General features: G+C 36.2%; 47 protein-coding genes, 1 tRNA gene and 1 pseudogene (1 of these 49 running past the window's edge). 27 read left to right on the forward strand and 22 right to left on the reverse strand.

Annotated elements, in window-relative coordinates; translation table 11 throughout:
* Positions 1 to 2,675, reverse strand: a pseudogene (locus ACFO3O_RS08025) (hypothetical protein); the annotation flags it as partial.
* Positions 2,676 to 3,403: 728 nt separating this feature from the next.
* Here ACFO3O_RS08025 and ACFO3O_RS08030 point away from each other — a divergent pair.
* The gene (locus ACFO3O_RS08030) at positions 3,404 to 3,673 is read left to right on the forward strand and encodes a hypothetical protein (protein ID WP_379978082.1); all 270 of its coding nucleotides are present in this window, start codon (positions 3,404 to 3,406) and stop codon (positions 3,671 to 3,673) included.
* A gap of 123 nt (positions 3,674 to 3,796) precedes the next feature.
* On the opposite strand, the gene ACFO3O_RS08035 is transcribed toward ACFO3O_RS08030, so the two are convergent.
* The 3 genes from ACFO3O_RS08035 to ACFO3O_RS08045 form a co-directional block, all read right to left on the reverse strand.
* A complete protein-coding gene (locus ACFO3O_RS08035; RefSeq protein ID WP_379978083.1) occupies positions 3,797 to 4,939 on the reverse strand; it encodes a glycosyltransferase in 1,143 nt (380 codons plus the stop codon).
* Between the two features lie 292 nt (positions 4,940 to 5,231).
* On the reverse strand, positions 5,232 to 5,687 hold the full coding sequence (locus tag ACFO3O_RS08040; protein WP_379978084.1) for a hypothetical protein: 456 nt from the start codon (positions 5,685 to 5,687) through the stop codon (positions 5,232 to 5,234).
* A gap of 462 nt (positions 5,688 to 6,149) precedes the next feature.
* Positions 6,150 to 6,404, reverse strand: a complete 255-nt coding sequence (locus ACFO3O_RS08045) for a hypothetical protein (RefSeq protein ID WP_299210790.1) — start codon at positions 6,402 to 6,404, stop codon at positions 6,150 to 6,152.
* 326 nt (positions 6,405 to 6,730) lie between these two features.
* Here ACFO3O_RS08045 and ACFO3O_RS08050 point away from each other — a divergent pair, with 326 nt between their 5' ends.
* The 4 genes from ACFO3O_RS08050 to ACFO3O_RS08065 all read left to right on the forward strand — a co-directional run bounded on the left by ACFO3O_RS08050 (position 6,731) and on the right by ACFO3O_RS08065 (position 10,598).
* Entirely contained in the window at positions 6,731 to 7,192 is a 462-nt protein-coding gene (locus ACFO3O_RS08050; RefSeq protein WP_379978085.1) for a hypothetical protein, read from the forward strand.
* A 236-nt stretch (positions 7,193 to 7,428) separates the two neighbouring features.
* The gene (locus tag ACFO3O_RS08055) at positions 7,429 to 7,788 is read left to right on the forward strand and encodes a hypothetical protein (RefSeq protein ID WP_379978086.1); all 360 of its coding nucleotides are present in this window, start codon (positions 7,429 to 7,431) and stop codon (positions 7,786 to 7,788) included.
* 4 nt (positions 7,789 to 7,792) lie between these two features.
* Entirely contained in the window at positions 7,793 to 9,169 is a 1,377-nt protein-coding gene (locus tag ACFO3O_RS08060) for a tyrosine-type recombinase/integrase (RefSeq protein ID WP_379978087.1), read from the forward strand.
* Between the two features lie 163 nt (positions 9,170 to 9,332).
* Positions 9,333 to 10,598 (forward strand): IS256 family transposase, encoded by a 1,266-nt coding sequence (locus ACFO3O_RS08065; protein ID WP_379978088.1) that lies wholly within the window; start codon positions 9,333 to 9,335, stop codon positions 10,596 to 10,598.
* 215 nt (positions 10,599 to 10,813) lie between these two features.
* On the opposite strand, the gene ACFO3O_RS08070 is transcribed toward ACFO3O_RS08065, so the two are convergent.
* The 5 genes from ACFO3O_RS08070 to ACFO3O_RS08090 form a co-directional block, all read right to left on the reverse strand.
* On the reverse strand, positions 10,814 to 11,485 hold the full coding sequence (locus ACFO3O_RS08070) for a hypothetical protein (RefSeq protein WP_379978089.1): 672 nt from the start codon (positions 11,483 to 11,485) through the stop codon (positions 10,814 to 10,816).
* 1 nt (position 11,486) lies between these two features.
* On the reverse strand, positions 11,487 to 14,435 hold the full coding sequence (locus ACFO3O_RS08075; protein WP_379978090.1) for an HsdM family class I SAM-dependent methyltransferase: 2,949 nt from the start codon (positions 14,433 to 14,435) through the stop codon (positions 11,487 to 11,489).
* Positions 14,436 to 15,384: 949 nt separating this feature from the next.
* Positions 15,385 to 15,457: transfer RNA gene (locus ACFO3O_RS08080), tRNA-Met, on the reverse strand.
* A 167-nt stretch (positions 15,458 to 15,624) separates the two neighbouring features.
* Positions 15,625 to 16,386, reverse strand: a complete 762-nt coding sequence (locus ACFO3O_RS08085; protein ID WP_379978091.1) for a SpoIIAA family protein — start codon at positions 16,384 to 16,386, stop codon at positions 15,625 to 15,627.
* Between the two features lie 92 nt (positions 16,387 to 16,478).
* The gene (locus ACFO3O_RS08090; RefSeq protein ID WP_379978092.1) at positions 16,479 to 18,446 is read right to left on the reverse strand and encodes a putative porin; all 1,968 of its coding nucleotides are present in this window, start codon (positions 18,444 to 18,446) and stop codon (positions 16,479 to 16,481) included.
* A 66-nt stretch (positions 18,447 to 18,512) separates the two neighbouring features.
* Between ACFO3O_RS08090 and ACFO3O_RS08095 the strand changes: the two genes are divergently transcribed.
* From ACFO3O_RS08095 to ACFO3O_RS08140, 10 genes are all read left to right on the forward strand, one after another.
* The gene (locus tag ACFO3O_RS08095) at positions 18,513 to 19,166 is read left to right on the forward strand and encodes a ribonuclease HII (RefSeq protein ID WP_379978093.1); all 654 of its coding nucleotides are present in this window, start codon (positions 18,513 to 18,515) and stop codon (positions 19,164 to 19,166) included.
* Positions 19,167 to 19,225: 59 nt separating this feature from the next.
* Positions 19,226 to 21,700: a hypothetical protein gene (locus ACFO3O_RS08100; protein ID WP_379978094.1), complete on the forward strand. Its 2,475-nt coding sequence runs from the start codon at positions 19,226 to 19,228 to the stop codon at positions 21,698 to 21,700.
* A gap of 217 nt (positions 21,701 to 21,917) precedes the next feature.
* Complete coding sequence (locus tag ACFO3O_RS08105; RefSeq protein ID WP_379978095.1) at positions 21,918 to 24,908, forward strand: hybrid sensor histidine kinase/response regulator transcription factor; 2,991 nt, start codon at positions 21,918 to 21,920, stop codon at positions 24,906 to 24,908.
* 153 nt (positions 24,909 to 25,061) lie between these two features.
* Positions 25,062 to 25,214: a hypothetical protein gene (locus tag ACFO3O_RS08110; RefSeq protein ID WP_379978096.1), complete on the forward strand. Its 153-nt coding sequence runs from the start codon at positions 25,062 to 25,064 to the stop codon at positions 25,212 to 25,214.
* Positions 25,215 to 25,269: 55 nt separating this feature from the next.
* On the forward strand, positions 25,270 to 26,319 hold the full coding sequence (locus ACFO3O_RS08115; RefSeq protein WP_379978097.1) for a Kelch repeat-containing protein: 1,050 nt from the start codon (positions 25,270 to 25,272) through the stop codon (positions 26,317 to 26,319).
* Positions 26,320 to 26,337: 18 nt separating this feature from the next.
* On the forward strand, positions 26,338 to 26,742 hold the full coding sequence (locus ACFO3O_RS08120) for a hypothetical protein (protein ID WP_379978098.1): 405 nt from the start codon (positions 26,338 to 26,340) through the stop codon (positions 26,740 to 26,742).
* Positions 26,743 to 26,746: 4 nt separating this feature from the next.
* Positions 26,747 to 28,024, forward strand: a complete 1,278-nt coding sequence (locus ACFO3O_RS08125; protein ID WP_379978099.1) for an OmpA family protein — start codon at positions 26,747 to 26,749, stop codon at positions 28,022 to 28,024.
* Between the two features lie 22 nt (positions 28,025 to 28,046).
* Entirely contained in the window at positions 28,047 to 29,105 is a 1,059-nt protein-coding gene (locus ACFO3O_RS08130; RefSeq protein ID WP_379978100.1) for a hypothetical protein, read from the forward strand.
* Between the two features lie 10 nt (positions 29,106 to 29,115).
* Positions 29,116 to 29,793 carry a TapB family protein gene (locus ACFO3O_RS08135; RefSeq protein ID WP_379978101.1) on the forward strand — a complete coding sequence of 226 codons (678 nt, stop codon included), beginning with the start codon at positions 29,116 to 29,118 and terminating at the stop codon, positions 29,791 to 29,793.
* Positions 29,794 to 29,962: 169 nt separating this feature from the next.
* A complete protein-coding gene (locus ACFO3O_RS08140) occupies positions 29,963 to 30,505 on the forward strand; it encodes a hypothetical protein (protein ID WP_379978102.1) in 543 nt (180 codons plus the stop codon).
* Between the two features lie 27 nt (positions 30,506 to 30,532).
* On the opposite strand, the gene lipB is transcribed toward ACFO3O_RS08140, so the two are convergent.
* The 3 genes from lipB to ACFO3O_RS08155 form a co-directional block, all read right to left on the reverse strand.
* Positions 30,533 to 31,246, reverse strand: coding sequence for a lipoyl(octanoyl) transferase LipB (lipB, locus tag ACFO3O_RS08145; RefSeq protein ID WP_379978103.1), 714 nt, complete (start codon positions 31,244 to 31,246; stop codon positions 30,533 to 30,535).
* 240 nt (positions 31,247 to 31,486) lie between these two features.
* The gene (locus ACFO3O_RS08150) at positions 31,487 to 32,347 is read right to left on the reverse strand and encodes a hypothetical protein (protein ID WP_379978104.1); all 861 of its coding nucleotides are present in this window, start codon (positions 32,345 to 32,347) and stop codon (positions 31,487 to 31,489) included.
* Position 32,348: 1 nt separating this feature from the next.
* Positions 32,349 to 32,510, reverse strand: coding sequence for a YqaE/Pmp3 family membrane protein (locus ACFO3O_RS08155; protein WP_089369478.1), 162 nt, complete (start codon positions 32,508 to 32,510; stop codon positions 32,349 to 32,351).
* 135 nt (positions 32,511 to 32,645) lie between these two features.
* Here ACFO3O_RS08155 and ACFO3O_RS08160 point away from each other — a divergent pair, with 135 nt between their 5' ends.
* The 4 genes from ACFO3O_RS08160 (at position 32,646) to ACFO3O_RS08175 (ending at position 38,322) form a co-directional block, all read left to right on the forward strand.
* Positions 32,646 to 33,701, forward strand: coding sequence for a helix-turn-helix domain-containing protein (locus tag ACFO3O_RS08160; RefSeq protein ID WP_379978105.1), 1,056 nt, complete (start codon positions 32,646 to 32,648; stop codon positions 33,699 to 33,701).
* Positions 33,702 to 33,922: 221 nt separating this feature from the next.
* On the forward strand, positions 33,923 to 34,813 hold the full coding sequence (locus tag ACFO3O_RS08165; RefSeq protein WP_379978106.1) for a thioredoxin family protein: 891 nt from the start codon (positions 33,923 to 33,925) through the stop codon (positions 34,811 to 34,813).
* Between the two features lie 75 nt (positions 34,814 to 34,888).
* Entirely contained in the window at positions 34,889 to 36,580 is a 1,692-nt protein-coding gene (gene lysS, locus ACFO3O_RS08170; protein ID WP_379978107.1) for a lysine--tRNA ligase, read from the forward strand.
* Positions 36,581 to 36,750: 170 nt separating this feature from the next.
* Positions 36,751 to 38,322 (forward strand): hypothetical protein, encoded by a 1,572-nt coding sequence (locus tag ACFO3O_RS08175; RefSeq protein WP_379978108.1) that lies wholly within the window; start codon positions 36,751 to 36,753, stop codon positions 38,320 to 38,322.
* A gap of 75 nt (positions 38,323 to 38,397) precedes the next feature.
* Here ACFO3O_RS08175 and ACFO3O_RS08180 read toward each other — a convergent pair whose 3' ends face one another.
* Positions 38,398 to 38,862 carry an MORN repeat-containing protein gene (locus ACFO3O_RS08180; protein WP_379978109.1) on the reverse strand — a complete coding sequence of 155 codons (465 nt, stop codon included), beginning with the start codon at positions 38,860 to 38,862 and terminating at the stop codon, positions 38,398 to 38,400.
* A gap of 136 nt (positions 38,863 to 38,998) precedes the next feature.
* Between ACFO3O_RS08180 and ACFO3O_RS08185 the strand changes: the two genes are divergently transcribed.
* Both ACFO3O_RS08185 and ACFO3O_RS08190 read left to right on the forward strand, forming a co-directional pair.
* A complete protein-coding gene (locus tag ACFO3O_RS08185) occupies positions 38,999 to 39,385 on the forward strand; it encodes a thiol-disulfide oxidoreductase DCC family protein (RefSeq protein ID WP_379978110.1) in 387 nt (128 codons plus the stop codon).
* A gap of 112 nt (positions 39,386 to 39,497) precedes the next feature.
* Positions 39,498 to 39,641 (forward strand): hypothetical protein, encoded by a 144-nt coding sequence (locus ACFO3O_RS08190; RefSeq protein ID WP_379978111.1) that lies wholly within the window; start codon positions 39,498 to 39,500, stop codon positions 39,639 to 39,641.
* A 21-nt stretch (positions 39,642 to 39,662) separates the two neighbouring features.
* Here the strand turns inward: ACFO3O_RS08190 and yiaA are convergent, their stop codons facing one another.
* The gene (gene yiaA, locus ACFO3O_RS08195) at positions 39,663 to 40,118 is read right to left on the reverse strand and encodes an inner membrane protein YiaA (RefSeq protein WP_379978112.1); all 456 of its coding nucleotides are present in this window, start codon (positions 40,116 to 40,118) and stop codon (positions 39,663 to 39,665) included.
* Positions 40,119 to 40,149: 31 nt separating this feature from the next.
* A complete protein-coding gene (locus tag ACFO3O_RS08200) occupies positions 40,150 to 41,232 on the reverse strand; it encodes a hypothetical protein (RefSeq protein WP_379978113.1) in 1,083 nt (360 codons plus the stop codon).
* A 165-nt stretch (positions 41,233 to 41,397) separates the two neighbouring features.
* On the opposite strand from ACFO3O_RS08200, the gene ACFO3O_RS08205 reads away from it, so the two are divergent.
* From ACFO3O_RS08205 to ACFO3O_RS08215, 3 genes are all read left to right on the forward strand, one after another.
* Complete coding sequence (locus ACFO3O_RS08205) at positions 41,398 to 42,864, forward strand: hypothetical protein (RefSeq protein ID WP_379978114.1); 1,467 nt, start codon at positions 41,398 to 41,400, stop codon at positions 42,862 to 42,864.
* A gap of 183 nt (positions 42,865 to 43,047) precedes the next feature.
* Positions 43,048 to 45,540, forward strand: a complete 2,493-nt coding sequence (locus ACFO3O_RS08210; RefSeq protein ID WP_379978115.1) for a zinc-dependent metalloprotease — start codon at positions 43,048 to 43,050, stop codon at positions 45,538 to 45,540.
* Between the two features lie 139 nt (positions 45,541 to 45,679).
* A complete protein-coding gene (locus ACFO3O_RS08215) occupies positions 45,680 to 46,096 on the forward strand; it encodes a hypothetical protein (RefSeq protein ID WP_379978116.1) in 417 nt (138 codons plus the stop codon).
* A gap of 62 nt (positions 46,097 to 46,158) precedes the next feature.
* On the opposite strand, the gene hemL is transcribed toward ACFO3O_RS08215, so the two are convergent.
* The 4 genes from hemL to ACFO3O_RS08235 are packed head-to-tail and all read right to left on the reverse strand — an operon-like array spanning position 46,159 to position 49,559.
* Positions 46,159 to 47,445, reverse strand: a complete 1,287-nt coding sequence (hemL, locus tag ACFO3O_RS08220) for a glutamate-1-semialdehyde 2,1-aminomutase (protein WP_379978117.1) — start codon at positions 47,443 to 47,445, stop codon at positions 46,159 to 46,161.
* A 3-nt stretch (positions 47,446 to 47,448) separates the two neighbouring features.
* Positions 47,449 to 48,267, reverse strand: a complete 819-nt coding sequence (locus ACFO3O_RS08225; protein WP_379978118.1) for a glucosaminidase domain-containing protein — start codon at positions 48,265 to 48,267, stop codon at positions 47,449 to 47,451.
* A gap of 2 nt (positions 48,268 to 48,269) precedes the next feature.
* A complete protein-coding gene (locus tag ACFO3O_RS08230) occupies positions 48,270 to 49,181 on the reverse strand; it encodes a 1-aminocyclopropane-1-carboxylate deaminase/D-cysteine desulfhydrase (protein WP_379978119.1) in 912 nt (303 codons plus the stop codon).
* A 51-nt stretch (positions 49,182 to 49,232) separates the two neighbouring features.
* Complete coding sequence (locus tag ACFO3O_RS08235; RefSeq protein ID WP_379978120.1) at positions 49,233 to 49,559, reverse strand: hypothetical protein; 327 nt, start codon at positions 49,557 to 49,559, stop codon at positions 49,233 to 49,235.
* Between the two features lie 130 nt (positions 49,560 to 49,689).
* Between ACFO3O_RS08235 and ACFO3O_RS08240 the strand changes: the two genes are divergently transcribed.
* The 3 genes from ACFO3O_RS08240 to ACFO3O_RS08250 all read left to right on the forward strand — a co-directional run bounded on the left by ACFO3O_RS08240 (position 49,690) and on the right by ACFO3O_RS08250 (position 52,610).
* Positions 49,690 to 49,863, forward strand: a complete 174-nt coding sequence (locus ACFO3O_RS08240) for a DUF5522 domain-containing protein (RefSeq protein ID WP_379978121.1) — start codon at positions 49,690 to 49,692, stop codon at positions 49,861 to 49,863.
* A 127-nt stretch (positions 49,864 to 49,990) separates the two neighbouring features.
* Entirely contained in the window at positions 49,991 to 51,973 is a 1,983-nt protein-coding gene (locus ACFO3O_RS08245) for a urocanate hydratase (RefSeq protein WP_379978122.1), read from the forward strand.
* A gap of 19 nt (positions 51,974 to 51,992) precedes the next feature.
* On the forward strand, positions 51,993 to 52,610 hold the full coding sequence (locus ACFO3O_RS08250; RefSeq protein ID WP_379978123.1) for a DUF4136 domain-containing protein: 618 nt from the start codon (positions 51,993 to 51,995) through the stop codon (positions 52,608 to 52,610).
* Positions 52,611 to 53,214: 604 nt separating this feature from the next.
* On the opposite strand, the gene ACFO3O_RS08255 is transcribed toward ACFO3O_RS08250, so the two are convergent.
* From ACFO3O_RS08255 to ACFO3O_RS08265, 3 genes are all read right to left on the reverse strand, one after another.
* Positions 53,215 to 55,278: an alpha-ketoacid dehydrogenase subunit alpha/beta gene (locus ACFO3O_RS08255; RefSeq protein ID WP_379978124.1), complete on the reverse strand. Its 2,064-nt coding sequence runs from the start codon at positions 55,276 to 55,278 to the stop codon at positions 53,215 to 53,217.
* 213 nt (positions 55,279 to 55,491) lie between these two features.
* Positions 55,492 to 56,577 carry a branched-chain amino acid aminotransferase gene (locus tag ACFO3O_RS08260; protein ID WP_379978125.1) on the reverse strand — a complete coding sequence of 362 codons (1,086 nt, stop codon included), beginning with the start codon at positions 56,575 to 56,577 and terminating at the stop codon, positions 55,492 to 55,494.
* Positions 56,578 to 56,646: 69 nt separating this feature from the next.
* Positions 56,647 to 57,671: the 3' portion of a dihydrolipoamide acetyltransferase family protein gene (locus ACFO3O_RS08265; RefSeq protein ID WP_379978126.1), read on the reverse strand. 286 nt of this gene lie beyond the right edge of the window; 1,025 of the gene's 1,311 nt are visible here — the last part of the coding sequence; its start codon lies off the right edge, out of view; its stop codon occupies positions 56,647 to 56,649.

Genomic DNA, 57,671 nt, shown 5'->3' on the forward strand with positions numbered 1-57,671 from the left:
TTGAAATACTTATTTACGATTCGCTTTTTATCAAAACGGTCATCTTCCCATTTTGCAAAGGGTGGATTCGTGACCATCACATCAAAATAATGTTTCCACTTCTGCGGAAAAGGCTTTGAGGCGTTTAGGGCGTGTACCTCTGAAAACCGCTGAAATTTAAGCGAAGCCAATCGCGAGGTATCAATCTCATTAGTAATGGTTTTGTGGGGTTTAGCACCGACAAGTAATAGTCCATTACCTGCACTTGGCTCAAAAACAGCTTCGGCATTTCTCATACCCGTGTACTCGGCTAGCATGGCTCCAATAAGACAAGGGGTAGAATACTGCTTGTACTTTTCTTTACTACTATCCGAATACGCATACGTAGGTTGTACATCCGTCCAAAATCGAATCATGGCTTTTAAACTTTCTTCAAAAGGCGAAATTTGAAGGTATAATTGACGATACCATAAAAGCCAAGAGAGTTCCACCGCTTCCCATAGCATTCCTAAAGTAGGCGCCCCCGTAGTAGCTAATAAAGCCTCTACTTTCTTTTTAGAAAGGCGTTCCCCATTGTGATAATGCGTGTGCATAATCGCCACGATTTGATCTAAATAGGTAGTGTCCTCCTTTTGGGGTTCTCTCTGTTCTGAAGGGTTAGGACTTGATAGGCTTTCTATATACTGAACAACATGATTTCTTGATTGCTTTAAAAGCATGATTGTCCAATCGATATTTTGATAGGCTTCTTTTGATGCTCCTTTGGGTTTGCCCGTCTTAGGATTGATAAGGGATTTTTGAGCTTCTTGTTCATTGGTGATTAACTCATCTATCAAGCTCAGGGTAAACCCTACATCTTTTACAGGACGGTACCCTTCTACAGCGTGCCACCACTGCTTTTTATCAGTAGTGCTAGATATAATCTCTCCAAGAGGGCGCACCGCTCTATGATGGGTATAAATATTGATATACGGATAAGTAAGAGCGGTAGGGAATTCCAATTCTTTAAAAATAACTTCTCCTTGCTTTTCAAAATGGCGAAGTAATTCCCCACGACTCACAGCAATTCCATAATCCGTGGGATGAGCAAATTGCATGAGTTCAAATAGTGAAGTAGCGTTAGCCGTTTCTAAATTGTTATCTGAAATAGATCTTAAATAGGGATAATCTCTTTTGATAAGATCACGCATAGAAAAATTAATCGCCCCATAAGCAAAATGTTCGCCAATGCCCTCTGGAACCATCATATTCTCTAGGGTTTCTTCTTGAATTGTTTTTGTATGAATTGCAGGGGTATCTTCATCTTTTAGTGTGGCAAGTCCGAAAAACTCTATTAAAATCAAAACCTGAAATGTGATCGTATCAGAAATTGACTCTTTGTAGTGCTTTCTAAACTGATCAACCGCAAGTTCTACCTCTTGTTGTAAGTTGTCAGATTCACTCGCATCTAGTAACGCTTCAATTAGTCTCTGTGCTAATTCCTTATCATCTTGCAACCCGTCTAGGGCTAGGTGTAATTTTTGAATAACCCGCTGGACGACTCCATATCCATCTTCCTGTTTTTTCTGAGCGTATTCTCTGTCTAATTGAGAGATAATTTTAATAGGCTTTGTTTCAGTAATGACTTGTTTTTCATTAGAAACCTCTTTTTTTAAAGGTGTTTTTTGAGTTTTAGGATTAATTGTTGTTTGAGAAAGTTCAATACCTTTTTCTTTCGCGAAAGCTCGAATACTAATGCCTACAGCTTTCATTCGTTTTTTATGAAGGGAATCATTATTTAAAATAGCATCGCCATTTTCTATTTCTGTTTCCACTTGTTTTATAAGAGATACAAAACCTGCTTTTAATGCCTTTTTATGAGTTGGAAATTGCGGATCATAGATACTTGGCGATCCTGAATAGCCAGAGAAATTCCCGAAGTTTTTTTGATAACTCAGCCCATAACTATACTTCTTGTTTTCTAATTGCGCTATTGAAATTTTAGCACTGTATTTTATTTTTTTAGCTATGGGGATAGTATACTCCCAAAGGGTTTGTTTTTTTTCTTTAGCCTTATTTATGAATTGTTTTTCGGTTTCTTGATTTGGTTTTTTTTGGGTAGGTTGAGGATTTTCTTCTTTTGTTTGAGTGATTATTACTACGTTTTCTTCAATAGGTTCTTTGAGCGTTTCAACAGCAGTTTCTTTTATAGCTATCGGATCAGTTTTATAAGAATCCGCACTAAGTATAATGCGACCATTGTAAAATAGATCTCTGCTATCTGCCTTATAATTTTTAGGATATATATTAATTTTTCTTAATTCCTCTTTAAAGTGGATTTCACTAAATTGTTCTGCAATTTTTGTGGCTAGCGGTACTAATGGCTCAAATACCACGTATTCTTCCTTTTTTTTAGTAGCATCCTTGAATAGGAGTTGCACTTTGCTAAACTTATCATTTGTAATGTGATCTTTTGAAGGCTCGTAGGAAGGATGAATCACAATCGTATCCCATGGTAAATCATTCTGTATCGCATTTTGAAAGTCCTTTATAAATTGATGATAAGAAGGGCGGTCTTTAGCAAATAGTTTTAAGGGAGCGTATTTGTAATCTCTAAAACCCAACTCCTTTAGATAATCCAATAGATTTTCAGAAATTTCACTTTCAAAGTGAAGTCCTATGCTTTTTTCTTTATTGTATTGAATCTTGAATTTCAAACCGTATTTCTTTTGAGCCAAAGTACTCTCGCTATGCAAGGATTCCTTGGCGCGACTTTGGTAAAGTGACAAAAGAGGTATTTTTTAGCCCGATAAATAATTGAATACGAGTAATTTGAAAAATGGAAGGGGTGACAAAAAAAGGTAAATAGTCTAAAAACAGTATGTTTTCAGTAGAGGAGAGTTATTCTATTTCAAGTGAAAAAAGTTAATAAAAGTACTGCCCTGAAAAACTCCTTTTTATTAATGAAGGTGTTTACTCCAGAAAAAGATAGTCTTTAGGATACATAGTTATAGAAATTAGCTTACGAAAACTTGCTCAGCAAAAATCCTCTTTTTCTATCCATAGAGCTGTTTTGTTCAGAAAAAAAGATAATCTCTAGGATACATAGTTATAGAAATTGGCTTGTGAAAATTTGCTCAGTAAAATCCTCTTTCTCTATCAATAGAGCTGTTTTGTTCAGAAAAAAAGATACTCTTTAGAATATATAGTTATAGAAATTGGGGTGTGAAAATTTGCTCAGTAAAATCCTCTTTCTCTATCAATAGAGCTGTTCTGTTCAGAAAAAAAGATACTCTTTGGGATATATAGTTATAGAAATTAGCTTGCGAAAACTTGCTCAGTAAAATCCTCTTTTTCTATCAATAGAGCTGTTTTGTTCAGAGAAAAAGATAATCTTTAGGATACATAGTTATAGGAATTGGCTTGTGAAAATTCATTACTTTCGATGCCTGAAAATAATATCGTGAATAAAAGAAAAATACTTCCAGAGGTAATAACAGATTTTATCGTTCCACTTTTTGTGTGTGAGAAACTAAACGCAAAAAATGTATTTGTGGTTGAACAAAGTGAATTTGATTCTGCAACAAATAACACGTATGTGGCATGTAAGAAATTAGATTATCAAGAGGAGGCAGAAGTAATTATTTATTCGGCTCAGAATTCTCCAAGAATCGTCAAATATAAAAGAGAATTGCAAAGCCTGCTTTTGACATAAGCTAGATATTTTAGCTAATGAAACGATATTCAATTTTTCATCAAATATCACCTTTTATGTATATCAAATTTGAGCCTAAATTTGTTTAAAAGGACAATAAAGCTAAGAAGTGTTTTTATAAGTCTAGCTAAATATGGAAGTGATTTTTGTTAGATTCTTTCGCGTATAACTATGATCGCTCCAAATCATTTTGATAGTATGTGAGACCAGTCGCTTTCTAAAGCTTTTGTTTTCTAATAAAGTTATTATATGTGATTCCCAATCAGAATCCTCCAAAACTAAAAGCCCCGCTTCTTGTTTTTCTATGATAGCTGCCACAGGGTGATTCTTACAAGCAATAGAGGGAATCCCCAAAGCAGATACTTCCAAATAGTAATGGGTTGGATCATACTTTGAGTATTCAGAAATATTAAAAAGAGCGATGCGAAGTTGTAACTTTAAAAGTCGTTCAAAGTAGTCAAGAAAGTTTCCTCTTTTGAAAAAAAACATATTCGACTCAAGACTGTAGGGTTTTTGATCTCCTTTATAGTCAAAAATAATAAAAGATATTTCATATCCCTTTTGACTTAGTTTTTTTAGAAGTGTTGGCAATAATGCCATGAAGGTCTTTGAAGGATTAAATACACCAATAGTTACAGAATTTAATTCATCCTTATTGATAGGTTTTAGATTTTCAAAACTTATTCTGGAGATAAGAGTGGGCATACTTGTCAGATGACATTTTACATCGTTAAAATAGAACTTTATGGCTGAACGATATTGTTCAACCAACAGTTCATTTTGACAAATACAGATATCAAGTAAATTTACATTAGTAATTAATTGGTCTTTTATAGCCTTGTTAATCTTCTTATAGTTACTATGCCAAGAGGGAGTCTTGTGATAATTCCCGTCTAAATTCATGACAATTTGCAGATGAGGATATAACAAACGTATAATTTGTAGTGTGTATGTAATATCTGTTAGAATCGTTGGAAATACAATATAGTGCGCCCATTTTAATAACCGCACATCTAATATATTCACATACTCAAAGAAATCTGAACTTACATGATCTAATTCAATGCTATTGAGTATCGCTCTATGTGTTGTTGTTTTATTGAGTTCTAAAGCAGGCAGTATGCTACTATAATAACCTTGTGAGTGTAATCTAGGACTTACATATAATATGTGAACTTTACCATCGTGAGGATCATAATTTGGATATCGTTTTACAAAAGGAGTTACAGTTTTTAAATGTTTATAGAACTCAATAATAGTTTGCATACAGGCTATAGATGATTATTAGTGTAATGTCAAGAACATTTGACCTGACTCATAATGTGCAATCAAAGTATTACTAGCTAAATCATAGATTTTAATCTTTTTAGCATGGGGGATATACTGGGTAATCTTATTCTGAAACCTTTGTAATCCTATTGCTCTGTCTTTAGAACGTGAATGGCTACTTCCTCAATCTAACGAGTAGAAAGTTTTGATATTGCTATCGGAAAACCAAACAATCATCTTAGAGTATGAATCGATTGAAATTGCCCATCTTTTGCGTATTGGCATGATATTAAGATTTAAAAAATGTGATAAATTCACTAAGCAATACTTCACTCGTATTTTGCATACCAATCGTGTATATTTTTACATTTTCTTTTTTTAAAATTACCATTCGGACTCCTATTGATTTTAACGGCGAAGGATCTTCAAAAGTCCTAAAGTAATTTTTTAACTTTTCTTCAACAATAGATTTTCCAATAAGGCTAGCAGTAAATCCATCTGTAAAGAATAAAGCAACTTCGTCTAATGGAATTATTTTAATAGGTTTATTCCCTTGAAATAGCTTGATTGATAGTTCTTCGCCCGTTTGAAGAATTTGTAGTGAGATAGCCTCATTATGATGAGAGGTTCTTACTAGGGAATTAGCATACTTTGTGAAATGTTGGGCAATACGATCTTCTTCGGATAAAGAATCCAAAAGAAGATTTTTGAGCTTGTTAGAAATACTCTTTTTAAAAATTGTCATACTTGTTTTTTTAATGAAATAATTAATCCTTCCCTTAAATTAATTCACAGAAATAAAAAAGGTTTTAAGAGTTCTGAATAGTCGCCTTTACTTAATACTCATATAGATATTTATGATTTTCGCCGAAAGGAACTACTAACTCACAAAAACAATCTGTATATCTTTAAAAAGTGCTACAGGATTGTGATGGCTGGCTTAAAACCTGCGCACCAATCCATCATGTCTCCTGTTTTAGCACTTTTTCCTATGTAAGGAGATTCTAAAATGAGCTTAGCCCCATTATTAAGGGCTTTAAAGCATTACATATTTATAAAAATTGATCATATCAATTAATGAAAGTAAAGTCATAAAAACCCATAGTATAAGTGAATTACTTATTCCTATTTAGTTGTGGTTGTTGAATGTAAATAAGGTTAGGAGATATTCTAGCAGGTGTGGTGCGAATGCTAGAATATGATAGTTTTAACGATTTTTATATCGTTTGACAAGGGTATCAAATTTCTTGTCTAGCTCTTCTTGTTCTTCAAGCTTCTTAGCAACTAAAGCTACACAAGACCTATATAGAGCATTTCTAGTATAGGGTTTAATTCTCTTGTTGTTAAAGAACTTCGAGATCGTTGATCGAGCCGATCCAGTAGCCTTTTGTAATACTTCAACGGGATTGCTGTAGAGACCAAACATGGTCTCTACAATTTCTGAGATTCTTTTCTGATTCATGTGCAAAAGGGTTTTTCATAAAGTGGTGCAATTTGTTTTTTCTAAAATGACTCAAATAGTTTGCCATATTCATTGTATATAACAATTAATTAACGTTAAATAGTATATTATTTGATTATAAAGTAACAAAATAAGATTTTCAAAAACTAATTTTGAACGCAATTGACTTAGAATTGACTCTTTACTGATTACCTTTGTAAAGTCGCTATGAAGTACTAGCAAAGTAGTTGTGAATTTGTGATGAAGTCGTAGTGACTTATTACTATACTAATTTTAATACCTTATATTCACATAACCAACAGTATAACTAAACAACCAATTTTTTTATGCAAGCGCCACAACCAACCCTTTATCCAGAAACTATCAAATTTTTAGAGGTTATAGAAGAAATTAAAGAAACCAATAGACTTTTGAAAGTAGAACCTAAGACAAACATTGGAATATCTAATCTGATTTACCCAACGGATAGAACGATTTTCTCTAAATTAAAAACAGGTATGCGTAAACGAGTTCCTATGGATGCGCTCTTGAACCTTGCTAAACATTTTAAAATCGATATGAATTATATATTCTACGATAATTTTGAGATTAACTACTTCCCTGAAGTATTACAAGAATCTACTACTAAAAACCAAGCCAATTATAGTGTGTCAGATGACCATTTACGCATCATTAACAAAAACAACTACAATGCACTTGGACTTACCATTAAGCTCTATGAGCAAATGATGAATTTAATGGAACAGAATCGTAACTTATCTGAAAATAAGAAAGTTAAATCTAAGTAAAAAATTATAGTATCTCTTTACTATGTAACTGCATGAAGTCCTACTAACTTAGTAGTATCTCTTTAGTGTAGCAGAATTAGCGCATGATCGTACACAAAGGTTTCTTAGCTTTGGTAAGTACACTATTTAAGTGATATGATATCATTTAAAATAGTCTATCTATTGAGAGGGAATCTTTATTCCCAAAGTATTCATCCATATACTGAAAACCTGCACAGTATTATAATTCAGTTCGTATGGAAAGTAATAAATTCTATGAGTTAAAAGAGTTAAGAAACATTCTTCCAATTACAGATCAGCGAACCATCGCAAAATGGTTAAGCGATCATCATATCCCAATCCAACATATTGCGGGTAAAAAAGTAGTCCATCGATTTATGGTCGACATGGAAATTGACAAATCACTTGTCAAAGAGCTAAAACTAAAATATCCTGAGAAATGGGAAGAGCTTTATACCTGTTATCAGGATAATGATCGTTTAGGGTATTTGTTACTATTAGATGATGAGTTTGTGCCTACTAAGCGATATGAATCCATCCTAATAAAAGATGTAGAACAAAAGTCAAGCCTTGCAGCACAACTTTTAAAAGGATAGGGCTATGACAAATAAAAAAAAATTACCCATTAGAACAAACAAGCACAAAGGGCTAATGATCTATTGTCCTAATAATGATTGTAAAAAGTATTTTACTTGGACAGAACAAGCTATTAAAGTTGATGGTAAAACAAAATATAAACACGCTAGTTGTGGTATTTCTGGTTATAGCTATACTACTTGTAAATCAAAAGAGAAACACGTTTTTAAAGCCAGAGTTCACATTCCAGGAACCGTAAAAGGAACTATTAGCAGAACACTAAAGGCAGAGACCTATACTGATGCCGTAGTAGAGGCTATTGCTTTTGAAAAAGAAGTGAAAGAAAAAATAATTGATGTGAATGTATCTTTAACTCCTAAAAAACAACCTCGCAATCAAGTGTATTTAGCATCCGCTCAATCTGCGTACATTCTTTTTTTAGAGAATATTGATGTTGCGGATCATCTTAAAAAAGAACGTACTCAAAAGCACATCAAAGAAGTATTCAAATCGCTAACACAGTTTAATGATGCATTAAAGAAAAAAGGGATAAAGAAAACCCTCATACGAATGCTTCAAATAAATGATGATCACGTAGGTTATTTTCACAGCTATCTTTTGAATGAAAAGCAATATGCTAATAAAACCTATAACAATAAAATAGGAGTCCTTAGAAGCTTCTTTGCTTGGGCAATTACTGAATTTGAGCTTAACATGACTAATCCATTTTCTAAAGCAAGAAATAGAACCGTCAATAAACGCAATGATTCTATTACTATTGGGGAATACAAGGCATTATTAAAAGCTATTACACCCGAAAATGGAATTTCTTATGAAGGTAAAGACAAAAAAACAAAGAGGAATAGATATAAGCCTTGGTTAAAATCTGCTATCGAATTAGGACTCCAAACAGGAGGGAGAAGGGAAGAAATCATCATCCTTACATGGGATATGATAAAATATGTAGAAAATGAACCTAGTTATTTGGAAGTTCCTAATCTAAAAGTAGAACGAGGTAAAGGCATAGGATTTAATGATGATGTGCCTCCTAAAATTATTCCAATTACAGTTGATTTATTAGACTTGTTAAATCGTTTAGGATTTGAAGAGAAAAAAAACACCAAAGAATATCTATTAAATATGAATAGGGAAACAAGCCCCAATGTTCTTATAGAACAGATGTCCAAAGGATTTTCTCATTTCTATAAATTACTAGAAACAGGTAAAAGCATTCAATTTAAACACCTGCGAAAAACGTATATTAGTTATATGAAATTAGCGATGGGATCGGAAACAGGAAACTTAACCTCTCACTCCTCGAATGAAGTTATTGACAAAAACTATGTTGACAAAAGAGTTATTGCGAATGCACAAAGGAAATTTAAGCTTTTTAAATCCTGAAATTCTAGAAATATTTCCAGATATACTCACAATTTCAAAGATTAAAAACAACTAAGATTAATTCAGAAAAAGAAAAACAGCTGTAAATTATGTTTCTAAAGAGGGTGTAAATTAAACTCTGTCTGAAATAAATTTTAATTATTAATTTTATTCAGACAGAATCATGAAAACAAAACAACAAACAGAATTCGAGAAAAAGGTACTTGATCAATTCATGTCAGGCAAGAACCTTTTCGGCAAAGAAGGTGCATTCGCTCCAATGCTTAAGAATGTTATTGAAAAGGCTCTAGAGGCCGAGATGGAAAGTCATCTTGACCAACAACAACGAGGCAATGGCAATAAACGCAATGGTAAAGGTAAAAAGACGATTAAAAGTGGTTTTGGCACTTTCGATATAGAAACACCTCAAGACAGACAAAGTAACTTTGCGCCTGAATTGGTCAAAAAGCGTCAAACTATTCTAGCAGATAATTTGTCAGATAAGATCATTGGACTCTATGGTTTAGGGATGAGTTATCGCGATATCTCTTCACATATCGAAGAAATGTACGATACTAATATCTCTCATACTGTTTTGAGCCAGATAACAGATAAAATTATACCCGATGTAAAAGCGTGGCAAAATCGCCCATTGGAACCACTCTATTGTATCGTATGGCTCGATGCGATGCACTATAAGGTAAAAGTAGATGGTAGAATAACCCATAAGGCACTATACAATATTTTAGGGATCAATAAGGAAGGGCGTAAGGAAATATTAGGCATGTACATATCCGAGAGCGAAGGAGCTAATTTTTGGCTACAAGTCTTAACCGACTTGAATAATCGTGGACTAGAGGACATCCTGATTGCCTGTACAGACAACCTTAAAGGCTTTACTGATGCGATATTGAGCGTATTCCCGAAAGCACAAGTACAGCTCTGCATCGTACATCAAATACGAAACTCTCTCAAATATATCGCTTCTAAAGATCAAAAAGAGTTTATGCGAGATCTTAAACTTGTTTATCGTGCTACTAGTAAAGAAGTCGCAGAGGATGCTTTGATTGATTTAGAGCAGAAGTGGGGCGACAAATACCCTGTTGTGATTGAAAGTTGGCAGCGCAACTGGGAGCAACTATCACAGTACTTTCAGTATACAGAACCTATTAGAAAGATTATATACACTACAAATGCAGTAGAAGGGTTCCACCGTCAGGTGCGTAAAGTGACCAAGACCAAAGGAGCATTTACAAACGATATGGCTCTTCTCAAACTAGTCTACTTGGCTACAAAAAACATTGAAAAGAAATGGACTAGCCCTTTGCACAATTGGAGTCTAACTATTCAACAACTTTATATTAAATTTGGGGAGCGGATACCGCTGATTTTAAATACCAATTCCTCTGGGGCTAGCCCCAGAGGAATTGAAACAACAGACAGAGTTTAATTTACAGACCCTTTCTAAAATCAATCAAGTTTTAAAAACATTAAAATCTAGTTTTCAAAGACTATTTACAACTATCTCATTTTGTGATGAATCCCATAAATGGGACACATTATTGTAAAATGATCATGGAGATAGCAGAGTAATCCACTATGTATCTAGACTGAATACGATTACTATAGTTTCACTAATGAGGGAAGAATTTAGGTTAATCCCTCCTAAGATATATCAATCCAAAAATGATGCAATTTAAGATTAGAACTCTGTCTAATTACTATCGATTCTATATAAATCTGCTTATCCCCTAATGTTATTGATTTCAACTTTTCTTGTTCAGACCATTCTGGCATTAGATCTAATATCCAAGTATTTACTCTCTTTAACCAATCATCAAAAGAATCTTTTTCGACATAACCTAAAATTCCACAATCCTTAAGTCCTTTTCCGTGCTTCTGTAGTTTAAAACGTTCTATTCCACCGTTAGGATTACCCGAAGGCGTTTTACCTATAACATATTCTTTTTCTCGACTTGCTGAAGGAGAAGGAAGCCTTTTAGCTTCCATAATAAAAACAGGCTCGTGATTCGCTCCTTCTTCAAGCATAGAATAATGTAAGTCTGGGATACCTTTTGTTTTATGATAAATATCTCTGTATTGTTCACCAACACGAACTGGAATACCTATTTTAGTAATATGCACCTGATTTTGATTTGCAAATAACATAGTTAGTTCATCTTCATTAAAAGTAGACTTATCTTCTTTATCTAAAGCTTTTTTAAAACTTGTTGGTGTAGATTTAATAGATTCGACAACTTTTTTAAGTAATCTATTTCTTGGAAAACTATGATTTGTGGAATTATCAACACTATTATTACTGTTATCTACAATCATATTAATATCCCATTTTAGAAAGGTCAATAATTGACTTATCTGCATCACGATAAGCCGAAAGTGACAACCAATATCTATATTGATTAGGTTTAATAATGACGATAGTATCCTTTATATGGTATAAACGAATAATTCGTTTTGAACTAAGATATTTTGATATATCAAAGGTCATCATTGAATGTAGATTAATATATCCTGTTTCGCCCCACTTAACTTTTTCTTTTAAATCATCATACTTAAAAATTGAAGCAATGTAGGCTCCTCCATAAATCTCAATAACTTCATCTATTCTAAATCGCTTTTCATTGTCAGAGTATAAAAGATTAAGCACATTTATGTATTGTTCTCCAAAATTTAATAAAGTTTTTTTAAAGCTTTTAGAAGAAATTTTTTCTAGAACAATGGAGTTGTTCCTTCTACTTAAAAAATCTTTATAATAACTAACAGTTTCTTTTATTATAACCTTCTCTATGTCAGAAAATGAATTGATAATATCATTTTTAAAAGGTAGGTTCATAATATCCCCTTTTGTAATAACAGTATCTTTATTAATAAAAAGTTTACCGCTTGTAGATAAAAGAAAACATTGTAAAATTTCGTTATTCTCTATTAAGTAACTTGATATTTTTTTCAGCAATTGAGCATCCTTTGAACTAAATCCTACAATTTCATTTGAAAAAGGGATTTTTTTATTGTTTATTGCCAAAGGTAATCGAACATCTTCTTTTAAAAGAAGATTAGGAACTTCATATACATCTTTATCCTTCAGTTTGTTATAGCTTTCTAAATAATAACTATCAATAACATCATAATCAATCTTTAAATTGTCAAATGAAGCATTTGAAAGAGTTTTTCCTCCTCCTGCACCTTCCCCTACTTTTAAAATATCAATGTTAGATGTACAAAATTTATCTAAATTTTGTACATCTAACATTTTCTTGATAATTTGATTCAATCTCCCTCCTCCTAATAAATTTATTTTCCAAACATAAGGGTTATCAATAGCTTCTTGTCTATTGATATAATTAAAATCATAATCGTCGACTTCAAAACTGATTCTGTTTTTTACTTGAGTTGTTGGCCTTACAATTAAATGTAAAATATTTTTTTGATTAGAAATATTTGAATTTTGAATAAATATAGCGGCTGTGGCTACTCTTGCTCCATTATCCCATAAGAGACCCTTCTCATATATGTGGGTAAAATCAAATATTTGTCGAACATTATAGTCTTGAAAAAATGCTTTTTTAAAAGCTTTTGATGTCGGATTGTATAATAAATTTGCAGATTTTTGAATCAAACATAACAATCCATCTTTTTCCAATAAAGAAATTGAATTAAGAAGAAATTTCAATGCTATTTGTTTTGAAGGAATTTTTATTTTAGCTTGAGTAAAATTAAATTCCCAAAATGTTTTTATTGAATTCTTTATACTTCCACTCCTACTAAATGGCGGATTTCCAATTATCAGAGAAAATTTAATATTATTAATTTTTTGAAAATTCTCTTTCTGTTTATCATATTCATTCAACAATTCTTCGCCATTTTCTGAGGGAGGAATCAGTTCATCAATAAAAAAATCAGAATGTAAAACATTATTTTCTGTTAAATCAATAAATTTCAAATCAGAAATTATCTGCCTAGGGTTTAAAGCATCACAAAGAGCAAGACATAAACTGAATGCTGTTAATTTTGTAGCTTGTTGTTCTTTATCAACCCCATAAATTAAAGAGATTAAATTTTTTAAAGCTTTTGGATTTGGATTATCCAAATTATTTTGCAATCTCCACCATTGTATTAATCTTTTAAAAGCCAATACAAGAAAAATCCCTGAGCCACAAGCTGGATCTAAAATTTTATATGTCGATAAGTCTATTTCATTATATTTTTTTAAAGGCATTGATTCATCAACCAAAAGTTGGGCAAGATGAGATGGTGTATAAAAAATACCTTCTTTTCTTTTTTTCTTTTTTTGATTTAAATCCTCATCATCATCACCTGCTAAAAATTCTTCATAAATTCTACTTATTAACTCAACTGGTATAAAGCTGAACTCATAAAACCTAATTAATTCGAAGATATGATTGTTTATTTCTTCAGGCTTTTTGTATGCTTTTAATGCTTCTGAAAGAGAAGATAAATCAATTAATTTTATAACTTCTTTTTCCTCTTCAGACCATTCAAATAAATTTCCATTTAAATCTCTTTGTAAATCTTCTAATAAGTTTACCAATTTATTTTTCTCTAAGACTTCAACAAAGTCTTTGGCATTATCATATTTTTTAACATATTTCTTGTTAAATGGGCTGTTACTGTTTTCGTCTTTTCTTTCTTCCAAATATTTAATCATTATCGATTGGATAATGACTTTCTTGACAATTCTATTCCGAAAAGCATCTTTAGAATTAGAACTTTGTCTAATAATTTCCTTAATCCATTCTATTAAAATATCATAAGCAGATGAATTAAACTTAAATTTATTTTTATTTTCTAATTCTTCCCAAAACGCACCAGTCTTAATTTTTATAGCAAACTGTTCATTATATAACTGATGTGCTATTGCAACAATTCCTAGGCTTGCAAGATAGACTGGCGTATTATCTTTTTTTATATGCTGCGTACAATCAAGGATTTTAATTTCTGCATCATAAAAAGCACAAACTATTGGCACAGTACCATTACTCCATACTTTCTTTTGAATATCTGTTAAATTATTTTGGTTGAAGAGTTCATTTGTAAAATCAAACAAATAAATTTGAGGCTTAAATCTATCAAGTTCTTTTCTAAAAAAGACCGCATCAGCTTTGAAACGAATTGCTTTTTCTAAATGGATTCTTAATTCTAAATCATCTATTGAATTTATATCTTGACATAAAAAAAGACAATCATTTTTCTCCTTGTCAAAACCAAGAACCTGAAAGCCTTTATCTAATTTTTGAGATATTTCCATCAACATTTAGGAGTATATGGTAAACTACAAAATTAATTGAATTAAAATTTATATACTAAGGAATAATTAAAAATACTTGGAATATTTCCATATATCATTACAATGACCTTCTCATCAGATTAAGAATACATTATCCTCTTGCCCTGCTATCTCTATGATACTTTTAAAATAAAGCACCCCTTACAAGGGAAATTACTCAAAGTATGGTCTTTGTATAATTCTAAATTATCATAGTTTTTTTTTCAAACGCTAAACAATGAAAAGAGTTTCCTACGATACATCGATTAAACATATTACTCGCCACAGACTTTTACAACACATACTCACTGAAGAACAAATAGCTCTGATTCCAAGCTGTAATATTTCACGATGGAAACAAGAGTCTGACAATAAATACCTATACAGCGAGGTTAATGAAATTATTACCTAAGAAGTAGATCTTATCAAAAGATTAAATCAATCTTCTAACATAGAGAAAAACACCTGTAAAGTATGCTTCTAAAATTAATCAAGTTGTAAAAATATTAGAAGCAAAGCTGATAAAACAGCTTTGCTTCTAATTTAAAATCTAGTTTTCAAAGACTATTTACAACTATCTCATTTTGTGATAAATCCCACAAATGGGATACATTATTGTAAAATGATCATGGAGATAGTACCGTGATTGAGGAAACAATCCAATTGATTTTGAATGAAAATATTGTGAATTACGAATACGACACGGAAATGAAAAGAATTAAACTAAAATCAGACAAATAAAGTCAACGCTTACTACCCATCTAAACAGCATAAACCGAAAACCCAAGTCTAATTTCTTAAAAAGAGTATAAAAACCCTACGTTAAAACCCTACGTTAAACCCTACGTTATACCGAAATTCTCTCTTCAAAATTATTTAAAAACGAGCATAAACAAAAACAACCTCTTGATTATCAGGAGGTTGTTACTAGTAGCGGGAACAGGACTCGAACCTGTGACCTTCGGGTTATGAGCCCGACGAGCTGCCTACTGCTCTATCCCGCGATATATGATCCAAATAACACGTTTCTTGATTAGGCCATCAGTACTGTGTTATTGGACGGCAAATATACAAACATTTTTTGAGTTACAAGTGATTTTTACAGAAATTTATTTTTATTGTAAAAAGTATGTTTTACCCTATAAATAAAAAAAGAAATTACTGCTAAAAATCAGTTACTTACATTAGCAATCCAAGAGATGGCAGACAACCGATCTTTTGTAGGAAAGTATTTTAAAGTAGCTCCTATTAAGATATTGTCAATTGCAGCTAGCGCATGAATCCATTTACGATCAGTTACTAAGGCTATTTTATGAAAACGTTTGGAATATTCTAATGGGAAAAGAGCTCCTATGGTCGCGGCACTTAATGAGAAATGTTCAATATTACTATCTTCTAGATATAAGTTGATCTTATCATGAACTTTGAACTTCTCTAAAATCTGAGAGCGAAGCTCTAAAATGGCATCCTTATCCATAGTACCCTCTATGAGGTATCCTACAGTATTATCTGCAAAACTAAAATCTGCTAACATGTGATTTAGGGGTAATTTAACAGTTGTAATATACAAATTAGAATTAACTTGAGAAACCCATTGCATGGCTTCTATCCTTCGATCAGAAGTATAATTACGAATATCACCACTAACAAACTGATTATTAATAGCCGATAACAAATGAATCCATGATCGATCTGTTACCATGGCCACTTTATGAAATCGTTTGTGATGCTGTAACGGGAAAATAATTCCCACCATCACAGAGTATAACGTAAAGTAGGCGACACCTCTATCCTCTAGATACACATTAATACGATCATGAATCTCTAACTTACGCTCTATTTGATCACGCAAAGCATTGATCGTTTTTTCATCCATGGGTCCGTCAAACACATAGGCAATCGTATTATCTGCTAAATCGTAATCTAAAACCATAAGACTATAAACTCAAAATTCATATATAAATTGTAACGGTGTTTCCATAAAGAACGTTTCCTAATAAAAGCCTTAAAAACCTCTAGATATCGCTACAAAAAGAAATTCCAAACAATCCCAAATCGCACATTAAAATCACGATACGGATACCCTGGTGCACTAAAAAAATCATTTCCTGTAAAAGCACTATTTAAGTGTTCTGCTTTAAAAAATATACGTGTTTGACGCACTTTCATATTCACAAAAAAGTCAATCAAAGGAAAACCTCCTATCTCTTGATTATTTTGCACATAAAACTCCGCAAGGACAGGGTCGTATGCATTCAAATTATAGGCTGTAAAATATTGAACGGTAACTCCTGTTTGTAAAAACAATGCATTCTTAAACACTCGGTCTGTAAAGTACAAACTCCCTCTCGTAAGAATATCTGGCGTATTAAGAGCCCCTTCTTGTCCACTTACATTTTGAAACGTAACCGTAGCATCTAGCCCAAATTTACCATACGTAATTTCCTTGTTGGCCGTAATCTTGAGATGATTAATAGTTTCACTCGCTTGAAACGAATTAACAAGGGAATCAACAGGGGATACGCCAAAATACGTGTAGTTAGAAATCGTACTCGCTGAAGCATCAAGATTCACCCATTTCTTTGCTTCTAATCGTGCCGAAAGTGTGTTTGTTTTCACATTTTCGTATATAGGTGCATTATGCCAATTGTAATTCAGATAATTACTTTGATACAACAAATGATTGTATCCTGCCGGACTAGAATTACTTAGAATACTTGCAGAAAACACGTTGTCTGGAGTGATATCATAAGATGCTTTTCCGTAGATGTTGAATCCATCAAAATCTCCCGTAATATTCACCTGTGCAGCTCCTTCTACTGCAATCTTTCCTATCGTATTTTTATACTTCCCTCCTGCCGCTATAATTGTTCCTTGTAGTCGATTCGGAATCCGTTCTTGTATCCCATCTCCATCGACATCTTGTATAAGAATCGAGTTATATCCATAATTATAATACGTCGCATTGGTTTGGAAGGTAAGCTCGCCTAAGTCTTTATCTGTAAATACCGCATACAACTCATTATACGTCTCTTCATTATCCGTTCTGTCTCTAAAGTTAGCCTGTTGAAAAGCATCTCCAAAAAGATCAGAAGCCGTTGTTTGCCTATACTCATAAAACTTATCCTCACTATTAAATACATGGCCAATCTTAAGAGAATAATCAGAAATACTATCTTTTTTAGCTAGCAACTTATAGTGATGATTGACATACACGCGAGTACCATCAAGGATATTTTCGGCATCCTCAAAATTCACCTGCAATCTCGATCTATCATTAAACTGATCATCATTACTCGTAAACTGTTCAATCGCGATATCTTGCAACCCGCCATTTTCTTGATTCAGTAAATCCTGAGCGACCCAGTGCGCATTGATCTGATATCTATCATCCTTCGTTCTATAAGTACCTGCTAGTCTAAAATTCCCTGTGCTCGTTAAGGCATGTTGATATTTACCTAAACTACGCAATCCTTTATAAGCTATTGAAAAATTAAGCCTCGGTGAGGTATTCATCGTAAAAAAAGCATCTAGCTGTTGCCCTTGTTCAAAAGCACTTCTAAAATACAATTCCGTTACAGGCGTAGGCAAATAGTAATACTTAATATCTTCTATCTCCATATAGTTAAAATGCCTTGACTGCGCCACACTATTAGGGAGTGTAGATTGCTTATCAAAATCATACACTAACGTATTATGTGTTTGTCCTGTATTGGCAAAAGGCAATAATCCATACCGATCCCTACGCAAATAATTAAACTTATAATCTTTAGCAATGGTAAGAGAAGTATCTACGGTAATTGTATCATTTTGAATAGATATAATTTTATAATCTTTTATGGGAGGTCTTACAAAATCTGCCACCTTATTATTACTTATATTTCCTTGAGTCCCTCCTGTTCTAGTGCCTACATTTTGCCTTCCGAGCGCAGGAAATTGCGCATACATAGACGAACTCAGAAGTATAAATAACAAAACAACAAATGTCTTCATATATAATTTTGAAGAGCCAAAGTTAATTTTTTTACGCGTAATCCCGTATTTTACAACTCTAAAACGATGTTAAAGCTTAAATTTCATACTAATCTCATAGAGTGTGGTACAGACGAAGCAGGCCGCGGGTGCCTTGCTGGCCCTGTAACTGCTGCTGCTGTCATACTTCCTGACGACTTTAAAAATGATGTGCTTACAGACTCAAAACAACTTTCTGAGCGTAAGCGAGAAGTCCTAAAACCTATCATTGAACAAGAAGCCATCAGCTTCGGGGTGGTTCATGTCATGATGGACGAGATCGATAAAATCAACATTTTAAACGCTTCTATTCTAGGAATGCACCGCAGTATTGATGTGATGACAGCTACGCTTTCGCGAAAGCGTACCCTACAACATATCCTTGTAGACGGAAACAGATTTAAACCTTATCCAGATATTACGCACACCTGTGTGATCAAAGGCGACGGAAAATATTTACCTATTGCAGCAGCTTCTATCCTCGCAAAAACAGAAAGAGATCGCTTTATGGAACGTATCCATAAAGAGTATCCTATGTACAACTGGAAAAAAAATAAGGGATACCCTACCAAAGAACATCGAGAAGCGATCCGAAAGTACGGCATCACAAAATACCACCGTAAAAGCTTTAGACTCCTCCCCGAACAATATGAATTGGATTTTAATAATACCCTTGTTAAAAACCTCGTAGATAACTCCTGAACCTAAATAGTGATTTCCTCTAGACAAGTCCTTACATTTGAAGAAAGGGATCCTTTAGTATGAAACGTTTTTTTTTAATTCTCATCGTCTTATGTTTTGTTGCGTGTGAACAAGAACAAAGCACTGTAACATCACCACTTACAAAATACATCCCTCGTAAAGCGAGTATTGTTGTCAAAACCAAAAACATCAAAGGGTTACAATCTGCTATAAAAAATAATGACCTTATCCAGGCATTCACCAAAACTCGATATCAGGATTTTTTAACAAGTACGACACCTCTTTTAAAAGACTTGAAATCAAAAAACGAAACCCTGATCTGCTATACACAAATAGGCAACAACACCTATGATGTAAGCATCCTCACAAAAGCAACTCCCGAAGTTTTTACCCTAGACAGCACCAAAACTACGCAAACAAAGCTCGGAAACGCCTCCCCTTCTATCATAAAAATAACATCGCAAGAGGCTACGTTTTACACCCTAGAACTCGATGGCGTTTTTATGGCCAGCACCTCTGAGTTACTTTTGGAAAATACACTCAGAGAACGAAAGGATAACGGTATCACAAATGACACCGATTTTATCACAGCCTACAATGCTACTAGTAATGCTACGGCTAGTATTTTAGTAAAAGGAAGTGAGATGGATGATGTTTGGACAACCCTATATCCCAATGCAAAAGATCATCCTTTGCAAAGAGCATTTTCATGGTCATTAGGCGATGTAGACATGTCTCAAAACGACATTAAAATCAGTGGTGTCACCCTTGTTAAAGATTCTACAGAACAGCGTCTACTCTTATTTAAAGACACCAAACCTGTCAATAACACTATTGACCAAATAACACCTATCACTGCGCAAAGCATGACGGCTATCTCTTATGACAACTGGAGTACGTACAAAAATAATTTGGCTGAATTACATAAAATAGATCCTTCAAAATTCATCATTAAAGGAGAAGACATTGTACGCTCTTTTGACGAAGTAGGGACCATCCAATTAGATGGAGGAACTGTGATTGTAGGGCATACCACAGATGCTATGGTTACAGAAGAAGCACTCGCCTCTTATAAAGAAGAAGAAACGAGTTACCGACAGATTCCTGTATATCGTTTTAAAGACCAGACAGTATTTACAAAAACCTATGAACTTATCCTAGATGCGCCATCAGTACAATTATACTGTGCTCTAGATAATTTTTATGTATTTGCAGACACGCAAGAACATTTGGAAACTATTATTGCAAACTATCAAAATAATGCAACGCTTACAGCCTCTACCGTCTATAAAAACACAAAATCACAACTAAGCGATGCTTCTAGCCTTCTCAGAATTACCAACACTGAAAAGATCAAATACCAAGAGCTGGTTTCTGAAAAAGAAGCCGCTGCATTCAAAAAAATAAACGTCACTGATTATCCATTTGCTGCATTACAACTTATTCAAGATTCCAATTTTATGCATCTTACCATCGTCATCAATAAAAATGAAAATATTCAGAAAGATGGTGCGATTACACAAATAGCAAGTACAAAACTTGAGACGTCTATTTCTCGAGCGCCCCAGTTGGTGAAAAATCATCGCACCAAAGGATCCGATATACTTTTACAAGACGAGGGAAACATATTACATTTAATTAGCAACAGCGGAAAATTATTATGGCAAAAAGAATTGGATGGTCCTATTTTAGGGAAAGTACAACAAGTAGACCTGTATCGGAATGGCAGGCTCCAACTTGCTTTTGTAACACCAAAAACTTGGTATATTTTAGATCGAAATGGCAATGAAGTAGCCCCTTTTTCGGTAAGTTTTAAGGAGAACATCACCCAACCATTAGCCGTTTTTGATTATGAAAACAATCGTAAGTATCGTTTTATCATTACACAAGGGAAGCAAGTGCAAATGTTTGACAAAGATGCCAAAATTGTAAATGGCTTCGGTTTTTCAAAAACAGAAAATGATATCATCTATCCTCCTAAGCATCTACAAATAAACAACAAAGATTATATTATCATTGCAGAAAACAGTGGTAAGCTTCACATCTTGAGCCGTACTGGAAAATCTAGAGTTGATGTTAAGGAACGCATAGATTTTGGAGACACTCCCATCTTTAAAGAAAAAAACACCTTTACTACCTATGATATTAATGGTGGTAAAATAAACATTACCACAGGTGGTACATTAACACGAACACAGAGTGATATCGTCACAAATACGATTGTACATACAAACGGAAATACAACTGCTTCGCTTCTAGAAAATAAGCTCATCATCAATAACAAAGAGATCGCACTAGACTATGGAGCTTATACAACACCAGAAATTTTTAAAGTAGGCAAAAAAGTGTTAATTACACTGACCAATACAGAGACAAGTCAAGTCTTGTGTTTTAATGAAAAAGGAGAGCCCATAGACAACTTCCCTGTCTACGGAATTGGACCAGCATATTTTGATTATTTAGAACGCAATAAGAATCTTGGATTTGTAACACAAGGGGATGCCAATAGCATTCTGATTTATCAGATTAATTAGCACTGTATCAATCTCTGAAAAAAGAATATGAGCTACTAAAAAACCCAAGCAAATCATGCAGGTAAATAGCAGCATAGTTCTAAAAAAGGGATAAAACTTCATAAACTTACTTCAAATGCTACCATGTAACACATATATGTTACATATGTGATACTAGTAGGATATTAGTATTTATATAATTGCGTACATTTATAACACTCACTAATCCTATCTCGCTATGCGAATAATATTCTTATTGTTTGTCATTATAATTTGTTCTAAGTCTGTTCATGGTCAAACTCAAAAAAAAATTGACTCATTACATAGCATTATAGCAAATACGAATGATATTGATACAAAATTAGAAGCATATGCAGAGATTATAAATATAGAATCTTCAACAAACCTAGATCACATGCTTCTAAGTATTGAAAAGGTGAAAGATTTACATAAAAAAGAATCTTGTGATAAATGTCTTGGTATTGCGATGTATTGGGAAGGTCGTTATCATTATTATAATGGCAATTTTGCAAAAGCAATTCCATTTTTTGAATCAGCAGTTAAAACTTCTTTTGAGGCCGGTGATAACTACACTAGCAACAAAGCCCTTACGCTACTTTCAGCAATATATTTTAGCGTAAATGACTATCCAAATGCTGAGAAATATGCAAATCAACTCATCACTAAAGGAGAAGCACAAAGTGAACTATCTGATGCACTTATAGACGGTTATTTTATGAAGGGACTCATTAATGATGACCAAAGCTATTATAGTTTAGCAATCACTAATTACAACAAAGCTGATTCTTTAAACTCAGTAAAAAAAGGCCCAAATTTTCATGCATATCAGGCAAAACTATACAACAACCTTTCCATTGTTTTTATACAAGTAGAAGACTTTGAGAAAGCCGAAGAGTATCTAAAAAAAACAGAACTTAATTACAAAAAAGATGAAAATAAAGAAGGATTATACTCTGTAAAGCAAAATTTCGGGTATTTAAAAGTTGAACAAGGAGATTATCAGAAAGCAATTGATATTTTATCTGAGACAAACACCTATTACAAAGAGCTTAAAATGAAGCATAGAGAAGGGGAATCTAACTACCTATTGGGGCGAGCCTATTATGGACTAAATCAATATAGAAAAGCCATACAACATTTAGATAGATCTTTAGTAGCTTTTAAGAATGCAGGAGATACCCTAAATTCAGGGCTAAGCCATAAATACATAGGCGATAATTATCTAAAAATAAACAATGTAGATAGCTCAGCCTACCATTTCAAACAAGCTTTAGATATTTTTAATTCCTTGAATGCTCATAGAAATCAATTAAACACTTTGAAATCTTACGCGAGTTTATTTGAAAAAACAAAAGATTATCAAAAAGCACTACAGTTATTCAAAGAAGTAGATAGCATCAATGCTATTTTTCAAATAAAGCAAAATGAAAAAAGTGTTTTTGAATTAGACACCAAATACCAAACCGAGAAAAAAGAACAAGAAATTGCACTACTACAAGCGCAAAACCAGGCTGTAGAAGCTCAAAAGAAAAACCAACGCAATCTTTTATTAGGAGGCATTGGATTGACTTCTATCGCAGGAATCTTCCTCTTTTTAGGATTTAGAAACCGTAAAAAAACAAACGATAAATTACGTGAGTTAGACTCCATGAAGTCAAGCTTTTTTGAAAATATCTCTCATGAATTTAGAACCCCATTAGCACTCATCGCTGGACCCGTAGAGCAGCAACTTCAGAAAACAGATATAGAGCCTTCAGAAAAGAAAAACTTAACCATTGCGCAACGTAATACCAAACGTTTACTCACGCTTGTAGATCAATTACTGGACCTATCAAAACTAGAAACAGGTCATTTCAAACTCAAAGTACAACAAGGAGACTTAGGTGTTTTCTTAAAATCACTCGCCAGTTCTTTTAACTATCTTGCACAAGAGAACAACCAAACCTATACAGTCAACATTGATGTTCCTGAGAATACCTATTATTTTGATGCCGATGCGGTAGAAAAAATAGTCACAAATCTCATCAGCAACGCGATAAAGTTCAGTCCTAACGGAGAAGCGATAGAAATCACAGGAACGATACAAGATCAAAAATTACAGCTTAGCATTAAAAATTCAGGGGCTCCACTGTCCCAAGAAGCACTTCAAACCATCTTTAACCGTTTTGAACGTATCGATGAGCAAACCGCTGGGACAGGCATCGGTCTGGCACTTTCAAAAGAATTAGTTGTATTACACAAAGGAACGATCCAGGCACATAGTAAAGATCCTTGGACAACATTTACAATGACTGTACCTGTTACTGAAGCAGCATTTTCTGAAACTGAAAAAGCAAAGGGAGTAATCTCTGAGACCGCTTTCGCGAACCTGCCTCGCCGGCAGGCAGGAGCGGAAACCACCTCCATACAAGATGAAATCACAATAGAAGAAATTGATATATTCTCAAAAGACACCCAACCTATCCTACTCATTATAGACGACAACGCCGATCTGAGAACCTATGTGAGTTCGCTATTTGAGGACACATACACCATATATATGGCACAAGATGGTGCCGAAGGCTTTGACATCGCCTCTTCGGTAGTTCCCGATCTGATTATTACAGATCTCATGATGCCAAAAGATGATGGGATTACGCTTACGCGAAATTGCAAGACCACCGAAGCCACTTCACATATTCCTATTGTAATGCTCACCGCAAAAGCAGGAGACGAAAACCAACTCCTAGGCCTAGAAAACGGAGCTGACGCTTATATCTCAAAACCGTTTAACACCGAAATCCTTAAAACAACAGTCCATAATTTACTTGATACGCGCAAAAAACTACAAGAGCGTTTTAGTCAAGAAGTCATTCTGATTCCTAAGGATATGGCGGTAAATAGCGTAGACGAGCGTTTTCTTGACAATCTCAAAGAAGTCGTAGACACACAAATCATAGAATCTGATTTCACCACCGAATCTTTTGCAAAAGCATTAGGCATGAGCAGGATGCAATTACACAGAAAACTAAAAGCACTTACAGGACTTTCCTCAACAGAGTTTATACGAAGTCAGCGTCTGAAATTGGCTGCACAACTTCTTAAAAAATCAGAGATTAATGTATCACAAGTAGGATATGCTGTTGGATTTAATAACCATTCTTATTTCACAAAATGCTTTAAAGAACAATACGGAGTCTCCCCTTCTGACTACGCAAAAAAATCATAAATAACTTTTCTTCATAGGGGCTAACACCCCATTTTTACTAGCCTGTTACATATGTGACAGGCTTTGTTACATCTGTGCTAATCCTAAGCACCATTCTAAAATAGCTTTGTCTTCAAGTTAGTAGTTCATCATGGTTCACCTTTTAAAAACACAATGAATAAGAAGTCTAAACAACTTAAAGGCACACTTCCTCCAATGCCAGGTCATAAAATTTACCTCAATGTAAATGCACTTCAGGAAGGAGACTATGAATTAAAAATTATGGATAAAAATAAAGTCATCAAAAAAACAACTTTTAAAAAATAATCCTATGAAAATATACAATCCCACTTCTTTTGATCAACCACTTTAAACTACAATTATGAAAACAAATAAAACAGTAAAACAAATCATCTTACTATTCATCTTTGGAGCACTTGCCATAAGTTGTGCTAGCGATGATGAACCTGTTGTTGTAAACGAAATGCCTGAAGAAGAAATGATGGACCCTACCGATCCAGATATAGCAAATCTAGATCTCACGTTTACACTTCACACACAACAAGATCAAATCGGAGATTTTGCTTTCCAAGAGATGGCAGTCTTTAATGGAAGCGTGCACTCTTATTATGGCGCAGGACTAGGAGCTACTAAAGAAATGCCTTACAACTTAGGCGTCTGGCATAGTGATAATGGCATTGCCTGGGTATCTGACACCTCATTTGGCAGCGAGCGTAGAGGGCATTCTGTTACCGAATTTAATGGAGATTTATTTCTTATAGGCGGTGCAGATAATGATGACAATGACTTAGAAGAAGTATGGGTAAGCAACGACGGCGTTTTCTGGACTCTTGGATCAGACCTTCTTCCGTTTGGAGGAGTATCTTTTCATAGTACGGTAGCTTACAATGGACAGCTTTATCTTATTACGGATGATTACGAAGATGACGCGGGCACGCAAATGATGGCCGTATACAGATCTGATGATGGATTCAACTGGAATCTCATCGCAACCAATGTATTTCCTGTTCGTACTGCAGCAGAAACCGTCGTTTTTAATAATAAAATCTATCTCATAGGAGGTACCAATGACACTAATTTTCTAAATGATACCTGGACTACAGAAGATGGTATTACTTGGGCCGAAGTCACCCCTACGGGAGCATTTGTAGATCCTATTGTCTTTCACTCCCTAAACACATACGACAATGCATTATGGCTCATAGGAGGCTGGAGCATCACCAACCAATACAACAATCACATCTGGTATTCTCAAGACGGCATCAACTGGATTACGTATGATGGTGAGATTCCTTTTGACGGGTTATATGCACATGACGCGTTGGTGTATGGGGATGAGCTCTGGATTTTTGGAGGTGTACAAGAAGATGGACTCTCTGGTGCTATTGGCTCTATAAAAATAAATGACTAACACACTAATTACTATATCATGAAAACAACATTTTATCTCACTATCGTAGCAATGCTATTTGTGTCCGCTTTCGCGAAAGCGCAAACAAAAACAACCACAACCACAACAAAAGAAACCCCTACAACCCAAAACAACCTTCCAGCTAATGGAAATGTATTAGACCAGCAAGCACAAGTACTAGGAAATATTTTTGGTGATTTAGGTGGAATTAAGGAAATGCAAGGCATAGATGGCTATATGGATCTTCTTAATAAAAGTGATGTAGATCCAGAGCTCAAGAAAAAATTAACCGAGCAATACAAACTTATAGCGTTGAGTGATGATCCAAAAAAGAAAAAAGAGATGGAACTCAAATTCACGCAAATGTTACAAAAAGCCTTGAAAGAAGGTCAAGAAAAAGACGCATTAAAAACCAAAGGATAATATCATGAAAACACAACACATCATATTCGTTTTTTGCCTTCTTTTATGTAGTTCTGGAGCAAAGGCACAACTCTTTAAAAAATTAGGAGAAGCCGCCGAAAAATCTGCCGAACGCGCGGTAGAAAGAAGAGTAGAAAGAGAAACTACCAAAAAAACAGACCAAGCACTTGACAGTGTTTTTAAGAAAAAGAAAAAAAAGAAGAAGAAACGTAAAAACAAAGCGAAAGACACAGGTCAGGATGAAAACACTTCTTCCAACGAAGCGTCTACAGAGTCAAGCCCTACCATAAAGCGAAGTTCTGATTTTACACCAGGTAATATCACCATTTTTGAAGATCAATTTACCAAAGACAACCCTGGTGATTTTCCCGTACAATGGGATACCAATGGCAGTGGTGACATCGCGATGATTAACAACCAGAAATGGATGCGATTAAGTGGGCGCTCCAAATACATCCCATTGACCAAAGAATCCCTTCCAGAAAACTACACCATAGAGTTTGATCTCTTTACGGATGGACTAGATGGTAAAACAAGTTCTCAAGCTTTTCTTACCCTCCTTATTGAAGACAACACAGGCTTTAAACGAGCCAAAGACTGGTGTATGGCAGAGATTTCTGTGTGTCAATTTATAGGGAATAACGGGGTGGTAGAAAAAGTCGCCGATGGGAAACGCCAACTTCGTAATCAGATAGGAAAGGACTATCGAGAAGCGATTAATGGAAAATCACACGTTGCTATCGCAGTAAACAAAACACGCATGCGTGTATGGCTAAATGAAAATAAACTAGTAGATGTCCCAAGGCTTGTTCCCGAAAATGCCAATGTATTTAAACTTGCGGTAAGAGGTCTTAGAGATCCAGAAGGCATGGATGAAATTTACATTTCTAATATCCGCATCGCAAAAACAGGCGAAGACAATCGCAGTAAATTACTCACAGAAGGACGCCTTACCACTAACAGTATTCTATTTGAATCGGCGAGTGCGACGCTTAAAGATAGTTCGTTTCCGACCATTCGGGAGATTGCTACCGTACTAGAAGAAAACCCTGAGGTAAACATCAAGATTATAGGACATACCGATGATGATGGACCGGAAGATCGTAATCTTACGCTTTCGCGAAAGCGTGCCGACGCCGTAAAGAAAATGATGACAACCGCTTACGGAATCGATGCATCCAGAATCACCACCGATGGCATGGGAGAAAGTCAACCTGTTGCATCTAACGCTACCAAAGAAGGAAAAACCCTTAACCGACGCGTAGAGTTTGTAAAGCTTTAAATACAACTTAAAATTAACAGACATGAAAACACTTTTAAAAATGGCAGGAATGCTCGTTTTATTACTTACGCTTGGATGTGGTAATAATGACGACACTACACCTCCCGAAATGGAAATAACAGCATCCATCATAGGTGACTGGCAACGTACCTCCGGAAGCCTTATAGGAGTCCAATGGGAATATCTATTAATAAAACCTGACAATACCATGAATCTATTTTTTCAAGATGATAACGGTTTTAGGGATGAAAATACAGGTAATTATACCGCAACAGACAATCAAGTTACTGTAGAAATTGGTTTTTTCGGGAGTGTATTACTCAATTACACTCTGACTGATAGCACGTTAGAACTTCTGGACAGTAGTGGTAATGTGAGTACCTATAACCGTGTGACCAATGCGCCTTCTAGTGACACTTGGATTCAAAAATTAACCATTATATCACAAGGGGATGCTCCCTGGGATGAAACAGCAGATATTGCGTTTAATGGCACACAAATCCTCTTAGGTAACGGATATGCCGCAGATAATATTGGACTGATCAACCCCGAGACATTTGCGCTAGACGGTGTGATTATCACAACACAATCTGCGTTTGCCGTAGAGGTAGAAAAATTTGATGTTCCAGACAAGTATATTTTTCAATCTAATAATGGATCGACACAATTTAAAGCCTACACAGAAAACACAAACACAGAAGCCTTTACCTCTCTTGAGCTAGGTCCTTGGATTTATGGGCTTGCCTCTAAAGAAGGCCTTACGGTATGGGCTTCTAGCGGTAATGAAGAAACACTTTATCTACTAGATTACAACAATGAAAGCGCACAAATAATTACCAGAACAATCCCTCTTGACAGGAGGGTTGATGGCATGGATTATCAAAACGATTTACTCTATGTATGCTCTCAAGGTAATATATACATCTGTGATGTTTCTTCTTCTTTTGAAGTTCTTGAAACGCTCACCGTTGAGGGATATAGAGCCTATGGCATTGCCTTTGACGGCACCAACTTCTGGATCAATGCATCCTCTAATAATGGCGACCCTAACCAACTTATCAAAACCAGTTTAACACTCTAAAAACAAGTATATGAAAGCACTCATAATCTTGATCGTTTTATTTATAACGACACCGCTACTCGCACAAAATAATTGCAGTAAGTATTATGCTTCCAAACCCGGGAGGAAATTAATTCATAAAGTATATGACAAAAGAGAACGCCATAGCATGACCACAGAGTACAATGTAGAAAGTGCCAACGCTTCAGGAATACAAATGAATTTTAATCTTTGGGACAAACGCGGAGAACACATCACAGGGGGTAAGTTAGCATTAGGTTGCAACAACAGAACGACTTACCTCGCTCCAGAATCTATCATGACCGATTTATTGAGTCAATATGAAGATATGGAATACACGGTGACCACCACAGACAGGCTTGCGATTCCTAATCATTTAGAGATTGGGCAAAACTTACCCGATGCAAGTGCTTCTATCAATTTAAATGCACAGATTTTGGCTATCAACTTTGATATTGTGTTATCCAATAGAAAAGTCATACGAAAGGAGCAAATAGAAACTCCAGCGGGAATTTTTGATTGTTTTGTAATTACGTATGATAATGAGATGAGAGGTAGCCTCGCTTCAAGAAATTACAAATGCACTGATTGGATTGCCGAAGGGATAGGCATGGTCAAACAGGAAACCTATAAAGAAAATGGCCGCCTGATGAGTCGGTCGCTATTAAATGAAGTCACCGATTTTTAATCTTACAATTAATTAGCCCAAACCCAATACTACAAACTATCTAGGTTTTATTACGATAAATCTTCTCTCACTATCTCACTCATTGTCGTATTGGGTTTTTTAAAAATTACGCTTTCGCGAAAAAACATACTGGATAGGCACTTTCCGAAAGCTCAAAACAACTAACATCATGAAAACACTTTTTAAATACCTATGCGCCTCTTTTCTAGTATGCTGCCTGATAGCTTGCGAGACAGACGTACCAGAGACAGATACTGTTGCCCCAACCTTCTCTTTAAAAATCACAGGAGATGGTTTTGATAGAACCTTTACGCAAGATGATACTTTTGACAACTTACAACTCAACCTACGTGCTGGGATTTCTTATGATTTTATACTAGGAGGTGTTGATCAAGGCGGAGTCCGCCAAGTGCAATTCCAATATTCACCCATTTCAACACCTATAAGTACGACTATACCTTCTCCTTGGACAGAAAACAACAATGGATTTTCATCTACGATCCGATTTAATGGAGATCGTAACAATGCCTTTACGGCACAATTACTTTCAGGCACCTTTACCGCGACTTTAGGAAGTGAAGAAATAATAGCCGAAACCTTCTATATCCGTGTAGAAGATTTTGGAGGTGAAAGTGGCCCGCCGTTCAATATCACAGAGGCTGTTTTAAATATTGTGATCGCAAATCATCCCACAGCAGTTGTTACAATGTAACATATGATTGTAACAAAAAACCGAAGCCTAGGCTTCGGTTTTTTGTTGTATTTCTGCTTCAAACAAAGTAGTAAAATGTTTGAGTAATTTTTCTTTTACTTCAGCTTCATCAACGTTGGATTTTCCTAGTTCAACATTGAGAGACGTCACTGCTTTATCTTTAATGCCGCAAGGAATCATTAAGTCGAAGTATCCTAAATCTGCATTCACATTAAACGCAAAACCGTGCATGGTCACCCAACGACTAGCACGCACACCCATCGCACATATTTTTCGTGCAAACGGAGTTCCTACATCAAACCAAACCCCTGTTTCACCAGGAGAACGTTCGGCGTTGAGGCCATAATCTGCAAGGGTTAAAATGACCATTTCTTCTAGCAATCGTAAATACTTATGGATATCTGTAAAGAAATTTTCTAAATCTAGGATAGGATAGCCTACAATTTGGCCAGGTCCATGATAGGTAATATCACCTCCTCTGTTTATCTTATAGAACGTAGCGTTTTTTTCTGCAAGTTCTTTTTCGCTGACAAGCAAATTATCAAAATCACCACTCTTCCCTAATGTAAATACATGCGGATGCTCTACCATAAGGAAATAATTAGGAGTCGCAAGTCCGGCATCTTCACGTCTATTCTTGATTTTTATATCCAGAATTTCTTTGAAAAGTTCCTCTTGATAATCCCAAGTTTCTTTATAATCTCGGTTGCCTAAGTCCTGAAGTTGGATTGTTTTATTCACAATACAAAGATACGGAGAAACAAAAATCCTTCTAATACCAATTTAATTTTAAAATATTACATAAAAGGCGACGTAGTTTTTTATTCTAAAGACACCGTGATTATATTGCATAGCCATAGCTACGGAATGTATGAGCAAGGAATTTAGAATGAAAAAGAGCAAGCCTATATGCAACATTTTATGGTTAAAATGGTATAAATATATTGCCTAGAAGGATTTTGTGTTAAAATATAAACGCTTTTATTTATCCTCTAGAACGACTTCAAAGTTTTCAAGAACCTTGGTTTTTTCTTCCATTAACTCACTCCACGGCACCACAAAAGTCACTGTCTTTCCATCTTCAGAAATCACAGCTCCCTCAGGAGATACTGAGATCACTTTTCGGGGAAACACATATTCCAATTTCATGGTAGCATTTTCAAGTTCGGTGGTAAATTGACTCATCATTCCTTTGAGCATCGCCTCTTCTTGACTTTCTTCTTCATCTGATGTTAGATTATTTTTTAGGGCTTCAAGGTCTAGTTTTGTCTCTTCCTTAAGGAGTCCTTCATCTTCCAGATGTTCACTTAAACTTTTGGGATCTGTCCTTCTAAAGGTATTATTTTCAAACGTATAGATTACTTTATCTAAAGACATCATGTCTCCTCCAGGGGCTGATTGTTCTTTTTGCACTTCGCTTTTTGCTTGGTCAAACACTTCATCTACTTCATAAGCTACACGCTCTAATTCTGAAAAGGTTGTAAAATCTTTAGAAATATTCATTTTAAACTCTCCATTAGCTTCATCCATTTTCATCGCCATGGTAAAATCCTTAAGTTTCTCTATTTTAGCGCGATCTTCTGCGGGTAAACCAGCAATACTGTCTTTATGGTCTCTAATAAGATCTGCAAAAACGATTACAGTGTCTGTTTTTGTCTTTTTTTTATCAGGATTAGAAGCGCCACCTCCCATCTCATTGGCCATCGTCATCATGGCAGAAAGATCAAAAGAAGTCTCATAATGACCTCCCATATTTTCATTAAAAACAATGCGTTCTTGGACATTACAACTCACTAGTATAAAAACTAATAAGCCGCATAATACTCCTACTCTTTTTGTCATTTTAGTTATTTTTTGGATTATTTAGTATGACTAGGGCCGCAATAACACCAGGCACCCAACCACACAGCCAAAGTAAGAAAACTATTAATACCGATCCACATCCTCTTCCAATGACGGAAAGAGGTGGAAAAAATATGGCTAAAAGTACACGCCAGAAACTCATAAGATTTGATTTTGACACCCCGTATTCAGCAGGGTATGATTGATTGATGTATGCTATACGTCTGTAAAAGAAAGATATTGTTACATCTTTCAACGCAGGAAATCTATCTTTTTTATATTAGCGTTTTAAATCACTATGAGACACAAGCTTTTTATACTAATGTTACTTACCTGCAGCTTCTCATGGGTATGCTTTGGACAATATGAATTTTCTGGACAAATAGACACTAAGAATTGGGAAGGTGACATCTACCTCTCTATCGTCAGAGACTACAGAAAGCTATCAGGAATCTATCCAGAGCAAATTATTAATAAGACCACACCAGATGCTTTTGGGCATTTTACCTTTTCGGGAAATAACTTATCGCCCGAAAACAATATGTATCGCATACATATAGATAGTTGTCCTGAAGAATCAAAAGATGCGGCACATTTTACAGGACATTGTCTAAACAGTAAAGAAGTCCTGTTTGTGGCCAACAACAAAGACAAAATCACACTCCCCTTTACCTTTGATCAAGAAATCTTTTGCAGTGTTGCATCTACCAATGAAAAAGCAAATACCTTTATTAAGATAGATTCCCTCAAAGAATTAATGCGGTATGAATTTGGTTCCTACAGAAGTCAAGCTAATTGGGACCTCAATGCCCAAAAATGGTTTAAAAAATTTCAAGACTACGGTCAACAACTAGACGAACCCCTCGCTGAATTGTATGCCTATGCATTCCTTTCTGATCGCTCTCGAGACCTTTACAACTATTACCTACAAGATCTAGAACAAACAAATTATTATCAAGAACTTGCCGCTAGGTTAAACGAAAAATACCCAAACCAACCCTACACAGAACAATTTAAAAAAGAACTTGCTGCCGATTATTTCTTAATCCGTAAACCTGAAGCAACCCCAACATCTAACTGGATATATATTCTAGGTTTTTTATTAATTGTATCACTTCTTACAAATGCATATTTTCTATTTTTTAAAAGAAAAGCACCTGCTCAGACACCCACGTCTTTAACAAATCAAGAACAAAAAGTATTAGACTTAATTCTACAAAATCGTACCAATAAAGAAATTGCTTCTGAGATATTTGTCAGTGTGAGTACTGTAAAAACACACATTAACAGCATTTATAAAAAACTAAATGTATCCAATAGAGAGGAAGTTAAATCTCTTTATAAAAAATCTTAGACAAACTACTTTGATAACTGCACAAGGGGTATTAACAAGATACGCTCACTTTTATATTTCAAGGCATTATAGATCTTTTGCTAAATAAAAAAATTTAATCATCTGATTATCATTACACTATTAAATTTCCACCTAGGGTCTAGTCCCTCTTCCCATCCCCTGTTTCTTTACTGTTTATGGTTTTAATCTCAATTTAGAACCCTATTTAAAAATAAGAAACAATGAAGAAAAACATCCTCTTTACAATGGCAATAATTGCTTTTCAAACTATTGGATTTTCGCAATCCTTTAACCACGAAGAAACACAAAATAAATCCTCTTTCCTCCTAGGAAAGATTAATAAAGAAGCGCTCAGTGAAGCGCCCTATGCCACTTGGTTTACCAAAGGATTTGACGAGTACACTCCAGACGTCACAACCATCAATTCTTTAAAAGGATCACTATCCGCATACACCCTCACTGCCTTTATGGGAACGTGGTGCGGGGATAGCAAACGAGAGATTCCTCGATTATATAAAATCTTAGAAGCCGCTCAATTCCCTCTCGATCGACTTACACTTGTTGCCGTGGCTAGAAATGCCGAAAACTACAAACAAAGCCCCGGAGGAGAACATGAAGGCATAAATATCCATCGTGTCCCTACAATCATATTTTACAAAGACGGAAAGGAAGTCAACCGCATTGTAGAATCACCTGTGGTGAGTTTAGAACAAGATATGCTGGCAATCCTTAAAAACAACTACACACCCAATTATCACATAGTGACCCTCACCAATGAACTCCTAGAAGATCTTGGTACTGAAAAATTCATCAAAAAATCACATAAAAACGTAAAAGAACTTCAAAAATATGCGCAAAAAACGAGTCAACTCAACACCTACGCTAGTGTACTTTTTTACGCTGGGGAAACAGAAAAAGCCATTGCAGCTCTAAAATTTAACACACAACTCTATCCAACAGAAAGCAGTACTTTTTTAAATCTTGGCAACAAATTGGCTAAACTAGAAAGATCTGAAGAGGCCTTAGAAGCCTACAAAAAAGCACTTTTATTAAACCCTGACAACAAAAAAATTCAAGAAGCGATAGACCTATTGAAGGCGAATATCAAATAGATCAAATCCCTATGCAGAATAAGATTGAATTTTAATCACGTAACGAGTATCTTTGCACGCTTAAAACAATAGTGTATGGCACTCTCAGAACAAGAACAAGTACGTCGTGATAAATTATCACGCTTGCGCAAAATGGGTATCGACCCCTATCCCGCTCCTTTATATCCAGTAAATAATACATCTACCAAGATAAAACAGGAGTACAAGGAAGGGATGAAGGTCATCATCGCTGGGCGCTTGATGTCTAGACGTATCCAAGGATCTGCCTCTTTTGCTGAGCTTCAAGATGCTGAAGGCCGTGTGCAAGTGTATTTTAACCGTGATGAGATTTGTACAGGAGATGATAAATCAAAATACAATGATGTCTATAAGAAATTATTAGACATCGGTGATTTTGTAGGGATTGAAGGTGAGTTATTCACTACCAAAGTAGGAGAAATCACTGTGATGGTAAAAGACTTTACGCTCTTAAGTAAGTCACTACGCCCATTACCACAGCCTAGAGTAGACGAAGACGGAAAGGTGCATGATGAGTTTAACGATCCTGAATTACGTTACCGCCAACGATATGTAGATCTTGTAGTGAATCCAAAAGTAAAAGACACCTTTGTCAAACGTACACAAATCACTACGGCAATTCGTGATTTTTATAATGAGATGGGATTCTTAGAAGTAGAAACTCCCATCTTACAACCCATCCCTGGAGGTGCTTCTGCACGTCCGTTTATGACCCATCACAATGCGCTAGATATTCCTTTATACCTGCGTATTGCTAATGAGTTATACCTAAAAAGATTAATTGTAGGAGGCTTTGATGGCGTATATGAATTTGCAAAAGATTTCCGTAACGAAGGGATGGATCGTACGCACAACCCAGAATTTACGGTCATGGAAATGTATGCTGCTTACAAGGATTATGAGTGGATGATGGATACCACAGAGCAATTGCTTGAAAAAGTAGCGATAAAGCTTCATGGTACGCCAGAAGTGCCTTTCGGCGAAAATATTATTAACTATAAAGCCCCCTACAAGCGTATTGGAATTTTAGATGCGATTAAGGAACATACGGGCTACGATTTATATCAAAAATCAGAAGAAGAAATTCGTGATGCAGCTAGAGCGCTAGGCCTTGAGGTAGATGAAACTATGGGGATTGGAAAACTAGTCGATGAGATTTTTGGAGAGAAGTGTGAGCATTTATACATCCAACCTACCTTCATTATGGATCATCCAGTAGAAATGAGTCCGCTGACGAAGAAGCACCGAAGCAAAGAAGGATTGACAGAACGTTTTGAATTGATGGTAAATGGGAAGGAATTAGCAAATGCCTATACCGAGTTGAATGACCCTATCGATCAGCGTGAGCGTTTTGAAGACCAATTAAAGCTCTCTGAAAAAGGAGATGACGAAGCGATGTTTATCGATCAGGATTTCTTACGTGCTTTGGAGTATGGAATGCCTCCTACCTCTGGAATTGGTATTGGTATTGACCGTCTTGCGATGTTTATGACCAATAATCAGTCGATTCAAGAAGTACTTTTCTTCCCGCAGATGAAACCAGAAAAGAAACCTTTAGAGCTTACTGATAATGAAAAAGCGATCTACGAGGTTCTTAAAAAAGAGAAAACCATAGCATTGGGCGCACTAAAAACAGCTACTGGATTAAGCAACAAAGGCTGGGACAAAGGCCTCAAAGGTCTGACAAAACTCGGCGTTGCTAAAGTCACTAAGGATGATAGCGGATTGACGGTGACATTAGAGAGTTAAAATTCACATCGTTAATAACTTATATACAAAGACCTGCTTTTATAAAGTGGGTCTTTTTTCTTTTCTTACACGCTTTCGCGAAAGCGTAAATACCCGTAAAAACCCCTGTTTTTAAAAAACTGATTCTAATTATTTTTGTAGCTCATTAATAACCAAAACTAGTAACCCCCATGAAGAAAATCTATACCTTCGTCACTGCTGGGCTTGTTTTACTTTTATGTACCGCATGTCCTGGCCCCACTAAAACAATAAGTTATAAGGTAAGCGTCACACCTATCGCTGCATCAAATGCACCTGCCTTACAATCGTTTGCACATGCCACTTCTGGAGAAGATTGGCTTTTATTTGCAGGCCGTACCAATAAAGATGCTTTAATTGGTGGACTTCATAATTTAGATGCCAATTATGCAGACTCCTCGTTTATACCTAAATCATTTAACACAAAAATTTACACCTATAATCCAACGAATGATACCGCCTGGGATATTGACTACACGGTATTTATGAAAGGGCTTAAAACTCATTTAGCGAAGGATACTACGTCTACGATGTATCAATCGTTTAAAAAGTTAGAAAAAGATAGTATCAACTTCACTTCGATTTTTGTGAATTCAAATCCGCTAGTCACCCAAGATGATGGATATATGTATCTAATAGGCGGATATGGTCCAAAGAACTTTGAGTATTTTGAAGAAACCCCAAATTGGCACCAAGATACCACGGTTACAGATCATAAAAAGCAAGAATATATCACGTATGATCAGGTTGTGAGATTACACATCGAATCGTTAATAAAATTGACAAAAAAGGAAACCCTTACCGATGCAGAGTGGTCAAACATTTTTAGATATGACACGGCAGCTTCTCTCGTTAGTACAGGTGCTGAAGTATTAAAATTAGGAAGCACTTTTTATGTGGCAGGTGGTCACAATTTTACAAGTAGTAGTCAAAAATACCTAGATGCTGTATATCCATTTTCAGTAAAGCCTTCTAAAACAACCTTATCTTTGGGTGTAACTGTTTCTGCAGCTATTTCTGATGTCTCTGATCCTACCGACCCCTCAGCTGATAATGTATCCATTTTTCGCCGCAGAGACGGTCCTGTAGTCCCTTCAATGTATTACAATGAAACAGAAAAAACAATGGAACAAAGCCTTACGTTTTATGGAGGGGTTTTTAAACCTGGAGAAGATCTACAAGCATGGAATGACGCGATTTATGTACACCCAGATTGGGCAACAGAAAATAAATTATACACCTACGACACGGCTTACAATCAAGACAATTTTAATGTGTATGCCTGTGGTAATTTCGTTGGGTTTGATAGTGACACCAATGTATTACATACCTTTTTATTAGGAGGTATCGGTGATGGGAAGCCTTCAAGTACCTTATCTGGTTTTACAAATACTGGATTACATATTACGATGGATGTTAAAAAGCAACCTATGCAGAGCGCTATTAAAGATACACTTCATAATGTATTTGGAAATACATCTAATTTTTATGGTGCAGAGTCCATTCTCATAAAAAACAGCACTAGTATTTCTCAAAAAATAGGAGAAATTAACTCTGAGATTGTCGATCTGAAGACAACCTTAGGCACAAATAGTGAAGTTGTTATCGGCCACATCTATGGAGGTATAGAAGCATTTGAATCCAATCCTGGCACGTACGGGCAAGGAAAATCTGCAGCCTCTAGTAAAATATGGAAAGTAACCCTTACAAAACAAGAAGAATAAATAAACCTATTATTTAAAAACATCAAAGCCTTCTATCGCGAGATAGGAGGCTTTTTTTTTCAATTCAAACAATTATTATTTAGAGTCTACAAATTCATTTTCTACCCAAACACCTTGTAGCACTATCTCTCCAGAAGTGTCAAATAGCTTTCCTTTTCCGTTTTTCTTATTATGCTTCCATTTACCACTCCATTTTGAATGGTCTACGAGAATCATAGACCCTTTCCCATGTCGTTGATTATTTTTAAAAGATCCTTCATACCGTGTTCCATCCGGCCAAGTATAAGTCCCTCTCCCTGAAATGACAGAACCTGATAAATTGCCTGAATATTTTGTTCCGTCAAACCAACTAATATTTCCTTTTACAAGATTACCAGAAGCAACTTCGACATCAAAGCTGGCACCCTGTAAAGTAAATTTATGCCATCCATCTGGTAATTGTGCGATATCTGGACTAAAAGGGATGGCATTTATGGCTTGAGCTTGCAGATTAAAAATAGTAGTCATCATTAGACTAACGATAAAGAATATCTTTTTCATAGGTTTTATTTTTTAGCATTTACCTAGGTGTGTCGGCAAATACAATCGAGTACTTACAAAATGAAAAGAAATCTTTTTGGGTAATGAATCTATAATGACCTCGACACATTACCAGTAATTAACATATGAAATAGATATGAAAACAAATCATCAGAAAGACATCATCATATTTGATGGAGAATGTAATTTATGTAATGGTGTCATAGGTTGGCTTTTGAAATTTGCACCTACTGCTACTTTTCACTTTTTGCCTTTTCAATCTCCAAAAGGACAAGAATTATTAAGACAGTATCATCGACCTACAGATCAGTTAGACACTGTTATTCTCATTAATCAAACAGGAATACACACACATTCTGATGGCTTTTTAAAAATAGTAGCTGAAATACCCAAATGGAAACGCGTCGCTGCATTACTTGGATTTATACCGAGAATGTTAAGAGATTACGTATACAAAACAGCTTCCCGTAATCGTCTAAGATGGTTTGGAGTCTCTAAAAGCTGCACTATACATTTTGGATAAAAACAAAACGGATGGCAAAACCATCCGTTTTTTTAAATATAGCCGTCTTATGCAAAATAAACATCTATTGTAGACCTACTTTTTAACTTTATACTACAAAAACTACCTACAAATGTCCACACACAAAACCATCGTATATTTAATGCCTAATCACTTTATTAACAGCAATGTACTACAGCTTTTTTATAAACACGTAAAACCCGATAGTATATTACGTCCTATCGGGTTTCTCACACCACACAACAAAGCACAATAACCTGTTATTACGCTTTGTTATCTAACTTTCTTTTTGTTCCAAAAACTTAATATCTCTTGTGTTCTTTTGCACCGCAATAGCAGCAAAGAGACTTAGGAAAAAAGAAATGCCATAAAAGCCTTTTTCACTCAATGCTAAGTTTGCATTCCATAAGCCTATAACAAGTAATAATATAGAGACGATGGTCACAAACCAACTCACTCCATAATATATATCTGTTACAGGAATTCCTTCTAATCTATCTCTCACTGTTTTTTGAACCGAAATCACTGAAAATAAGCCAAATAACAATATTGTAAAGTAGTATCCTTTTTCATTAAGATCCATCGTAGCATTCCATAATCCGACACAAAAAGAGACCATTCCTATGAGTAAAGATGCCCAAGATGCTGATATAAAAGCAGCAGTTGGTTTTGCATCAAATACTCCTTTTACTTTTTCCTTTTTTTCTGTTTCAATTTTTACTTGATTTTCCATAGTTGTGTGTTTTAATGTTTGTGTAATTTTCTTATGTATTTATGAGTGTATCACCACAGGAATAACAATGTGGCAGGTGTGCATAATTCTTAGTATCACAGGTAGTACAATTTTTAAAAAGTTGAAGTCCGCAGTGACGACAATAGGTCGTCACCCTTAGGGTTCCCGATCGGTTTTTACGTTTTCCACTTTGAAAAATCTCATTGATCAAATAATCTTTGCCGCAACTAGGACACATATGATTTTCTAATGCCTTCTCTGCAACTTCATTTTTGATTTGTTTAGAGCGTTCTACAGAGGATAGCTGTAGCTCTTCTTTCTTTCTTTTAACAAAAGCTTTTAAGTGTTTTATCGCATATATTCCGAGGAGTACAGATAATAGAATCCCAATAGCATAGCGCACATACCCTCCATAACTTGGTAAATAGGGAACCAATCCGATAAAGAAGGCATAAAACGCAAAGAATACAACGCCCCTAAACAATGGCCAATAACTGTGCTTTCGTTTTTTAAGCAATAGCCAGATTCCTAACAATAATACTGGAATTACAAATAACAACCGACTTATAAAAATGTGTAAGTCATAGGCTCGCTCGGCTTTTACATATAGTTTTCTAGCTTCGGATATTTCTTTATCTATAGCTTCTTCATACGTTCGTTCTTCTGCAAGAAAGCCCTCTATACGTGCCTGCAACAAAAGTATTTCTGCTTTTTCTGTTTTAAGCGAAGTACGCAAAGAGTCCAATAAGCGATTGCGATGCTGTATCTCAACATTTACCTGAGAAGATTGTGTGGCTGTACGTGTCGATATCCAGGTTTTAAAAGATGCTTGTTGCTCTTCTAGCGCATTTTGAACAAGATCAACCGATAATTGTACATTCTCTTTTTCGTCCTGTATGCTTAAAATCGAATCTCGAATACTTTGCCTTAACACCCGATATTTTTTGACATCTGTGTGTATTTCAAAATCGGTAACATAAGGACGTTGTTCTACACCGTCAATATCCCAAATAATTCGATTCGCCATGCCTATTAAAAAGATGGCTAAAAGAAAACTAATGACATAATGAATGAATGTGGTTGTGCGTGTGAGTTTTTTATTATTAAAATCCATAATCCATTGGTTAAATGACAGGGCAAATATGCAATAGGATTAAGAGCAAAAAAATCAAAGTTTTACTAAAAACTTATGATATATTTTTATTAATACTAGTTAAATATCATATATTACGGTAATTATATAATCTAATACTTACGATACTATATGGTGCTTTTTGATATGATACAATCACTTTCTGCAGAAGATTATGAAAAGTTCAAGTCGTACCTACGTCAAAAAAATAAACGCGCTGATACAAAAAACACCATCTTATTAAAGCTATTAAGACAACCGCAACTCCCTACCAATATTGATGTCAAGCTATACGGAAAAGCCGCTAGAAATGCCTATCATGCACTCTGCAAACGACTTCACGACAGCTTACTTGATTTTATTGCAAGTCGTAATCTAGAATCTGAAACTACCGAAGAATTTGAAGTACTAAAACGCATTCTTACGGCACGTATTCTCTACGAACAAGAAGTACACAAAGCAGCTCAAAAAACACTTCAAAAAGCAGTCACCATCGCAAAAGCACATGACTTATACAGCATGCTCGGCGAGATCTATCACACCCAAATACAATACGCACACCTCCATCCCGAAACAAATCTTACCGATTTAATCCTTGCATTTCAAACCAACCAAAAACATCATCAACATCAAGAAAACCTGAACTTAGCCTACGCCTACATCAAAGACCACATTTCAAAAACCAATAATACCGTTACAGAAGACCTAAATCAACTTCTTACGGATGCATTTCAAAAATTCAACATCAGTATTGATACATCACTTACCTTCAAATCGCTATACCAATTGCTAGAAATCATCAATACTGTAGCGCGATTAGAGAATAATTATTTTGATGCACTCCCCTTTTTTGAACGTATCTATACAAAGATTGCTCTCAAGAAAAACATAACGAACAAACACCTCTACTACCACATCCATTTGCTCTATTTTATGTCAAATGCGTATTTCAGGAACAGGCAATTTGAGTTGGCAATCACCTATCTCGACCTCATGAAAGAGCAAATGCTCGCTGAAAGGGGTGCTTATAAATTCCGCTTTCGCGAAAGCGAACTCCTACTTCGTTCCCTTATTCTTAATTATACTGGAAATGCAACCGAAGCCATTATCCTCTTAGAAGCTCATTTTAAAAACCAAACAAGAAAAAATAAGATTCAAGACCCCGATCTTATTCTTGTGCTTTGTATTTGTCGCATACAACAGGGACTTTACAAACAAGCGCTAAGCGTACTGAATATGTTAAAACATAGCACAGCTTGGTATGTAACCAAAATGGGTGAAGACTGGATGATCAAACATGACCTGCTTCAGCTTATCACTCACATAGAGTTAGAAAATATGGATCTTGTAGAATCACTTCTAAAGCGTTTTAAACGAAGTTACAAACATGTCATTTCTCAGGAGCATAGGCTTCAGGATTTTCTCAAGATATTAGAAATCATACATAAATACCCAGAAGAAGTAAAAGGTGACCGCTTTCGCGAAAGCATAAAAAGTCTATTTACCACAAAAAATAAAGCGAAAGAAGATATTTTTATGCTAAGCTATTTTGCTTGGATTCTCTCAAAAGCAACAAGCAAACCGCTTTATCAAACAACATTAGACCTGTTATAAATAACGACAGAAGTAATTATTAATTTTTCATAATAAGCCCATAAATTGGTGTATGAAATTAAGTAAATGTGACGTTTTTATCGTTTTCATTACAAAACATCAATAAATCACACGTATTTAACAATACATTCACAAAATTCCCTTCTAACAATACTTACCTTTTGTGCTTCAAAAAAACTCATTATGCGTATAAAAATACACTACTTGATTTTAGCTTTTTTAGCACTATCAATAATAGGTTGTGGAGCTTCTCAGACCAAAAAATCAAAGGCTACAGCCTCCGCAAAATCAAAACCCAAACCTAAAAAAGGGGAAATACAACCTTATAATAAGGTCATCACCAAAGAGGCAAAAACAGACGAAGGTCTCTTTACCGTTCACAAAATAGACAACTCCTACTTTTACGAAATTCCTGATTCTCTTTTTGGAAGAGAGATGCTTATGGTGACTCGTATTGCCAAAACAGCTACCGGATTAGGATTTGGTGGAGGTAAACAAAACACCTCTGTATTACGTTGGGAAGTAAAAGACAAAAAAGTACTTCTCCGCGTAGTCTCTCACCAGATTTATGCTGCAGATTCATTGCCGATCTCTGAAGCTGTTAAGAATAGTAACTTTGAACCTATTTTATATGCTTTTGATATCAAAGCTTACCATAAAGACACTGTAAACAACTCTAGAAATACAGTTATAGACGCATCAGAACTTTTCACAAAAGATGTCAAACCACTCGGCCTTCCAGATTCTAGAAGAAAAGGATACAAAGTAACACGCCTTGATGAAAAGCGTTCGTATATAGACACTATACGTAGTTATCCTAGAAATATCGAAACTAGACACGTAAAAACGTATGCAGCATCTGCACCTCCAAGTAATAGTGCAACTGGCTCACTCTCTTTAATGATGAGTAACTCTATGATTTTACTTCCTGAAACGCCTATGAAGCGACGTTATTTTGATCAACGTGTAGGCTGGTTTGCTCGTGGTCAAACTGATTACGGACAGGAAGCACAAAAGAGTAAAACGGTTAGATATTTAGACAGATGGAGATTAGAAGTAAAAGATGAGGATATTGAAAAATACAATCGTGGTGAACTCGTGGAACCAAAAAAACAGATAGTATATTATGTAGATAGAGCGACTCCAAAAAAATGGATTCCTTATATCAAACAGGGTATTGAAGATTGGCAAGTTGCTTTTGAAGCTGCTGGATTTAAAAATGCCATCATCGCAAAAGATCCTCCTACTCCAGAAGAAGATCCTGACTGGAGCCCAGAAGATGTCCGCTATAGTGTTGTACGCTATCTAGCCTCTCCAATCCCAAATGCAAATGGACCTCACGTAAGTGACCCTAGAAGTGGAGAAATCTTAGAAAGTGACATTAACTGGTATCATAATGTAATGTCATTATTACGCAATTGGTATTTTATACAAACAGCAGCTATTAATCCTGACGCACAAACCTTAGAATTTAAAGACGAGGTAATGGGACGTTTGATTCGTTTTGTTTCTTCTCACGAAGTTGGACATACATTAGGTTTACCACACAACATGGGAAGTAGTGTTGCCTACCCTGTAGACAAATTACGCGATCCTGAATTCACTAAAAAATACGGCACAGCTCCTTCTATCATGGACTATGCACGTTTTAACTATGTAGCACAACCTGGAGATGGAGATGTCGCTCTTATGCCTAACATTGGTATTTATGACAAATATGCTATCAAATGGGGATACAAACCCATTTTAAATACAGCTGCAGAAGATGAAAAGAAAACCTTAGATAGCTGGATTTTAGAACATGCTGGAGATCCTATGTACCGTTTTGGAAGACAACAATTTGGAGTTGTTGACCCTAGCTCACAAACAGAAGATTTAGGAGACGATGCTGTCAAAGCAAGCACGTATGGAATAGCGAATTTAAAGCGTATTGTACCTAATCTTACAAAGTGGACCGCAGAAGATGGAAAAAACTATGAAGACTTAGAGACTATGTATGGTCAAGTATTATCACAATACAATAGATACATGGGACATGTCACTGCAAATATTGGAGGTGTTTATGAAATATACAAAACATACGATCAAGAAGGAGCTGTGTACACTCATGTAGACGCAGACAAACAAAAAGGTGCGTTGACATTCCTTCAAAAAGAGCTATTTGAAACACCGCAGTGGTTAATAGACGAGAGCATCTTCGATAAAGTAGAATCTGCAGGAAGTGTTGAGCGTATTCGTCGTTTCCAAACACGTACTTTAAATAACTTACTTGATTTTGGAAGAGTAGCGCGTATGTTAGAAAATGAAGCGCTTAATGGAGAGGAGGCATACACAACTATGGAGATGATGGCTGACTTGCGTAATGGACTCTTTAGTGAATTAAGAAGTAGTAGAAAAATTGACATCTACCGTCGTAATTTACAAAGAGCCTATGTAGAACGTTTGGAAACCTTAATGACGAAAGAACAACCAAGGCTTTCTGGCGCTTTTGCTCGTTTTTCTTCTCGTACAAATATAGACGTTAGTCAAAGTGATATCCGTGCGATTGTACGTCAAGAGCTCAAAGACCTAAAACGAACTTTACAAAGCAACACCGGACGTATGAGCGACAAAATAAGCAGAATACATTTGATTGACTTGGTAGAACGTATTGATCTTATACTAGACCCTAAATAACACAATACTTTTTATATTATATAGCAAAGCCCTCCAATTGGAGGGCTTTCTTCATAATACTATGTTAATTACAACCGCACTATTAAACTTTAGAATAAACACAAAGTCATAGATGCATAACAAAAAAACATTAAGATAGATGAAATACATAGTAACAACAATGCTTCTGTGCCTAACAATAACAGTTGCCGCACAGAGAGGAAATGGTCACCAGAGAAGAGCACAATTAAGTCCTGAGCAACAAGCTACATTAACAACAAAAAAAATGACGCTTGCCTTAGACTTAAATACAAAACAAGAAAACGAAGTTTATAAGGTACAATTAGAGCAAGCGCAAAAGAGGAAATCCTTCATGGATGAGCGCAAAAAAGAAGATCGTCCAGAATTAACCAAAGAACAACGTTTTGAACTTGAAATAAAGAAACTTGATCATAAAATTGCTGTTCAAAGAGAAATGAAATCTATTCTTACGGCCGATCAATTTGAACTATGGCGCAAAATGAATCATAGAAACAAACAAAAGAGAAAAGGAAAACACCACACCCGAAGAAAGTAGGCTGATGTAGGTTGAAAAAAAGGAGCGTTTTAATCAAAACGCTCCTTTTGCTTTATAAAAATCTATAATGTACTTGCTACTTTAGCCACAGCGGCTATAGTCGTATCTAAATCTTCATAAGTCAATGCATCTGTAATGAACCATGATTCATAAGCACTAGGCGCAATATAAATCCCCTCTGCTAATAGTCCATGAAAAAACTTTTTAAATGTATCATTATCGCCAGCAGCAGCGGTTTTAAAATCAACGACTTCGTCTTTTGCAAAATGCACTGAAATCATAGACCCAATACGATTAATGGTATGTGTTATAGTATGATTACTTAAGGCGTCTGCCATTCCTTTATGAAGGTAGGCTGTTTTTTCTTCTAGTCGTGTAAAAAGAGCTTTATCAGTATCAATTGCTGTAAGCATAGCAAGACCTGCTGCCATGGCAAGTGGATTCCCACTCAATGTTCCCGCTTGATATACAGGTCCGAGTGGCGCTAGATAGTTCATAATCTCATCACGAGCAGCAAACGCTCCTACAGGCAAACCTCCTCCTATTACCTTTCCAAAAGTAACGATATCTGCCTGCACCCCTTTAAGTTCCTGTACACCTCCTTTAGCGAGCCTGAAACCCGTCATCACTTCATCAAAAATAAGCAGTGCATTATATTGATCACACAGACTTCGCAAGCCTTCTAGAAACCCATTTTTAGGGGGAATACATCCCATATTCCCCGCTACAGGTTCCACTATAATAGCCGCAATTTCTTCTGGATTTGCTTTAAAAAGCGCTTCTATCTGATCTAAATTATTATAATCTGCAAGTAGCGTGTCTTTTGCTGTTCCTTTAGTCACACCTGGGCTATTCGGAGAACCAAAAGTAACAGCGCCACTTCCTGCTTGTATTAAAAACGAATCAGAATGACCATGATAACAACCTGCAAATTTTATGATTTTTTCTCTGTTGGTAAATCCTCTAGCCAAACGTATTGCGCTCATACAAGCTTCTGTTCCACTGTTGACAAAACGTATTTTATCAATACTAGGTACCATAGAAACAGCTAATTTTGCGATCTCTGTCTCAATTTCTGTGGGCATCCCAAAAGAGGTTCCTTTTTGTGCCTTGGTAACCACCGCATCTACGACGGGTGGATAGGCATGCCCCAAGATCATAGGTCCCCAAGAATTAATATAATCTATCAATGTTCTTCCATCCTCATCATAGAGATAAGCTCCTTTTGCTTCTTTCACAAAAATGGGATCACCCCCTACAGATTTAAAAGCTCTCACTGGACTATTGACTCCTCCTGGAATAACACGCTGTGCTTCTACAAACAAAGCACTACTTCTCTTATATATCATGAATTAATATCTGCTATCAAATGGTTCTACGTACAATACTTGACCCACAAAAATCTCATTGCTTTCAAGTCCGTTTATTTTTTTAAGATCTTCCACACTGATCTTGTATTTTTTGGAAATACGGTATAAGGTTTCTCCCTTTTCTACCGTATGCTGATTCTTTTTATCTTTTACTATTTTATAGTCTTTTTCTTGTTTACCAAGCACCTCTCCGTCATAACGATACAATTCATAACGCTCTATTAAAGAGATAAGCTTTACTGGATACTTTTTATCTGTAGCATACCCTGCAGCTCGGAGCCCTTTTGCCCATCCTTTATAATCATCTTTAGGAAGTTTAAAAAGAGACGCATATCTCCCTCGATTTGTAAGAAACAAAGAATGATCTCTGTAGGAGAATTTTGCTAGGCTATATTTTCTAAAACACTCTCCTTTTTCATCGTCGTCATGATATACTTTAGCACCTTTCCAATCATGACATTTAATCCCAAAATGATTATTTGCTTTCTGAACCAACTCGCCATTTCCTGCTCCAGACTCTAAAATTCCTTGTGCTAGAGTTATACTTGCAGGAATCCCGTACTGACGCATCTCTTCTTGCGCAATTCCAGCATAAGCTTCTATATAGCCTTCCACGCCTGTTTTAGGCACTGGATTGACTACTATTTCTTCTTCTTTAGGTGTTTCAGTGGTTGGACGCGGAGTCACTCGCTCATTTCGTTCTTTTTTTGGAGTTGTTTTACGTGTTGTTGTTCTTTTTGAAGAGCCACAACTCGCAAGTACACATCCTAATAAAAATATAAACACAATACGTCTTATCATCTCTAAATAGCTATCGTTTGAAGTCCTTTTCTCTCTAGTTTCTTATTAATCCCTGAAACTCCCTGAAGACCCCCTGTATGAATTGCTAAAATACGAGAATTTTGCGGGAAATATCCTTTTGAAATAAGGTCAAAAAGACCAAACATCATTTTTCCTGTGTATATAGGATCTAATAAAATATCATAGGTTTTTTTAAAATCATTGATAAAACTCACAAGCTCTTGAGTAATTTTTGCATAGCCCCCAAAATGATATGTTTGTTGTAATTCCCAATTAGGTTTAGTCGTTAATTTCTGTAAGTCATCATTTAAGAAATCCCCTTTTAACGCAGGAAATCCCAATATTTTTTGAGAAAAACTAGCGCTATTTATAATCCCAGAAATGGTACCGCCTGTCCCTACGGCACAACAGATATAGTCATACGAAAGATCTTCTGCTGTGAGTATTTCTTCACACCCCTTAATAGCAAGATCATTCGTACCGCCTTCTGGCAGTATATAAGCATCTGGATACTCCTTTTTGAGCAACCCCAAAATTGATGCTTCTTCCTTTTGTTTATACATTTCTCTGGAAATAAACTTTAATTGCATTCCACAAGAAACTGCTTTTGCTAGCGTTGTGTTTTCTTTTAACGTTTTTTCGAGATCAACCCCAAGCTCCTCTCCTCGTATGACACCCACAGTTTGAAATCCGTAGCGCATGCCTGCCACTGCAGTAGCGGCGATATGGTTTGAATAAGCACCCCCAAAAGTCAATAGAGTTTTATAAGTATTTGCTTTCGCGAAAGCGATATTATATTTAAGCTTCCTGTACTTATTACCCGAAATATAAGGATGAATAAGATCCTCTCTTTTTAGGCTCAATGAGACGTTGTATGGGGTGTGCAGCTCTTGATTTTGAGTGGTTTCTATCACAGTACAAAATTAGTGAAATCAACGATAAAAAAAGATCGTCAACTAAGATTCTTAAAGGTACTTTACAAAAGACCAAAAAGATCTTTTCTTTAAATAATCAAGGTTATTTTCATTTTGGTAGGCCTCCCGCTCAAAGGATATATTACGATATGCTACATATCCATTTTTATAATATAGAACTTTAATAAGATACTCGACTAGATACCATATAAAAAAAGGAAGCACTAATAGTTCCAATTGCTGGCGTAAATGAATGCGCTCATGATTGATAAAAATAGTATCATTTTTTAAGTCAGCACGTTTCATAATAATAAAGGGCCATAAGGTGATGCCCACAAAACGTTTTCTCAACAAGTATTTATTTACAACCAAAAGCATGAAGTAAAAGTACTTAAATTATAGATAATCAAAACAATAGTACACATTAGTTATCTAACATTCTATTAACAGCTACAGACTAGTAATCATCCTGTAGTCTTAGTATATTTGTATAGAATATAAGAGCCCTATGTCATTCGCAAAAAAACATATCCCTATCGAAGAAGGAGATTATTATCTCACTCCCGAAGGATACCGATGTTTTACAGAGCAATATCATCTTAAACGTGGATATTGTTGTGAGAGCGGTTGCAGGCATTGCCCGTATGGGTTTGACAAAAAAACAAATACTCAGTCTTCCTAATGGATACTACTGTATTATCATATCGCAAATGTATATTTACGTCCTTCCATAGGGCCAATATGCGGTATCCCTGATTTTTAATGTCACTTCGTTTTAAAAAAAATGTGTACCATTAAAAAATCAATACATGACTTTTCAAGATCAACTTTTACAAGGAATCCCAGAGACCCTTCCGCATTTGAAGCCCTATGATGCTTCAGCAAATCACGCTCCAAAGCGTAAAGACATCCTTTCTGCAACAGAGAAAGAACTAGCACTTCGTAACGCCTTACGGTATTTTGAACCTAAACATCACGCTACACTCCTCCCTGAATTTAAAAAAGAGCTAGACGTTTATGGACGTATCTATATGTATCGATTTAGACCTGACTATGAGATGTATGCGAGACCTATAGAAGCATATCCAGCGCAATCCAAACAAGCGGCAGCCATCATGTTGATGATTCAGAACAACTTAGATCCTGCGGTAGCACAACACCCGCATGAGTTAATCACCTATGGGGGTAATGGAGGCGTTTTCTCCAATTGGGCGCAGTACTTACTCACCATGCAATACTTATCAGAAATGAATGACAACCAAACGCTAGTGATGTATTCTGGACATCCTATGGGTTTATTTCCTTCTCATAAAGATGCACCACGTGTTGTGGTTACGAACGGGATGATGATCCCTAACTACTCGCAACCAGATGACTGGGAAAAATTTAATGCGTTAGGTGTTACCCAATACGGGCAGATGACAGCAGGAAGCTATATGTATATTGGTCCTCAAGGAATCGTGCATGGGACAACCATTACCGTTCTTAATGCTTTTAGAAAGATAAAAAAAGCTCCCAAAGGAGGTTTATTTGTCACCTCAGGTCTTGGAGGTATGAGCGGTGCTCAACCCAAAGCGGGCAATATCTCTGGATGTATTACGGTCTGCGCCGAGGTGAATCCAAAAGCGGTACACACAAGACATTCACAAGGCTGGGTAGACGAAGTTATTACTGACACTAACGCGCTTGTTGAAAGAGTTCAAAAAGCACAAGCTTCAAAAGAAGTGGTATCTATAGCGTATCAAGGCAATATTGTGGAAGTATGGGAAGCATTTGACAAACACAACATTCATATTGATATAGGCAGCGATCAAACCTCACTTCACAATCCATGGGCGGGAGGCTATTACCCTATGGGAATGACTTTTGAAGAGGCAAATATTTGTATGGCAGAAGAACCAGTACGCTTTCGCGAAAGCATAAAAAGCAGCCTTATCCGTCATGCAGCCGCTATTAATAAACATACAGAGAAAGGCACGTATTTCTTTGATTATGGGAATGCCTTTTTATTAGAAAGTTCCAGAGCTGGCGCCGATATTCTTGCCGAAAATGGGATTGACTTTAAATATCCTAGCTATGTCCAAGACATTATGGGACCTATGTGCTTTGACTATGGTTTTGGGCCATTTAGATGGGTATGTGCTTCAGGAAAAGAAGAAGACCTCGCAAAAACCGACGAAATAGCTTGCAACGTGCTCGAAGAACTCGCGCAAGGGGCTCCTCCTGAAATCCAACAACAAATGCAGGACAATATCCAATGGATTAAAGGTGCTCAAGAAAATAAACTCGTAGTAGGCTCACAAGCTAGAATATTATATGCAGATGCTGAAGGGCGTATGAAAATTGCACAGGCTTTTAATGATGCCATCGCTCAAGGCGAAATTGGATATATTATCTTAGGACGTGACCATCATGATGTATCCGGAACTGACTCTCCGTATCGAGAGACTAGTAATATTTATGACGGAAGCCGTTTTACGGCAGATATGGCCATCCATAATGTGATAGGAGATAGTTTTAGAGGAGCCACTTGGGTGAGTATTCACAACGGCGGTGGCGTTGGATGGGGAGAGGTCATAAATGGTGGTTTTGGTATGGTTCTTGATGGTAGTAAAGACGCAGAAAGACGCTTGCAATCCATGCTTTTCTGGGATGTTAACAACGGAATTGCACGTCGAAGTTGGGCTCGTAACGAAGGTGCTGTTTTTGCCATAAAAAGAGCCATGGAATCACAACCTGACTTGAAAGTAACTTTGCCAAATAACGTTGAAGATAGTTTATTTAGACAATAACACTTTAAAAAAAGAATCTATGAGAGCATTACGATTACTTCCGCTATTAGCCATCGTACTAATAGCCTCTTCATGTAGCACAGTTCGTGTGACATCAGACTACGATCAATCGATCAATTTTAATGAATACAAAACGTACGCCTTTTATAAACCAGGCATAGACAAAGCAGAAATCTCTGACCTTGACAAAAGACGTATCCTTAAAGCCATTGAGAATGAAATGGCAGCAAAAGGATTTACAAAATCAGATAACCCTACTGTACTTATCAGCATTTTTGCAAAAGCAAATAAGCGCGTTGACGTGTACCGAAACAACTTTGGCTTCGGAGGAGGCTGGGGCTGGGGTGGCTTTGGCGGCTGGGGCTGGGGCGGTGGCTTCGGACCTTGGGGCGGCTGGGGCTGGGGCGGCGGCTTCGGGAATACCGTTTCAGAACGGACAGAAGGCATCCTATATATTGACTTACTCGACGTTGATAAAAAACAACTCGTCTGGCAAGGTAAAGGAACCGCTACTTTAAGAGAAAACGATGTCAACAAACGCGAAGCACGTATACAAGAAATTGTAAAAGAAATTATGGAAGTATATCCCCCTGCCATCGCAAGCTCAAATAACGAATTTACCCGCGAAAAAATATAATCTTTCACTGAAAAGAAAAGACCCGTAAATGACACAACCTAAGAATTGCGTCCCAAAAAACACCGAATCAACATTTGGTGTTTTTTTGTTTTCAAAAGCCTGAAGAATGCCTGTTTAAAAAAGAGGAATGTGTATGCTTTCGCGAAAGCGTAAAGAGTAGATTTCCAGTAATCCTATGAAGAATTACTGGAAATAAGCCTACTTGATCAATCATGGAACGATCCATTTGATTGATATATTCCAAGTTTAGAAGTAATTGGGGGATTACGATCTTCTAACTTCTTGAAATGATAGCACATTAATAAATTATTAATTGGGGGAAGTATATGCTATTATATATCTAAGATACTTTAAGTATCAGAGAAAACCAAATTTATTTCGACATAAATATCTGATTATCAATACGTTATTTACGTATGCTCATTACGGGTTTTGCTTACTGGTCAGCTATAATCTTTTGAAAATTCTCTAAAAATCTACTGACACCTAGTCTTTTAGAGACAGGAAAAGTAAAAAACAAAAGCCATAAAAATCTATCATAATATATAGTAAAGCCCATTAAAAAACTAAACTTAATGGGTTCATTATTTTTCAAAAACTAAACTTAATAACTTAAAAGCTGTTCAATTTTAGCCTTTACCTTTTCCGTATTCGGAATCATGGTTTGCTCTAAAGTACTATTTAATGGAATTGCAGGCATATTTTCAGATCCAATAAGCATCACTGGCGCATCTAATTCTCTAAAACATTCCTCTTGAATTCTTCCTTGAAGACCACGGCTAAATCCATTATCCGATGGCTCCTCTGTAACCACAAGACATTTACCACATTTCTTTACTGACTTAAAAACGGTGTCATAGTCTAATGGATGTAATGTTCGAAGATCCACTACTTCGATACGGTCTTTCATTCCTAGTTCGGTACTTGCGTTCATAGCCCAATGCACGCCCATTCCGTAGGTAATAATTGTAAGGGTCTCCACCTTTTCTTGTTTCCAAATTTCCTGAAGCACCCATGCTTTTCCAAACGGAAGGATATACTCTTCATCGGGCATAATAGACGTCGCACCTTTGGTACCAGGCACTTTGGACCAATAGAGCCCCTTGTGCTCAAAAATTACGACAGGATTCGGATCATAATACGCTGCCTTTAAAAGTCCTTTTAAATCAGCACCATTGGAAGGATACGCGATTTTGAGTCCGCGGATATTCGTCACCACACTTTCTACCGAAGACGAGTGATACGGACCTCCAGATCCATACGCGCCTATAGGCACGCGTAAAATCATAGATACAGGCCATTTTCCATTACTTAAATAGCAAGAGCGAGACACTTCTGTAAACAACTGATTCAATCCTGGCCAGATATAATCTGCAAATTGCACTTCGACAATAGGTTTTAATCCCACAGCACTCATCCCTACGGTAGAACCAACGATAAATGCTTCCTGAATAGGTGTATTAAATACTCGGTTATCGCCAAACTTTTGAGCCAGTGTAGCAGCTTCTCTAAAAACACCTCCTAATCGGCCTCCTACATCTTGCCCGTACATTAAACACTCAGGATGTTTGCGCATTAATTCCTCTACGGCAAATAAGGCACAGTCTACCATGACCACTTTTTCGCCGTCTTTTGGAGATCGCTCTCCTACTTCTTCAGTAACGGGTGTAGGCGCAAAATCATGGGTAAATAAATCGGCTGGTTTCGGGTCTTCGGCTTGTTGTGCTTTGGAGAAAGCCTCTTGGGTTTCCGCTTTCGCGAAAGCGATCACCTCATCAATCTCCTCTTGAGAAATACCATTATCAAGAAGCAACTGTAGCATCTTTGGATATGGGTCACGACTACGAGCTTCATCTAAATCATCTCGATACCACTCCATACGCACCCCTGAAGTGTGGTGATTTAACAACGGTACTTTGGCATGCACCAAGAACGGACGACGCTCTGTACGTATCTTATGAATGACCTCTTTTAGGGTGTTATAACTCTCTTCAAAATCGGTTCCATCTATGGTGACAGCTTCCAAGCCATTAAAACCACGTGCATACTCAAAGGCATCTTGCGCTCTGGTTTCGGCAGCATTTGCACTAATATCCCACCCATTATCTTGAACCAAGTATAAGATAGGAAGTTGCTTGAGTGCTGCCATTTGAAAGGCTTCAGCTATTTCTCCTTCCGTTACAGAAGCGTCTCCAAGAGAGCAAACAACAAGCCCCCTATCCCCCAAAGGAGGAACATCAAACCCTGAATCTTTTCCATACCCTTCTTTATAATGAAACCCAAGGGCTACGCCCGTCGCAGGTATCGTTTGCATACCAGTAGCGCTACTCTGATGTGGTATTTTTGGCTTATCATTGTCTTTTAAACTGGGATGCGAATAATACGTTCGACCCGCTGAAAAAGGATCCTCTTTTTTGGCAAGCACCTGCAACATCAGATCATACGGAGTCATCCCTATGGCAAGAAGCATCGAGTCATCTCGATAATAGGGAAAGGCATAATCTTGAGGAAGTAATTGCATCCCTATGGCAGTTTGAATCACTTCATGGCCACGACTTGTCGCGTGTACATATTTTGAAACTACTTTAAAATTATCTTCATACAACTCAGTCATTGCCTTTGCTGTACATAAATTTTTAAACCCTTTTTTAAGTATCTCTTTATCCATAAATATTCTTTTATACCCGCGTAGGCGGGTATCTCACCAATTCTATTCTAAGTCCATTCTGACGAATACCTCTTGTGCTTTAGTTTGCATTTTTGTCAATGCAGCGGGTATCTGTTCTGTTTCACTTTATACCCGGGAACGCGGGTATCCCATCTATTTTAGTTTACCCTTTGTTGGTAGGCGGGTGTCCTATCAACTTTACTCAATACCCATTCAAGCAGGCATCTTATCCATCACATTCACCATCCATCCAAACACATCTGCCTCTTTGCCAGTTTTGATAGCATCTAAAGTATCATTAATGTCTTTTCCCACAGGGTGCGTCTCAGACACTTTAATCGCATCATCGCCCCAACCTATTTCTTGAATATAAGCAATTCCTACGGCTGTACCTGTACCAAAAGCTTCCTCTAGTGTTCCGTTTTGAGAAGCTTCAAAAATCTCATGAATTGTAATAGGTCGTTCCGTAACCGTAAATCCTTTGTGTTTTAAAAGATCGATCACACTTTTTCGAGTAATTCCATGCAATACAGCGCCGTCAAGATTAGGTGTAATAAACTGGCCGTTGATCTTAAAGAAGATATTCATCGTTCCTACCTCTTGAATGTATGTATGTTCGTGTGCATCTAGCCAGAGCACCTGGTCATATCCCTTGGCTTTGGCAATTTCGGTAGGTCTGATGGCCGCTGCATAATTTCCAGCTGCTTTGGCTTCTCCCGTTCCTCCGGCTGCGGCACGGATATAATTTTTCTCTGCCCATAACTTTACGGGCTTACTAAAGAAAGGTCCTGCTGGTGACGCTATAATGATGAACTTAAAACTAGTGGCAGCTCTCATTCCAATAAAAGGCTCATCGGCATACATAAAAGGACGTAAGTACAAAGCACTTCCATCTGCCGGGGGAATCCATCCTTTTTCGACCTCAACAAGAGCTTTGAGACCTTCTACAAAAAGGTCTTCTGGAAATTCTGGCATTCCCATACGACGTGCACTAGCATTGAGACGCGTTGCATTTTCTTCTGGACGAAAAAGCAGTGGCTCTCGCCTTTGCGAACCTGCCTCATCGGCAGACAGGAGCGTACTCTTCATACCTTCAAAAATAGCCTGCCCATAATGTAATGCCATGGCGGCAGGATGCGTCGGGATTAATTGTAGTGGTTCTACTCTAGGGTGTTGCCACTGCCCATCTGCATAGTCACAAATAAACATATGATCTGTAAAAGTGCGTCCTAACGGAATATTATCAAAATCAATGTTTTCTAGTTTTGACGTGGTTGTTTTAGTGATTGTTATATTCATTGCTAAGTATACTTTATTGCTCTCTGCGCTTTAGGCATCTCTCCCAAAGGAAGAGAAACGAGTTTTAATTTAAATTTTTCTATTTACATCAAATTGTTCCAGATAATCAGCTATTCGTCTCAAAAAGCTACCTCCTAAGTATCCATCTACAATACGGTGATCAAAGCTTAAGGATAAGTACATCATCTGCCTAATTTCAATCGTATCCCCCTCTGGGCGCTCCATGACTTCAGCTCTTTTCTTAATAATTCCTGTCGCTAGGATAGCCGCCTCTGGCTGATTGATAATGGGTGTTCCCATCACACTACCAAAAGTCCCTACATTACTGATTGTAAAGGTGCTTCCTTTAATGTCATCGCCGCTCAATTTATTTTCTCTTGCGAGCGCTGATAGTCTGTTGACTTCGGATGCGATTTCTACAAGTGTTTTTTGATCGGCATCTTTAACTACAGGAACAATTAAGTTCCCTGAAGGTAATGCAGTTGCCATTCCTACATTGATATGTTCTTTTACAATGATATTTTTACCATCTACAGACACATTAATCATCGGAAAATCCTTGACGGCTTTTGCGACTGCTTCCACAAAAAGTGGTGTAAATGTTAGTTTCTGTTGATGCTTTTCTAAAAAGTTTTTTTTGTTTGCATTACGCCATGCAACAAGCTCAGTAAGATCTGCCTCTACATAGGCCGTCACATGCGGACTTGTATGCTTGCTATATACCATGTGATCTGCAATCATCTGGCGCATTCGATCCATCTCAACAATTTTCCCAGTACCTTTATCTAAGTTTAATTGTGGAATTCTATACGCCGTAGGATCTGGTTGAACTGAAGGTTGTGCAAATTTATAAGGTCTACCCTCTTCTATATATTGCATGAGATCACTCTTACGAAGGCGACCGTCCTTACCAGTACCTGGTATGCGAGCCAATTCTTCATAGGAGATATGCTGTTGTTGTGCAATGCTCTTAATTAACGGACTTATAAATAGGTTTCCATTTGGCACCGTAAAAGCAGTATTCTGTACAACCATGGGCTTTGCCATTGGTGCTATCTTTTTTGACGCTTTTTGAGAAGTGGATGCTGATTTTT

The sequence above is a fragment of the Dokdonia ponticola genome (assembly GCF_042653865.1).
In the GTDB taxonomy this organism is placed as follows: Bacteria; Bacteroidota; Bacteroidia; order Flavobacteriales; family Flavobacteriaceae; genus Dokdonia; species Dokdonia ponticola.

What these genes read in the sequence shown, in the direction of transcription:
- ACFO3O_RS08055 (WP_379978086.1), top strand. Translation starts at nt 7,429, where the DNA reads ATGGAAAGTAATAAATTCTATGAGTTAAAAGAGTTAAGAAACATTCTT.
- ACFO3O_RS08255 (WP_379978124.1), bottom strand. Translation starts at nt 55,278, where the DNA reads ATGGATAAAGAGATACTTAAAAAAGGGTTTAAAAATTTATGTACAGCA.
- ACFO3O_RS08040 (WP_379978084.1), bottom strand. Translation starts at nt 5,687, where the DNA reads ATGACAATTTTTAAAAAGAGTATTTCTAACAAGCTCAAAAATCTTCTT.
- ACFO3O_RS08085 (WP_379978091.1), bottom strand. Translation starts at nt 16,386, where the DNA reads ATGGTTTTAGATTACGATTTAGCAGATAATACGATTGCCTATGTGTTT.
- ACFO3O_RS08095 (WP_379978093.1), top strand. Translation starts at nt 18,513, where the DNA reads ATGTTAAAGCTTAAATTTCATACTAATCTCATAGAGTGTGGTACAGAC.
- ACFO3O_RS08175 (WP_379978108.1), top strand. Translation starts at nt 36,751, where the DNA reads ATGAAGAAAATCTATACCTTCGTCACTGCTGGGCTTGTTTTACTTTTA.
- ACFO3O_RS08150 (WP_379978104.1), bottom strand. Translation starts at nt 32,347, where the DNA reads ATGACAAAAAGAGTAGGAGTATTATGCGGCTTATTAGTTTTTATACTA.
- ACFO3O_RS08205 (WP_379978114.1), top strand. Translation starts at nt 41,398, where the DNA reads ATGATACAATCACTTTCTGCAGAAGATTATGAAAAGTTCAAGTCGTAC.
- ACFO3O_RS08065 (WP_379978088.1), top strand. Translation starts at nt 9,333, where the DNA reads ATGAAAACAAAACAACAAACAGAATTCGAGAAAAAGGTACTTGATCAA.
- ACFO3O_RS08045 (WP_299210790.1), bottom strand. Translation starts at nt 6,404, where the DNA reads ATGAATCAGAAAAGAATCTCAGAAATTGTAGAGACCATGTTTGGTCTC.
- ACFO3O_RS08235 (WP_379978120.1), bottom strand. Translation starts at nt 49,559, where the DNA reads ATGCTTTTGGTTGTAAATAAATACTTGTTGAGAAAACGTTTTGTGGGC.
- ACFO3O_RS08155 (WP_089369478.1), bottom strand. Translation starts at nt 32,510, where the DNA reads ATGAGTTTCTGGCGTGTACTTTTAGCCATATTTTTTCCACCTCTTTCC.
- ACFO3O_RS08105 (WP_379978095.1), top strand. Translation starts at nt 21,918, where the DNA reads ATGCGAATAATATTCTTATTGTTTGTCATTATAATTTGTTCTAAGTCT.
- ACFO3O_RS08050 (WP_379978085.1), top strand. Translation starts at nt 6,731, where the DNA reads ATGCAAGCGCCACAACCAACCCTTTATCCAGAAACTATCAAATTTTTA.
- ACFO3O_RS08200 (WP_379978113.1), bottom strand. Translation starts at nt 41,232, where the DNA reads ATGGATTTTAATAATAAAAAACTCACACGCACAACCACATTCATTCAT.
- ACFO3O_RS08100 (WP_379978094.1), top strand. Translation starts at nt 19,226, where the DNA reads ATGAAACGTTTTTTTTTAATTCTCATCGTCTTATGTTTTGTTGCGTGT.
- ACFO3O_RS08160 (WP_379978105.1), top strand. Translation starts at nt 32,646, where the DNA reads ATGAGACACAAGCTTTTTATACTAATGTTACTTACCTGCAGCTTCTCA.
- ACFO3O_RS08165 (WP_379978106.1), top strand. Translation starts at nt 33,923, where the DNA reads ATGAAGAAAAACATCCTCTTTACAATGGCAATAATTGCTTTTCAAACT.
- ACFO3O_RS08240 (WP_379978121.1), top strand. Translation starts at nt 49,690, where the DNA reads ATGTCATTCGCAAAAAAACATATCCCTATCGAAGAAGGAGATTATTAT.
- ACFO3O_RS08210 (WP_379978115.1), top strand. Translation starts at nt 43,048, where the DNA reads ATGCGTATAAAAATACACTACTTGATTTTAGCTTTTTTAGCACTATCA.
- ACFO3O_RS08135 (WP_379978101.1), top strand. Translation starts at nt 29,116, where the DNA reads ATGAAAGCACTCATAATCTTGATCGTTTTATTTATAACGACACCGCTA.
- ACFO3O_RS08185 (WP_379978110.1), top strand. Translation starts at nt 38,999, where the DNA reads ATGAAAACAAATCATCAGAAAGACATCATCATATTTGATGGAGAATGT.
- ACFO3O_RS08035 (WP_379978083.1), bottom strand. Translation starts at nt 4,939, where the DNA reads ATGCAAACTATTATTGAGTTCTATAAACATTTAAAAACTGTAACTCCT.
- ACFO3O_RS08030 (WP_379978082.1), top strand. Translation starts at nt 3,404, where the DNA reads ATGCCTGAAAATAATATCGTGAATAAAAGAAAAATACTTCCAGAGGTA.
- ACFO3O_RS08120 (WP_379978098.1), top strand. Translation starts at nt 26,338, where the DNA reads ATGAAAACAACATTTTATCTCACTATCGTAGCAATGCTATTTGTGTCC.
- ACFO3O_RS08215 (WP_379978116.1), top strand. Translation starts at nt 45,680, where the DNA reads ATGAAATACATAGTAACAACAATGCTTCTGTGCCTAACAATAACAGTT.
- ACFO3O_RS08250 (WP_379978123.1), top strand. Translation starts at nt 51,993, where the DNA reads ATGAGAGCATTACGATTACTTCCGCTATTAGCCATCGTACTAATAGCC.
- ACFO3O_RS08125 (WP_379978099.1), top strand. Translation starts at nt 26,747, where the DNA reads ATGAAAACACAACACATCATATTCGTTTTTTGCCTTCTTTTATGTAGT.
- ACFO3O_RS08190 (WP_379978111.1), top strand. Translation starts at nt 39,498, where the DNA reads ATGTCCACACACAAAACCATCGTATATTTAATGCCTAATCACTTTATT.
- ACFO3O_RS08110 (WP_379978096.1), top strand. Translation starts at nt 25,062, where the DNA reads ATGAATAAGAAGTCTAAACAACTTAAAGGCACACTTCCTCCAATGCCA.
- lysS (WP_379978107.1), top strand. Translation starts at nt 34,889, where the DNA reads ATGGCACTCTCAGAACAAGAACAAGTACGTCGTGATAAATTATCACGC.
- ACFO3O_RS08130 (WP_379978100.1), top strand. Translation starts at nt 28,047, where the DNA reads ATGAAAACACTTTTAAAAATGGCAGGAATGCTCGTTTTATTACTTACG.
- ACFO3O_RS08075 (WP_379978090.1), bottom strand. Translation starts at nt 14,435, where the DNA reads ATGGAAATATCTCAAAAATTAGATAAAGGCTTTCAGGTTCTTGGTTTT.
- yiaA (WP_379978112.1), bottom strand. Translation starts at nt 40,118, where the DNA reads ATGGAAAATCAAGTAAAAATTGAAACAGAAAAAAAGGAAAAAGTAAAA.
- ACFO3O_RS08140 (WP_379978102.1), top strand. Translation starts at nt 29,963, where the DNA reads ATGAAAACACTTTTTAAATACCTATGCGCCTCTTTTCTAGTATGCTGC.
- ACFO3O_RS08225 (WP_379978118.1), bottom strand. Translation starts at nt 48,267, where the DNA reads ATGATAAGACGTATTGTGTTTATATTTTTATTAGGATGTGTACTTGCG.
- ACFO3O_RS08060 (WP_379978087.1), top strand. Translation starts at nt 7,793, where the DNA reads ATGACAAATAAAAAAAAATTACCCATTAGAACAAACAAGCACAAAGGG.
- ACFO3O_RS08070 (WP_379978089.1), bottom strand. Translation starts at nt 11,485, where the DNA reads ATGATTGTAGATAACAGTAATAATAGTGTTGATAATTCCACAAATCAT.
- ACFO3O_RS08090 (WP_379978092.1), bottom strand. Translation starts at nt 18,446, where the DNA reads ATGAAGACATTTGTTGTTTTGTTATTTATACTTCTGAGTTCGTCTATG.
- ACFO3O_RS08245 (WP_379978122.1), top strand. Translation starts at nt 49,991, where the DNA reads ATGACTTTTCAAGATCAACTTTTACAAGGAATCCCAGAGACCCTTCCG.
- hemL (WP_379978117.1), bottom strand. Translation starts at nt 47,445, where the DNA reads ATGATATATAAGAGAAGTAGTGCTTTGTTTGTAGAAGCACAGCGTGTT.
- ACFO3O_RS08260 (WP_379978125.1), bottom strand. Translation starts at nt 56,577, where the DNA reads ATGAATATAACAATCACTAAAACAACCACGTCAAAACTAGAAAACATT.
- ACFO3O_RS08115 (WP_379978097.1), top strand. Translation starts at nt 25,270, where the DNA reads ATGAAAACAAATAAAACAGTAAAACAAATCATCTTACTATTCATCTTT.
- ACFO3O_RS08180 (WP_379978109.1), bottom strand. Translation starts at nt 38,862, where the DNA reads ATGAAAAAGATATTCTTTATCGTTAGTCTAATGATGACTACTATTTTT.